This is a genomic window from Caloranaerobacter longqiensis, from assembly GCF_050286925.1.
Lineage (GTDB): Bacteria > Bacillota > Clostridia > Tissierellales > Thermohalobacteraceae > Caloranaerobacter.
Genome location: NZ_JBFWFX010000009.1, coordinates 1 through 57671, shown reverse-complemented (window position 1 = coordinate 57671; position 57671 = coordinate 1). Strand labels below are relative to the sequence as shown.

The 57671-nt window shown below is 29.6% G+C and carries 52 protein-coding genes (1 of these 52 running past the window's edge); 44 read left to right on the top strand and 8 right to left on the bottom strand.

Translation table 11 applies throughout. The features are described from left to right. The 4 genes from ftsX to AB4Y15_RS08920 all read left to right on the top strand — a co-directional run. On the top strand, positions 1 to 7 hold the 3' portion of the coding sequence (gene ftsX, locus AB4Y15_RS08935) for a permease-like cell division protein FtsX (RefSeq protein WP_427339850.1). It extends 890 nt beyond the left edge of the window; 7 of the gene's 897 nt are visible here — the last part of the coding sequence; its start codon lies beyond the left edge, outside the window; the stop codon is at positions 5 to 7. A gap of 17 nt (positions 8 to 24) precedes the next feature. After that, entirely contained in the window at positions 25 to 1149 is a 1125-nt protein-coding gene (locus AB4Y15_RS08930; RefSeq protein ID WP_427339849.1) for a murein hydrolase activator EnvC family protein, read from the top strand. A 115-nt stretch (positions 1150 to 1264) separates the two neighbouring features. Next, entirely contained in the window at positions 1265 to 2491 is a 1227-nt protein-coding gene (locus AB4Y15_RS08925) for a S41 family peptidase (protein WP_427339848.1), read from the top strand. A gap of 69 nt (positions 2492 to 2560) precedes the next feature. Next, positions 2561 to 3793 carry a PDZ domain-containing protein gene (locus AB4Y15_RS08920; RefSeq protein ID WP_427339846.1) on the top strand — a complete coding sequence of 411 codons (1233 nt, stop codon included), beginning with the start codon at positions 2561 to 2563 and terminating at the stop codon, positions 3791 to 3793. 28 nt (positions 3794 to 3821) lie between these two features. Here AB4Y15_RS08920 and AB4Y15_RS08915 read toward each other — a convergent pair whose 3' ends face one another. Continuing rightward, entirely contained in the window at positions 3822 to 5384 is a 1563-nt protein-coding gene (locus AB4Y15_RS08915; RefSeq protein ID WP_427339845.1) for a hypothetical protein, read from the bottom strand. 396 nt (positions 5385 to 5780) lie between these two features. On the opposite strand from AB4Y15_RS08915, the gene uvrB reads away from it, so the two are divergent. The 18 genes from uvrB (at position 5781) to AB4Y15_RS08825 (ending at position 22391) form a co-directional block, all read left to right on the top strand. Then, the gene (gene uvrB, locus AB4Y15_RS08910) at positions 5781 to 7760 is read left to right on the top strand and encodes an excinuclease ABC subunit UvrB (protein WP_427339844.1); all 1980 of its coding nucleotides are present in this window, start codon (positions 5781 to 5783) and stop codon (positions 7758 to 7760) included. Positions 7761 to 7769: 9 nt separating this feature from the next. Beyond that, positions 7770 to 10595 carry an excinuclease ABC subunit UvrA gene (gene uvrA, locus AB4Y15_RS08905; RefSeq protein WP_427339843.1) on the top strand — a complete coding sequence of 942 codons (2826 nt, stop codon included), beginning with the start codon at positions 7770 to 7772 and terminating at the stop codon, positions 10593 to 10595. A gap of 11 nt (positions 10596 to 10606) precedes the next feature. After that, positions 10607 to 12472, top strand: a complete 1866-nt coding sequence (locus AB4Y15_RS08900) for a YgiQ family radical SAM protein (RefSeq protein ID WP_427339842.1) — start codon at positions 10607 to 10609, stop codon at positions 12470 to 12472. Between the two features lie 338 nt (positions 12473 to 12810). Further along, positions 12811 to 13356: a copper amine oxidase N-terminal domain-containing protein gene (locus AB4Y15_RS08895; protein WP_427339841.1), complete on the top strand. Its 546-nt coding sequence runs from the start codon at positions 12811 to 12813 to the stop codon at positions 13354 to 13356. 275 nt (positions 13357 to 13631) lie between these two features. After that, positions 13632 to 13808, top strand: coding sequence for a hypothetical protein (locus AB4Y15_RS08890; RefSeq protein ID WP_427339840.1), 177 nt, complete (start codon positions 13632 to 13634; stop codon positions 13806 to 13808). Between the two features lie 148 nt (positions 13809 to 13956). After that, on the top strand, positions 13957 to 14409 hold the full coding sequence (locus tag AB4Y15_RS08885; protein WP_427339903.1) for a sugar phosphate isomerase/epimerase family protein: 453 nt from the start codon (positions 13957 to 13959) through the stop codon (positions 14407 to 14409). Between the two features lie 33 nt (positions 14410 to 14442). Continuing rightward, the gene (locus AB4Y15_RS08880) at positions 14443 to 15105 is read left to right on the top strand and encodes a hypothetical protein (RefSeq protein ID WP_427339839.1); all 663 of its coding nucleotides are present in this window, start codon (positions 14443 to 14445) and stop codon (positions 15103 to 15105) included. 230 nt (positions 15106 to 15335) lie between these two features. Continuing rightward, on the top strand, positions 15336 to 16250 hold the full coding sequence (locus tag AB4Y15_RS08875; RefSeq protein ID WP_427339902.1) for a Cof-type HAD-IIB family hydrolase: 915 nt from the start codon (positions 15336 to 15338) through the stop codon (positions 16248 to 16250). A 184-nt stretch (positions 16251 to 16434) separates the two neighbouring features. Then, complete coding sequence (locus tag AB4Y15_RS08870; RefSeq protein WP_427339838.1) at positions 16435 to 16932, top strand: hypothetical protein; 498 nt, start codon at positions 16435 to 16437, stop codon at positions 16930 to 16932. A gap of 152 nt (positions 16933 to 17084) precedes the next feature. Then, on the top strand, positions 17085 to 17591 hold the full coding sequence (locus AB4Y15_RS08865; RefSeq protein ID WP_427339837.1) for a hypothetical protein: 507 nt from the start codon (positions 17085 to 17087) through the stop codon (positions 17589 to 17591). A gap of 24 nt (positions 17592 to 17615) precedes the next feature. Next, positions 17616 to 18389 (top strand): TolB family protein, encoded by a 774-nt coding sequence (locus AB4Y15_RS08860; protein ID WP_427339836.1) that lies wholly within the window; start codon positions 17616 to 17618, stop codon positions 18387 to 18389. A gap of 23 nt (positions 18390 to 18412) precedes the next feature. Next, on the top strand, positions 18413 to 19159 hold the full coding sequence (locus AB4Y15_RS08855; RefSeq protein ID WP_427339834.1) for a hypothetical protein: 747 nt from the start codon (positions 18413 to 18415) through the stop codon (positions 19157 to 19159). A gap of 10 nt (positions 19160 to 19169) precedes the next feature. Continuing rightward, positions 19170 to 19565 carry a hypothetical protein gene (locus AB4Y15_RS08850; RefSeq protein ID WP_427339833.1) on the top strand — a complete coding sequence of 132 codons (396 nt, stop codon included), beginning with the start codon at positions 19170 to 19172 and terminating at the stop codon, positions 19563 to 19565. Positions 19566 to 19622: 57 nt separating this feature from the next. Beyond that, positions 19623 to 20291 carry a LiaF transmembrane domain-containing protein gene (locus tag AB4Y15_RS08845; RefSeq protein ID WP_427339832.1) on the top strand — a complete coding sequence of 223 codons (669 nt, stop codon included), beginning with the start codon at positions 19623 to 19625 and terminating at the stop codon, positions 20289 to 20291. 21 nt (positions 20292 to 20312) lie between these two features. Further along, positions 20313 to 20846 carry a GNAT family N-acetyltransferase gene (locus tag AB4Y15_RS08840; protein WP_427339831.1) on the top strand — a complete coding sequence of 178 codons (534 nt, stop codon included), beginning with the start codon at positions 20313 to 20315 and terminating at the stop codon, positions 20844 to 20846. Between the two features lie 40 nt (positions 20847 to 20886). Next, complete coding sequence (locus AB4Y15_RS08835) at positions 20887 to 21222, top strand: hypothetical protein (protein WP_427339830.1); 336 nt, start codon at positions 20887 to 20889, stop codon at positions 21220 to 21222. Between the two features lie 136 nt (positions 21223 to 21358). Next, the gene (locus AB4Y15_RS08830; protein WP_427339829.1) at positions 21359 to 21880 is read left to right on the top strand and encodes a GNAT family N-acetyltransferase; all 522 of its coding nucleotides are present in this window, start codon (positions 21359 to 21361) and stop codon (positions 21878 to 21880) included. Positions 21881 to 21950: 70 nt separating this feature from the next. After that, the gene (locus tag AB4Y15_RS08825) at positions 21951 to 22391 is read left to right on the top strand and encodes an NUDIX hydrolase (RefSeq protein WP_427339827.1); all 441 of its coding nucleotides are present in this window, start codon (positions 21951 to 21953) and stop codon (positions 22389 to 22391) included. 32 nt (positions 22392 to 22423) lie between these two features. Here AB4Y15_RS08825 and AB4Y15_RS08820 read toward each other — a convergent pair whose 3' ends face one another. Beyond that, a complete protein-coding gene (locus AB4Y15_RS08820; protein WP_427339825.1) occupies positions 22424 to 23113 on the bottom strand; it encodes a hypothetical protein in 690 nt (229 codons plus the stop codon). 169 nt (positions 23114 to 23282) lie between these two features. Here AB4Y15_RS08820 and uvrC point away from each other — a divergent pair, with 169 nt between their 5' ends. From uvrC to AB4Y15_RS08770, 10 genes are all read left to right on the top strand, one after another. Next, positions 23283 to 25148: an excinuclease ABC subunit UvrC gene (gene uvrC / locus AB4Y15_RS08815; protein WP_427339824.1), complete on the top strand. Its 1866-nt coding sequence runs from the start codon at positions 23283 to 23285 to the stop codon at positions 25146 to 25148. A gap of 181 nt (positions 25149 to 25329) precedes the next feature. Further along, on the top strand, positions 25330 to 25521 hold the full coding sequence (locus AB4Y15_RS08810; RefSeq protein ID WP_427339822.1) for a PspC domain-containing protein: 192 nt from the start codon (positions 25330 to 25332) through the stop codon (positions 25519 to 25521). Between the two features lie 75 nt (positions 25522 to 25596). After that, the gene (hprK, locus tag AB4Y15_RS08805; protein ID WP_427339821.1) at positions 25597 to 26523 is read left to right on the top strand and encodes an HPr(Ser) kinase/phosphatase; all 927 of its coding nucleotides are present in this window, start codon (positions 25597 to 25599) and stop codon (positions 26521 to 26523) included. 45 nt (positions 26524 to 26568) lie between these two features. Next, on the top strand, positions 26569 to 27318 hold the full coding sequence (locus AB4Y15_RS08800; RefSeq protein WP_427339820.1) for a phosphatase: 750 nt from the start codon (positions 26569 to 26571) through the stop codon (positions 27316 to 27318). A 13-nt stretch (positions 27319 to 27331) separates the two neighbouring features. Next, the gene (locus AB4Y15_RS08795) at positions 27332 to 28282 is read left to right on the top strand and encodes an ROK family protein (RefSeq protein WP_427339819.1); all 951 of its coding nucleotides are present in this window, start codon (positions 27332 to 27334) and stop codon (positions 28280 to 28282) included. 98 nt (positions 28283 to 28380) lie between these two features. Beyond that, positions 28381 to 29721, top strand: a complete 1341-nt coding sequence (locus AB4Y15_RS08790; protein ID WP_427339818.1) for an ABC transporter substrate-binding protein — start codon at positions 28381 to 28383, stop codon at positions 29719 to 29721. A gap of 207 nt (positions 29722 to 29928) precedes the next feature. Continuing rightward, positions 29929 to 30843, top strand: a complete 915-nt coding sequence (murB, locus tag AB4Y15_RS08785; RefSeq protein WP_427339816.1) for a UDP-N-acetylmuramate dehydrogenase — start codon at positions 29929 to 29931, stop codon at positions 30841 to 30843. 12 nt (positions 30844 to 30855) lie between these two features. Continuing rightward, positions 30856 to 31602: a PHP domain-containing protein gene (locus tag AB4Y15_RS08780; protein ID WP_427339815.1), complete on the top strand. Its 747-nt coding sequence runs from the start codon at positions 30856 to 30858 to the stop codon at positions 31600 to 31602. A gap of 4 nt (positions 31603 to 31606) precedes the next feature. Continuing rightward, the gene (gene rapZ / locus AB4Y15_RS08775) at positions 31607 to 32458 is read left to right on the top strand and encodes an RNase adapter RapZ (protein ID WP_427339813.1); all 852 of its coding nucleotides are present in this window, start codon (positions 31607 to 31609) and stop codon (positions 32456 to 32458) included. Between the two features lie 17 nt (positions 32459 to 32475). Beyond that, entirely contained in the window at positions 32476 to 33780 is a 1305-nt protein-coding gene (locus tag AB4Y15_RS08770) for a gluconeogenesis factor YvcK family protein (RefSeq protein WP_427339811.1), read from the top strand. Positions 33781 to 33887: 107 nt separating this feature from the next. Here the strand turns inward: AB4Y15_RS08770 and AB4Y15_RS08765 are convergent, their stop codons facing one another. Continuing rightward, complete coding sequence (locus AB4Y15_RS08765) at positions 33888 to 34505, bottom strand: hypothetical protein (RefSeq protein WP_427339809.1); 618 nt, start codon at positions 34503 to 34505, stop codon at positions 33888 to 33890. A 412-nt stretch (positions 34506 to 34917) separates the two neighbouring features. Here AB4Y15_RS08765 and AB4Y15_RS08760 point away from each other — a divergent pair, with 412 nt between their 5' ends. Beyond that, positions 34918 to 36297: a tryptophanase gene (locus tag AB4Y15_RS08760; RefSeq protein WP_427339807.1), complete on the top strand. Its 1380-nt coding sequence runs from the start codon at positions 34918 to 34920 to the stop codon at positions 36295 to 36297. A gap of 190 nt (positions 36298 to 36487) precedes the next feature. Here AB4Y15_RS08760 and AB4Y15_RS08755 read toward each other — a convergent pair whose 3' ends face one another. Genes AB4Y15_RS08755 through AB4Y15_RS08745 form a run of 3 tightly spaced genes read right to left on the bottom strand, consistent with a single transcriptional unit; the run spans position 36488 to position 38734 of the window. After that, entirely contained in the window at positions 36488 to 37213 is a 726-nt protein-coding gene (locus tag AB4Y15_RS08755; RefSeq protein WP_427339805.1) for an amino acid ABC transporter ATP-binding protein, read from the bottom strand. Continuing rightward, positions 37197 to 37856, bottom strand: a complete 660-nt coding sequence (locus tag AB4Y15_RS08750) for an amino acid ABC transporter permease (RefSeq protein WP_427339803.1) — start codon at positions 37854 to 37856, stop codon at positions 37197 to 37199. Before AB4Y15_RS08750 ends, AB4Y15_RS08755 begins: the two co-directional genes overlap by 17 nt. Before the next feature lie 29 nt (positions 37857 to 37885). After that, positions 37886 to 38734 (bottom strand): transporter substrate-binding domain-containing protein, encoded by an 849-nt coding sequence (locus tag AB4Y15_RS08745; protein ID WP_427339801.1) that lies wholly within the window; start codon positions 38732 to 38734, stop codon positions 37886 to 37888. A gap of 642 nt (positions 38735 to 39376) precedes the next feature. Here AB4Y15_RS08745 and AB4Y15_RS08740 point away from each other — a divergent pair. The 11 genes from AB4Y15_RS08740 to pyk all read left to right on the top strand — a co-directional run bounded on the left by AB4Y15_RS08740 (position 39377) and on the right by pyk (position 56013). After that, a complete protein-coding gene (locus tag AB4Y15_RS08740; protein WP_427339799.1) occupies positions 39377 to 42805 on the top strand; it encodes a pyruvate carboxylase in 3429 nt (1142 codons plus the stop codon). 112 nt (positions 42806 to 42917) lie between these two features. Beyond that, positions 42918 to 43622, top strand: a complete 705-nt coding sequence (gene cuyB, locus AB4Y15_RS08735; protein ID WP_427339797.1) for a cysteate racemase — start codon at positions 42918 to 42920, stop codon at positions 43620 to 43622. A gap of 6 nt (positions 43623 to 43628) precedes the next feature. Continuing rightward, positions 43629 to 44678 (top strand): DmpA family aminopeptidase, encoded by a 1050-nt coding sequence (locus AB4Y15_RS08730; RefSeq protein ID WP_427339795.1) that lies wholly within the window; start codon positions 43629 to 43631, stop codon positions 44676 to 44678. A gap of 449 nt (positions 44679 to 45127) precedes the next feature. Next, entirely contained in the window at positions 45128 to 45532 is a 405-nt protein-coding gene (locus AB4Y15_RS08725) for an NUDIX hydrolase (RefSeq protein WP_427339793.1), read from the top strand. A gap of 30 nt (positions 45533 to 45562) precedes the next feature. Next, positions 45563 to 46555 carry a DNA-binding protein WhiA gene (gene whiA / locus AB4Y15_RS08720; RefSeq protein WP_427339791.1) on the top strand — a complete coding sequence of 331 codons (993 nt, stop codon included), beginning with the start codon at positions 45563 to 45565 and terminating at the stop codon, positions 46553 to 46555. Beyond that, positions 46524 to 46790 (top strand): HPr family phosphocarrier protein, encoded by a 267-nt coding sequence (locus tag AB4Y15_RS08715; RefSeq protein WP_427339789.1) that lies wholly within the window; start codon positions 46524 to 46526, stop codon positions 46788 to 46790. The genes whiA and AB4Y15_RS08715 overlap by 32 nt, the downstream gene beginning before the upstream one ends. 229 nt (positions 46791 to 47019) lie before the next feature. Next, positions 47020 to 48078 (top strand): HD-GYP domain-containing protein, encoded by a 1059-nt coding sequence (locus tag AB4Y15_RS08710; protein ID WP_427339787.1) that lies wholly within the window; start codon positions 47020 to 47022, stop codon positions 48076 to 48078. A gap of 84 nt (positions 48079 to 48162) precedes the next feature. After that, on the top strand, positions 48163 to 49461 hold the full coding sequence (locus AB4Y15_RS08705) for a DRTGG domain-containing protein (RefSeq protein ID WP_427339785.1): 1299 nt from the start codon (positions 48163 to 48165) through the stop codon (positions 49459 to 49461). A 39-nt stretch (positions 49462 to 49500) separates the two neighbouring features. Next, a complete protein-coding gene (locus AB4Y15_RS08700; RefSeq protein WP_427339784.1) occupies positions 49501 to 52986 on the top strand; it encodes a DNA polymerase III subunit alpha in 3486 nt (1161 codons plus the stop codon). Positions 52987 to 53277: 291 nt separating this feature from the next. Continuing rightward, a complete protein-coding gene (gene pfkA / locus AB4Y15_RS08695; protein ID WP_427339782.1) occupies positions 53278 to 54237 on the top strand; it encodes a 6-phosphofructokinase in 960 nt (319 codons plus the stop codon). A gap of 18 nt (positions 54238 to 54255) precedes the next feature. After that, positions 54256 to 56013, top strand: coding sequence for a pyruvate kinase (gene pyk, locus AB4Y15_RS08690; RefSeq protein ID WP_427339780.1), 1758 nt, complete (start codon positions 54256 to 54258; stop codon positions 56011 to 56013). 235 nt (positions 56014 to 56248) lie between these two features. On the opposite strand, the gene AB4Y15_RS08685 is transcribed toward pyk, so the two are convergent. After that, positions 56249 to 56653, bottom strand: coding sequence for a hypothetical protein (locus AB4Y15_RS08685; protein WP_427339779.1), 405 nt, complete (start codon positions 56651 to 56653; stop codon positions 56249 to 56251). Positions 56654 to 56841: 188 nt separating this feature from the next. Next, positions 56842 to 57042: an amidase domain-containing protein gene (locus tag AB4Y15_RS08680; protein WP_427339777.1), complete on the bottom strand. Its 201-nt coding sequence runs from the start codon at positions 57040 to 57042 to the stop codon at positions 56842 to 56844. Positions 57043 to 57671: the final 629 nt, after the last annotated feature.

The window sequence follows — 57671 nt, the reverse complement described above, 5'->3', positions numbered from 1 at the left end:
TGTGTAAAAAGGGGGGACAGGCTATTGGATTGTAGGAGAAAGATATCATTTCTGTTGATCATTATATTGCTGATAAATGTATCTTTTGTTTATGGATCTAGCGAAGATAAGAAGAAATTACAAGAGGTTAATAAAGGGTTAGAGAAAATAAGAGAAGAATTGAAACAAAATAAAGATGAATATAATAGAGTATCAAGAGAAATAAAGAAGTTAGATGAGCAGATTGATAAGGCTGATAGAGAGCTGCAAGAAGTAGAAAATCAATTAAAAGAACTTAATGCCAATATTGAGGTTACGAAGAATGAGCTTTTGCAGGCTGAAAATAATATTAAGGCTAAAAATGATATTTTAAACTCGAGATTAAGAGTTATATACAAAAATGGAACTATTGGATATTTAGAAGTACTTTTAGAGTCTAAGAATATAAGTGATTTTTTTTCAAGATTAGATATGGTAAAGAGGATAATAGCTCATGATGTAAATATGCTTAAGTATATGAAGGAGCAGAGAGAGATTATTTCAACTAAAAAGAAAACTTTAGAAAATCAGTTAAACATGGTAGAGAACATAAAGAGGAAAATGGAAGACAAAAAAAGTAAGCTGTTAGTTGCTACTAGAGCAAAAGAAAGTATGATGAAGGAATTAAAGAAAAATATTAATGAACTTGAAAAACAAGAAGACGAATTGATTAAGCTATCAAAGAAATTAGAAGAGAAAATAAGGAGAGAACAGATAGCTGCTAAATACGCTGGAGGTAAGATGCTATGGCCAGCACCGGGTTATTACAGAATAACTTCTTACTTTGGTTATAGAATACATCCTATTCTTAAGAAGAAAAAGCTTCATACAGGTATAGATATAGCAGTTCCTCTAGGTGGTAAAATAGTAGCAGCTAATAAAGGTGTCGTTCAGTATGCTGGATGGCTTGGAGGATATGGTAAGGTAGTTTGGATAGATCATGGTGGAGGGATTTCAACATTATATGCACATAACTCTCGTTTATTAGTAAAGAAAGGGCAAAAAGTTGAAAAAGGACAAGTTATATCTAAAGCAGGAAGTACAGGGTATTCAACTGGTCCACATTTGCACTTTGAAGTAAGAAGAGATGGTAAAGTTGTGGATCCATTACCATGGGTAAAAGGTAAATAAGCAAGTGGATACGCTTGCTTATTTAACTTTTTGAAAAAAACTGGCTATGGTGGTATAATGTTTACATATGTTTAATAAAATAAAATACTAGAATATTTTACGAGGTGAAATATTGATGATAACAAGAAGAAAGGCATTGTATGGAGCTATTATAATTATTATACTTTCAAGTTTACTTACTTTTACTATTAGTAATATGATTCAGATTACAATAAAGGATAAAGTTGTAATTACAAAAGACTATTATGAAGATTTGGTAGCAACTTATGAGAAATATAGTAAAGTTATGGCACTAGAGAATTTTATTAAGAAAAATTATTTGAAAGATGTAGACGAAGAGGATTTATTAGAGGGACAGTTAAAAGGTATGTTTGAGGCTTTAGGAGATCCTTATTCGGTATATATGACTAAAGAAGAGTTCGCTGATTTTATGGAACATACAAAAGGAACTTACCAAGGGATTGGCGTAATAGTAACTCCTGGAGAGGACAATTTAATTACTGTAGTATCACCTATAGAAGATACTCCTGGAGAGAGAGCGGGAATAAAAACAGGAGATAAGATAATTAAAGTAAATGGAAAAGAATTTACTGCTGATAAGATGGATGATGCTGTTAAATTGATGAAGGGAAAACCGGGTACTAGTGTAAATATTACTATTCTTAGAACAGATAAAGATGGAAATAATAAATTTATTGATCTAAATATAGTTAGGGAAGAGATAAGATTAAAAACTGTAAAATCAAAAATGTTGGAAAATAAAATTGGTTATATTAGGATAGTGTCTTTTGATGAATTGACTTATGAAGATTTCAAAAAACATCTAAATAACCTTAAAAATAAAGGGATGAAAGGATTAATTATAGATTTGAGAAATAACCCAGGTGGATTATTAAGTGAATGTGCGCAGATAGCAGATGAGCTTATGGGAAAAGGAGTTATTGTTTATACAGAAACGAAAAATAAAGAAAGAGAGTATTTAAAATCTGATTCTAAGAAATTAGGTTTACCTTTAGTGCTACTTGTAAATGGTGGTAGTGCAAGTGCTTCAGAGATACTAGCAGGTGCTATAAAAGATACTAAAACGGGGATTTTAGTAGGTACTAAGACATTTGGTAAAGGAATAGTTCAAAGAATAAAGCCGTTAAGTGATGGTTCTGGGTTTAAGTTAACAGTTTCAGAGTATTTTACACCTAATGGTACTAATATTCACGGTATAGGGATAACTCCTGATGTAATTGTTGAGCTTCCTGAAGATGTTCAGAGGATAGGAGTAGATAATATTAAAGAAGATATACAGCTTAAAAAAGCTATAGAAATAATTAAGTCAAAAATAAAATAATAGCCATTAGTTATTCTAATGGTTATTATTTGTATATGGGAATAGATATTTGATATTGGAGTGTTCTTTATGATAAAAATATTAGAGATATTATACCTATTAGTTTTAACGCTATTACAAGTGTTTTTAAATCCAGTATATTGGGGGATAATAATTTTATTATATTTCCAATATAAAAAGATTGGTAAAATGGAAAAAAAGATATTGGGTATAAACAAAAAATCAAATCTTATGAGAATTTTTTCATCTATGGTAAATGGTACTTTAGGAGGTATTTTGGGAAGTTTAATCATTATTTTATTAGGAGTTACAATACAAGCTAACGATTTTAAATACATATTTTTGTTAGCAGTTGTTTTGATGTTAATCCATCCTCGATTTATTTGTTTTTCATATGCAGGAGGTATTATATCTTTATCATATTTAATATTTGGTTATCCAAAAGTGAATGTATCAAGTATAATGGCCATTGTTGGTATTTTACATTTAATAGAAAGTTTTTTGATTTTAGTAGATGGTGATTCGACAAAAATACCAATATATATTGAGAGAGACCAAAAAATAGTAGGCGGATTCAATATGATGAGATTTTGGCCTATTCCTTTTATAGTATTATTGACAGTTGGAGGAACGATTAGTAGTGATGGTGTAAATATGCCTAATTGGTGGCCATTATTTAGGCCTGAGAATATATTATTTAATACAGATAATATAACATATGTAATGATGGGAGTTATTGCAGCTTTGGGATATGGTGATATGGCTGTCAGCGACTATCCTGAAAATAAAGTGAAGGAATCTGCTAGAAACTTGTCTATATATAGTATTTTATTAATAATATTATCTGTTATATCAACTTATGTCTATGCATTTAAATATATAGCTGCATTATTTGGGCCTTTAGCACATGAAGGGTTAATACAGCTAGGTAGGGCTAAGGAAAAGAGGGGAAAACCTAAATTTGAATGTCCAGAATTTGGAGTAAAAATTTTAGATGTAATGCCAAATGAAATTGCAGAAAAGATTGGATTAAAGTCAGGAGATATAATAATTTCTGTTAATGGCAATCCTGTGAATAGTAAAGATGAAATTCAGTATGTTTTATTGAGCTATCCAGCATACATATGGATTGAATATATAGATAGAAATGGGGAATATCATACTAAAGAGTATATGGATTATAATTACGGCGTAAGAAAACTGGGAATTTTGACAATCCCGAGATATTCGACTTATTCATTTGTAGTAAAAGAAATAGAAAGTCCACTTATGAAATTAAGGAAAAAATTCATAGACAAATAATAGGAGCAGATGTTCTGCTCCTTAAATTTTATTTATTTTGCAAATTTATAGCATATATTCTATTATTTATTCCATTGTGAAAAGAAGGATCGACATCAATAAAAATTTGTTTAACGTTACCATTATAGAAAGTATTTTTTGATATAGAATCAGATATTTTTTCATAGCTTTTATCATTTATATTATACTTATATAAGCTAAATTCTGAATCAATTATTTTTCTTACGAGTAATATTGTTTGATTTTTGTCTATAATAGAATATTTTTCAACATCAAAATCATTCAAACTATCTATATTTCCATTAACTAAATCTAATACATTTAGAATATTTTTACCGTATTTTTCATCATATTTCAGAAATGCTATATGTTGTTTGTCTATAAATTTTATTGAAAAACCTTCAGCAACTTTTTTAAATTCATCTTTTGTTTTTAAATATATATTAAAATTTTTTGTACTATCATTAAATTCAGTAAAAATCAAATTATTATTATAGATATCAAACCCGTTAATTTTTTTATCTAATTCCACAATTTTATTTGTTTTATTATTTTCAACATTGTACGAATATACTGATGAACTGTTCTTATCGGTACAAGAAAAGTAAAGTTTATTATCTTTCCAGATTATATTATCTATGTTTAAGAAGTCAGTATTTTGTATTTTTTGAACGATATTATTTTTTAAATTTATTAATATCAATTCTGAAAAATTTCCTGTATCTTCAATGACAGCTATATAATCGGAATTACTGTTTATTTTAACTGTCTTTATAATATTATGAGTAGAGTATATCTTACTAGATGTATTTGTTTTTAATTCATATGCATTCAAAGACTGATAAGGTTCATCATTATTTTCATTAGTACTATATTCACTATAAATTAGCAATTTGTTTGATAAATCCAATATTTTTCCTTCTCCACAGTATTTTGAAATTATTTTTTTTTCTAAATGGGTAATTTTACCTGTGTCGGAGTCTACTTTAACTGTTAAATCAGTTAAAAGATTATTAGAAAGCGTTCTGTCAAAGACATTGTTAAGGTGTATTTTCCAAACTAATTTATTATTTTCTTTTACCAAAAATATTTTTGGTGCAGAACTTGGTGTTATTTTAAGTTCTGCATAAATTTTGCTTAATATTTCATTTTCATTAAAAGTTAGATTAATAGGTTTGTAATTTGTGCCAATAATTTTAAAAGATTTATTATTTAATTCGCTGACGTCCATATTATCAAACCTAATAATTAATTGAGGAACTACAATATCGTTATTTTCAGTAGATAATATCCGAGTTGTATAAATTATTATTTCATTGTTAAATAGCGTTATTTTATCAATAATAACATCAGCACATTCAACGACTCCTAAATTTACTAATATTTTAGGAGAATTATCAGAATTTAATATTTCTACTTGAGGTAGAATAGTTTGGAAACCTTTTGTAAGAGAAGATTTTTCTACTGTAAAATCTATCGTTCTTTCTATAGCTATATTAGCTTCTTTTTTGTTATTAATCTCTATTTTGGTTTTATAGCTACACCCGCTTAGGGTAATACAGGCAAATAGAATTAAAAATGCTTTTTTCATAATACAACCCCCCAATCTCACTTTATATTATTCGACAAATACGAAATAAGCCCTTCCTATTTTTAAAATTAGATTTTATAAATTAGAATAACCTAAGAATATAAGTTTCTTAAGTTTTAAATAGGAGAATTAAGGGAAATGGAATTTAAAGATGATATAACTAGAATTTGAATTTTGACTTTAGTTTTAAAATATTGTATAATATTACCAGTCAAGTATAATTGAAAAGGATACAAGGGGACGGTTTTAGTGTATCCAAAAGGAAACAGAAGAACCCGTCCCCTTGTATCTATTTTTGCAAAAATAATATCTATTGACTTGAAAAATATAAAAATATATAATTAAAGCGAACAAGCGTTCTTGAAATTTAGGATATTATTTAATAGAGGTGAAATAATGGGGCGATTTAAGATTAAATCTGAATTTAAACCAACGGGAGATCAGCCCAAGGCAATAGAGGCCTTGGTAGATGGGATAAATAACAAATTAAAACATCAAACATTATTAGGAGTAACTGGTTCGGGTAAGACTTTTACAATGGCTAACATAATTGAAAGAGTGCAAAAACCAACTTTAGTAATTGCTCACAATAAAACACTTGCAGCTCAATTAGCCAGCGAATTTAGAGAATTTTTTCCAGAAAATGCGGTAGAATATTTTGTTAGTTATTATGATTATTACCAGCCAGAAGCCTATGTTCCCCAGACCGATACGTATATAGAAAAAGATGCTTCTATAAATGATGAAATAGATAAATTAAGGCACTCAGCAACAGCTGCATTATTTGAGAGAAGAGATGTAATAATTGTTGCAAGTGTATCGTGTATTTATGGATTAGGAGATCCAATTGACTATGAAAATCTAGTTTTATCGGTTAGACCTGGGATGATTAAGGATAGGGATGAAGTTATAAGAAAATTAGTAGATATCCAGTATGAGAGAAATGATATTAACTTTGTAAGAGGTACATTTAGAGTAAGAGGCGATATCGTTGAAGTTTTTCCGGCGTCTTCAAATGAAAATGCAGTTAGAATAGAGTTTTTTGGAGATGAAATTGATAGAATAGTAGAAGTAAATGCACTTACAGGAGAAATAATAGGTATAAGAAATCATGTTTCCATATTCCCTGCATCTCACTATGCAACATCAAGGGAAAAAATAGAAAGGGCTATTAAGAGTATTGAAGAGGAACTCAAAGAAAGGTTAAATGAGTTTAAAGCACAAGGCAAACTTTTAGAAGCTCAAAGGCTTCAGCAGAGAACGATGTATGATATTGAAATGCTTAGAGAAATGGGATACTGTCAGGGAATAGAGAACTATTCAAGGCATATTAGTGGAAGACCACCGGGTAGTAAACCATATACGCTTATTGACTATTTCCCAGATGATTTTCTAATGATAATAGATGAATCGCATGTTACAATACCTCAGATAAGAGCAATGTATGCTGGGGATAGGTCTAGAAAAAAAGCGTTAATAGAGCATGGGTTTAGATTGCCTTCTGCTTATGATAACAGACCATTGAAGTTTGAAGAATTTGAAGAACTTATTAATCAGGTAATATATGTAAGTGCAACACCTGGCCCTTATGAATTAGAGCATTCACAGAAAATCGTTGAGCAAATTATACGTCCTACAGGTTTACTTGATCCAGAAGTTGAAGTAAGACCTACAGATGGGCAGATTGATGATTTAGTTAAGGAAATAAACTTAAGGATTGAAAAAGACCAGAGAGTTTTAATAACTACTTTAACAAAGAAAATGGCTGAAGACTTGACGCAGTATCTAAAAGAAATAGGCATTAAGGTTACTTATCTACATTCGGATATAGATACAATTGAAAGAATGGAAATAATAAGAGATTTAAGACTTGGTAAATTTGATGTTTTAGTTGGTATAAATTTATTGAGGGAAGGTTTAGATTTACCAGAAGTATCCTTAGTAGTAATTTTAGATGCTGATAAAGAAGGGTTTTTAAGGTCAGAGACATCTATGATTCAAACAATAGGTAGAGCAGCAAGAAATGCAGAAGGAAAAGTTATAATGTATGCTGATACTATTACTAAATCTATGAAAAGAGCTATAGATGAGACAAATAGAAGAAGGTTTATACAAATGGAGTATAATAAAAAACATGGTATAACACCACAAACTATAAGAAAAGGTATAAGAGATATCATAGAAGCGACAAAAGTTGCTGAGGATAAGGATAAATACGGTTTTGACAATGATAAGAAAATGAGTGATAGTGAAATAATTGAATTGATAAAGAAACTTGAAACAGAGATGATGAAGGCTGCTGAAGAATTGCAGTTTGAAAGAGCAGCTGAGCTTAGAGATAAAATTAAGGAATTAAAAGAAAAGCTTAACAGATGAGGTGAAGATATGTCAAAGGACAAAATAATTATAAAGGGAGCTAGAGAGCATAATTTAAAGAATATAGATTTAGAAATACCTAGAAATAAATTTGTAGTTTTCACAGGATTAAGTGGTTCTGGGAAATCTTCATTAGCATTTGATACTATTTATGCAGAAGGGCAAAGACGATACGTTGAGAGTTTATCGGCTTATGCAAGACAGTTTTTAGGGCAAATGGAGAAACCAGATGTAGACTATATAGAAGGACTTTCACCTGCAATTTCTATTGACCAAAAAACTACTAACAAAAATCCTAGGTCAACAGTAGGAACTGTTACTGAAATATATGACTATCTACGCTTATTATTTGCTAGAATAGGAATTCCTCATTGCCCTAAATGTGGTAAAGTCATAACATCTCAAACAATAGATCAAATGGTCGACCAGATTTTAGATTTAGAAAATGGTACTAAAATTCAAGTTTTAGCTCCTGTTATACGTGGGAGAAAAGGTGAGCATCAAAAGGTTTTTGAAAATATCAGAAAAGAAGGATTTGTTAGAGTAAGAGTAGATGGTGAAATAAGGGATATAAATGAAGATATAAAACTTGATAAGAACAAAAAACATACAATTGAAGTAGTTGTTGATAGGATAAAGATTAAAGATGATATTCAAAATAGATTAGCTGATTCTTTAGAAACTGCATTAAAATTAAGTGAAGGTATAGTTATTATAGATGTTGTTAATGAAAGAGAGATGCTGTTTAGTCAAAAATTTGCATGTGTAGATTGCGGAATAGGTATAGAAGAATTATCACCTAGAATGTTTTCTTTTAACAGTCCCTATGGTATGTGTCCATATTGTAATGGATTGGGTAGTTATAAGAAAGTTGATCCTGAACTTGTAATTCCTAATCCTAATTTGTCCATTAATCAAGGAGCAATAGCTCCTTTTAACAGCACTTCAGAGGACACTTATTATTACAAGATATTTAAGGCTATAGCCGAATATAATGGATTTGATTTGGATACACCAATTAAGGATGCACCGAAAAAGTTTATAAAAGAGCTATTATATGGAACTGGTAATAGAAGTATTACTTTTAAATATGAGAGTAGATTTGGAGGGATAAGGACTTATAAAGCTCCGTTTGAGGGTATTATTAACAATCTTGAACGAAGATATAAAGAAACTGTTTCAGATTATATGAGAGAGAAAATTGAAAGCTATATGAGTGTAAATCCTTGTCCTCACTGTAATGGTACTAGGCTAAGACCAGAGAGTTTAGCAGTAACTGTTGGAGGATTAAATATAGCAGAAGTTACTGAATTATCTGTTAGACAAGCATTAGAGTTTTTTGATAAACTAGAGCTTGATGAAAGGCAAAAATATATAGCAAATCAGATTTTAAAGGAAATCAAAGAAAGATTGAAGTTTTTAGTAGACGTAGGATTAGACTATTTAACTCTTTCTAGAAGTGCTGGAACTCTATCGGGAGGAGAATCTCAGAGAATAAGACTTGCAACACAGATAGGTTCTAGCTTGGTTGGAGTTCTATATGTACTTGATGAACCGAGTATAGGACTTCATCAAAGAGATAATGACAGACTAATTAAAACGCTTAAGAATTTGACTAATTTGGGGAATACTTTAATAGTAGTTGAACATGATGAAGATACGATATATAGTGCAGATTATATTGTAGATATTGGACCAGGTGCTGGAGTTCATGGTGGTGAAGTCGTTGCTCAAGGGACTGTTGAGGATATTAAAAAATGTGAAAAATCAATAACTGGTCAGTACTTGAGTGGTAAAAAGAAAATAGAAGTACCTAAGACCAGAAGAAAGCCAAATGGTAAATGGATAGAAGTTATTGGAGCTAAAGAGCATAATTTGAAAAATATAGATGTTAAAATTCCTTTAGGTGTGTTTGTATGTGTTACGGGGGTATCGGGTTCTGGTAAGAGTACTTTAGTAAACGAAATATTATATAAAAGACTTTCTCAGCAACTGCACAGAGGTAAACAAAAGGCAGGAAAACATGATGAAATAAGAGGGATAGAGCATATAGACAAAGTTATTAATATAGATCAGTCTCCTATTGGAAGAACACCAAGGTCAAATCCAGCGACATATACTGGTGTATTTGATTTTATAAGAGACGTATTTGCTATGACTCCTGAAGCTAAAATGAGAGGTTATAAAAAAGGCAGATTTAGCTTTAATGTTAAGGGTGGAAGATGTGAGGCTTGTAAAGGTGATGGAATAATAAAGATAGAGATGCATTTTCTGCCTGATGTATATGTTCCATGTGAAGTATGTAAAGGTAAAAGGTATAATAGAGAAACTCTTGAAGTTAAATATAAAGGCAAGACGATATCTGATGTATTAGAAATGACAGTTGAAGAAGCATTAGAGTTTTTTGATAATATACCAAGGATAAAGAATAAATTAAAAACTATGTACGATGTTGGACTAGGATATATAAAATTAGGTCAGCCTTCGACTCAATTATCAGGAGGGGAAGCGCAAAGAATCAAACTGGCAACAGAATTAAGTAAAAGAAGCACAGGAAAGACATTATATATTTTAGATGAGCCAACTACTGGACTTCATATAGCTGATATACACAAATTAATAAATGTATTAAACAAGTTAGTTGATACAGGAAATACAGTATTAGTAATTGAACATAATTTAGATGTTATAAAAACTGCTGATTATATAATAGATTTAGGACCAGAAGGTGGAGATAAGGGTGGAACTATAGTAGCTCAAGGAACACCTGAGGAGATTTGCAAAGTAAAAGAGTCTTATACAGGGAAGTTTCTGAAAAAAATACTTGAAAGATAAGGAATGGTATTATGAAAGAGTTTTTACCTATTACGAAAGAGGATATGAAAAAAAGAGGTTGGAATGAACTTGATTTTATATTAATTACAGGAGATGCATATGTAGACCATTCTTCATTTGGAAGTGCAATAATTGGTAGATTGTTAGAAAGATATGGTTATAAGGTTGGAATTATAGCTCAGCCCTCTTGGAAGAGTATTGATGACTTTAAGAAACTTGGGAAGCCTAGACTTGCATTTTTAATAACGAGTGGAAATATAGATTCAATGGTGAATCACTATACAGTAGCAAAAAAGAGAAGGAAAAAAGATGTATATTCTCCAGGTGGTAAAATAGGATTAAGGCCCGATAGAGCTACAATAGTATATGCCAACAAAGCTAGAGAGGCATATAAAGATGTACCTATAATACTTGGAGGTATTGAGGCTAGTCTTAGACGATTAGCCCACTATGATTATTGGTCTGATAAGGTTAGACGTTCAATTTTATTAGATGCAAAAGCAGATTTATTAGTCTATGGAATGGGAGAAAGGCAGATTATTGAAATAGCAGAGGCATTAGATAGTGGTATTTCTATTAATGAAATAACTTATGTCAGAGGAACTGTTTACAAGACGAATGATTTAAGCAGACCATATAAACCTATTATTCTGCCTTCATTTGAAGAAATAACTAAGAATAAATTAAAATTTGCAGAGAGTTTTAAAATACAATATCAAAATATGGATTATATAAATGGTAGAACATTAGTCGAACCTTATGGAAATATTTATATAGTACAAAATCCACCTGCAAAGCCATTAGATCAACTTGAATTAGATGATATTTATGATTTACCTTATACCAGAACGTATCACCCTGTTTACGAAAAATATGGTGGTGTTCCTGCAATTGAAGAGATTAAGTTTAGTTTGACTAGTAGCAGAGGATGCTTTGGAAACTGCAATTTCTGTGCACTTGCATTTCATCAAGGAAGAGTAGTTCAAGCTAGAAGTCATGAGTCAATAGTTAAAGAAGCAGAAAGATTTGTAAAAGAACCTGATTTTAAAGGATATATACATGATGTAGGAGGGCCAACAGCTAATTTTAGACATAGAGCTTGTGAAAAACAAATAAAACATGGAGTATGTAAAAATAAAGAGTGTTTGTTCCCTACACCATGTAAAAATCTATATATTGACCATAGAGATTATCTGGAACTGTTAAGAAAGTTAAGGAAAATAAAAGGTGTTAAGAAAGTTTTTATAAGGTCAGGGATAAGGTATGATTATTTAATTTACGACAGAGATTTAGAATTTTTCCATGAACTCTGTAAATTTCATATAAGTGGACAGTTAAGAGTTGCACCTGAACATATATCATCACATGTACTATTTATGATGGGCAAGCCTGATAAAAAAGTTTATTTTAAATTTGTTGATACTTTCAATAAAATAAATAAAAAGATTGGGAAAGAACAATTTATAGTACCTTATTTTATGTCTAGTCATCCCGGTTCAACATTGAAAGATGCAGTCGAATTAGCAGAATATCTAAACACTTTGGGATATATGCCAGAGCAGGTACAAGATTTTTACCCGACTCCAGGGACTCTGTCTACTTGTATGTACTATACAGGAATTGATCCAAGAACTATGAAAAAAGTGTATGTTGCTAAATCTCCACATGAAAAAGCTATGCAGAGGGCTTTGATGCAATTTAAGAAACCAGAAAATTACGATTTAGTCTATGAAGCACTTAAAATGACTAATAGATTAGATTTAGTGGGATATTCAAAAAAATGCTTGATTAAACCCAGAGGAAAAGACACATTGAAAAATAGTAAATATAAAAATAAGAAACAAAACAATAAAACTAGGAAGAAAAGAAAAAGATGATAAAATTGTATACAAAATAAAATACTAATAAAATACTAATGAAAATAACGCTCATGCGAAAGAATTTAGAAAAAACTAAAGGTTCAAATTTTTAGAAAATCCTAACGCACCTAATCAAGACGTCCTGTTTTGTAGGATGCTGGTTTGACATCCTGTCAAACCTACGGATTTTCTTCAAAATTTTCACCTAGTTTTTTTACTAAATTCTTTCAAGCATTCGCTTTCATTTTCATGTATTTTTTTAAAGATTAACTTTGTCAACAAGCTAAAGGATAATTATGTATAGTAAGAGGTATAAGTGGAAATAATCCCTGAAAACGGGTTATGGAGGTATTGAAATGAAATTGAGTAGGGGATTTATTTTCACTTTTATTTTTATATTTTTATTTTCAGTAACAGTTTTGGCTGATAGTGTTTATAAAAATATTAAAGTATACTTTGATAATATAAGCATTAATGTAGATGGGAGTAAAATTGAAACTGATACAGAACCTTTTATTTATAATGATAGAGTTTATGTTCCAATACGGTTTGTAGTTGAAAAATTAGATAAAGAAGTAAAATGGGATAATGAAACAAAAACTGTTTTGATAAAAAGCTATAAAGACTTTCCAGAGTGCAATTATTTAGAAGGAGAAAAGTTTATCTATGGATTAATAACTTCGATTGATTATGAAAATAAGCGAATGGTAATTGAACAGCATTTTGATGATAATAGCGTAGAAGTAACACCTTTATTAGAACTTGATAAAAATGCAGTTATTATTCTAAAGAGAAATGATAAGAAAATGAATATTGAATTCAATGATTTGGTTATTGGTGATGATGTAGGTTTAGTAATTAATAAATATGGAAAGATTAGGGGAATTATTATTAGTATTTAAAAATACTGATGCTAAAATGCCGAGGTTTATCCTCGGTATTTTGTATGCAAAAAATTAATTTATTGCAAAAAGTAGTTAATTATAAAGGAAATTATTATTAGATAGAGAAAGTATAAGATGTAATAACATATAATTAAATTTTTGGTTAAATAAAAAATAATATCTTATCTATATTCATTACAGAAATTAGATTTAAAATTATTTGTAGTTTAATAAGATTTTTAGATATAGAAGATTAGATTATGAAATATACAATGCTTGAATGAGGTGTAAAAATGAATAAAATTAGGATTTTAACAATGATAACTGATGTTAACCAATTTGAGCCTTATGTTTTCCAGCAGAATGATATTGGTATTGAAATTCAAACATTTCCTCAGCATATACTAGATGATGGATATGAAGATTTAATTAGTAAGTTCCAAAATAAATTAAAAAATATAAAGGGTTAGTTTCATTACACGGTTCTGCATTTGATTTAAATCCAAGAAGTACAGATAAAAAAGTAATTGAAGTAACAAGATATAGGTATCTTCAATCTATAGAAATTGCAAAAAAGTTAGGGGCTTCGTATGTAGTATTCCATAGTCAAATGAATTCATTGCTAAAAGTACCAAGAATAAAGCAAATGAACTTAATAATCAAATAAAATTTTGGCAAGATTTATTAGAGGAGTTACATGACATTAATATGACTATACTGCTTGAAAATGAGTATGACGATAATTATAAAGACTTATTATATTTAATTGAAAATATTAATTCAGAACAAGTTAAGGTTTGTTTAGATATTGGACATGCATTGGCATATTCAAAACTAACTTTGAAAGAATGGATTATGGGATTAAAATCTCATATTGAATATATTCATTTGCATTGGAATAATAGGCAAAATGATTCTCATAGTATTCCTTCATATGAAGAATTAGGTTTGTTAAGTGAAATATTAATAGAAAATAATATAACTCCTATTATTACATTAGAGTATAGAGTAGACGATATAGTTAAAGAAGTTAACAGAGTAAGAAAAGCATTTGATAAAACTATTGTATAATCTTAATATTATGTTATTATGGAGGTTTTTAATGTGAAAAATAAAGAAGAAAAATCATTAGAAAAATATTATTTTGAGCAAAATTATAAATTAAATAGGTGGAATAAAATATTAATTATAGCATTAATAATATTAATTGTAATTAATGTTTATTTAGTTTTTGGGGTTGTTAATAGAAACAGAGTGATAGATAATTATTTTCAGAGTGTTATTTTTTTATCGAAAAAATATATAGCTGATGCATATAGTAATATGCAAATAGTAGAGCAGACAGATAATATTGATACAAAAATAAGATTTTTAATTAAAACTGAAGAAGATTTGGATGTAGTTAAATCTTGTATAGGATTGTATTCTATATATCATAATTTTAAATCAATAAACGATTGTCATTATACTGGAAATGGATATGCGGACGATTTTTTTGAGGCATATATGCATGTCGTAATGGAATGGGCTATAGCATTTCAACAAAATGATAAGGAGAATATACCGAGTGAAAAAGAAATTAGAGACTATATTAGTGATTTAAGAGCTTTAATTAATGAGTTTTCTGTTTATGAAAATGCAATCAGTAAAAGTATAATACCTATTAAAGATTTAAATCATGAGCAGCTAAATAATTTATTTATTAAGTTAGCACAAAAAACAAAGACTGAGAAGGTTAAAAATGAATTAGAATTATTATTAGATTAAGTATATATAGATTAAAGTTATAAAGAACAAAATCTTTGATTTAAATTTGTATAAGGTAGGTTTTGTCTATATCCATAAGGAAATTATATTTAAAATTATCCACAAATCAATGCAGTTTATAACGACTCTGGCATGTAAACATGCCAGACAAAGTTTCAATAAAATCGACATTAAATTTTTAAAATATAAGATTTTATTATAATTTCCTAAATAGGGGGATGAATTTGACTATGTATAAACTATTGGCATTAGATATGGATGGAACTTTGTTAAACAAAGAACACAAGATATCAAGAGAAAATTTTGAAGCAATACAAGAGGCTTTACATATGGGTGTTAAGGTTGTATTAGCATCTGGACGTATATTTGGTGGAATGCTTCCTTATTTAGAACAATTAAATATAATAGATGATAATAATTACTCAGTATCATGTGCTGGAGGCTTGGTATCAAATAATACTATGACCAAAATCATCCAGAGTAATGGGTTAAGTATTAATGATTTGAAATATATTTATGATCTAACTAAAAAGTTAGACTTGAGTTTATATATATACACAAGAGATAGTATTTTATCTTTTCAAGATGATATTTTTAGTAAATTTGATTCTATAGCTAATAATGTAGCTTTGAAAATAGTGGATATTGACTCATTAAGCGATGATATAGAGATATATAAAATGACAATTATAAACGACAGTATTGATATTATAATAAACGTAAAGGAATCTTTGGAAAAATTATTTACAAAAGATATTATACAAAGCAAGTATTGCAAAAAAACTAAAAGATTAGAATGTGATGTTTTAGATAAGATTTTAGTAGAAATTTCAGATAAGTATACAGTAGTAAAGCCATTACAATTTGCTTTAGAAGTTATTAATAAAAACTGTAATAAGTGGACAGGGATAAAAAAGATAGCGGAAGAATTAGGAATACAAAATGAGGAAATAATTTGTATAGGGGATTCAGAGAATGATGAACATATGATTAGAAATGCAGGATTAGGAGTAGCAATGGGGAATGGTTTTTCTAAAATAAAAGAGATTGCTGATTATGTAACATATACAAATGACCAGCATGGAGTGGCACATGTTATAAACAAATTTATTTTAGGAAAAGAGATTGCCTATGCCGAGGATTAACCTCGGTATTTTTTATGCGAAAAATAATTTATACAAAAATAGATAGATGTGGAGGATATTGCTATTGAATGTAGAAATATAGTAAACTATATTAATTATTTTGATTTTAGATGTTTTTATGAAAAATAAAATAAGAGGTTGGTATTTTATTTGAGCTAGCAAAACACTAATTGGAGATATAAAAATGAGAGAAGTTATATTTATGATTTTTATTGTTATATTATATTTAATATTGAGTTATTTACTAGGGTTAAGTACGGCAATGCTTATATTATCAGCAGTTCTATTTATCATGGCGGTTTTATTTTCTTATAATGAACAATATTATAATAAATATATCATGTTTACAACTCCTAAACGCAGTAAAATTACGAATGAAAAAGATGAAGTATTCAAGGAAAAAGATAGAAAAGCTAATATAGTAAGTTTTTATATTCTATCGATTTTGCTGTTCGTAAATGGGATAATTAGAGTAAATGATAAATCATCTAGATCATTATTGACAACAAAAGACTTTATAATTATTGCCGGAATAGCACTCAGTATTGGAATTGTAATTTATTTTGTTGATAATTATTTTTTGAAAAAAAGCAGAGAACATGAGGAATATATGATTAAGTCTGTTATATTAGGGCTACTTATAGTAGTAATATTGTTTATTACTATGACGCTTTTTCTATAATATTATTAATATCAGCAAATGTTTTAAATGGAAAACAAGTAGGAAAAGTATTAAAAATTTTGCTAGTAAAAATTGAAGATACTACTTATAACTTTAGAATTAGTAAAAATAATCAGAACTATCAGGAAATTTAAATAGATATGGGGGTGAATTTGATTAAAAAGAAGAAATATTTAGTTGTTTTAATTGCTTTTACATTTTTAATTATTTTTTATAAAAATCCAATGAAAGTAGATAAAACTTATCAAGGATGTATTTATATTCAAGATAAAGATGATGAAGGAGAAGTTATTAATGTAAGATTGAAAGGGAAATTAACTAGAAATATATTAACACCAAATGTCTTTGAAGGTGTTTTAATGATTAATAATAAACAATTAAGTGTTCATTCTTTAAAGGCTGGAAATTTAAGAGTAGCTTTAGAAATGAAATTTAAAATGAATTATTATACATTAATATCCAGAGATGAATATGGAAATACAGTATTATGGGTAGATGTTTCTAAAGATTTTGATTTAATTTCTGGTAGTGGAGATTTTCACAAGATAGAAGATAGGTTTAGTAAGGAGTTACATTATAGTTTTGAAGCACCTGCTTTAAATAGAAAAGAAGCAGTAGAAGTAAGTAAAAAAATAAAAAGGTACATAAATAAAAGTTGACGGTTAATAAGGGGGGCTATTGGTTTGAAAGATTTTTGTAAGCTCCATAAAAAGTTATACAGATTAATATGTGTTTTGATATTAGTATTTCTTTTTATGGCAGGATGTGCTAAAGAAAACCAAGTAATAAATAAAAAAAATGAACCAAATGAGCAAGATACATCTATTGCCATAAAGAATAATACGAAAGATGAAATATTAGAAGTATTAAATAGTACTAGAGAAAATATAGAGGCTAAACTTAAAGAGCGAGAGGATGTATATGCAGTCACTTGGTCTTATGACGGCCAACAAGTTGCTTTCGTTCGAGGAGATACTGAAGGTTGGTATGGACAGATGTATATTTGGACAGTTGGTAAGAAAAAACCTGTAAGCATAGGAGAAGAGGAAGATAGGATTTGTGAATTCATATGGTCACCAAATAGCAAGTATGTTTTTGTAGATACGGGTACTTCTTGTGAACGATGGGGATTTATTGTTTCGACAGATAATTTTAAAATAATTGATGGGATTACATATACGGGAGTGCCACTATGGTCTTATGATTCTAAGTGGATAGCTTTAGGAACTATAAGTGATATACAGCCGCCTGCTGCTTTAACTGAATTGTCAGGTACTGTTGATTTAACTATATATAATGTTGAAACCCGAGAGAAAAGGATAATTGCAAAAGGGACAAGTGATTTTAAGTATACACCAAGACAATGGAATAAAGATGGCATTTTGACATATGAAAAAATATATTTTAATGACCCAGAAAAAAGCGAACAATTAACTTATCATTACAAATCTAAATAATAGACTGAAATTGGAGGGATTTGATGAATACTGAAGCATATAAAATAAGGTCAGAAATTAATAGATTAAAAGCGAGATTGAAAGAGATAGATGAAGAACTAATGTCAGAAGAAGAAAAAGCTATGATGTGTTCAAGTAATGTTTGTGGACAAGATATAGTTTTAGATACGTTACAGATTTTATGCAAAGAAAGAGGCTTAAAAAATATTGCAATAATGGCATGCTGGCAAAAAGAAACAGAAAAGAGTTCAAGATGGTATTCTACGACTGTAACTCCATCGTTTTTGCCGTATTTAATAAGAAATGTAGATACATTAATAAAATATCTAAAACCTTTAATGAATTATAATGCATTAAAAATTTTGGAGTATATTAGTATTAAGTCAGAAAGTGTTGGAGCTTTGGAATTGGCAGAAAAATTACATATTCCAATTGATGATATTGAAAAAGAGTTAACTAATCTTTCAAAAAATAATTTTATTGAACAAGAAAATAATAAATGGAAATCAACATTGAAAGGCTGGCAGACTTATATTGTATTGTCTCATTTAGCGTATAATCATGAGTGGAAATTAGAAACCGAAAAAGCCCTTAAAATTGCTGAAGCTTTTAAGAATGTATTGAATAAAGAATGGGGTGAACCTTTAAATATGACATATGATGAAGTAATGAAAAAATTGTCAATGAGTAAGTGGTTAGAGAAATTATATGAACAAGGGATAAAAGATAGTGATATTGAAAAGGCAGTATATGAAAATAACTATTTGTAAGGGGTATAGAATGTTAAAAAAAATATTTAATTCAAGGACGTTCAATTTTGTTTTTATATTTGCATATGTTTTTATAATGTTAATTTGGTTTATGACATATATTTTTATAGGTGAAGATGTAGAACTTAATACTATGCGTACATATTTTATATTTAATGGTTTTAGTATTGCATTTTGTTTTATTATATTTTTATTTTTAAAATTTAGTCATGGTAATATATCAAAGTTATTAGTCGTTTTATTCGAAGTGACTTTGATACTATTATTAATTGCTGGTTTTTTAGGGGCAAAAGGTGTTATTGTACCAGATAGAAACTTAGTATATACAAGGGGAATTGTTTTGATATTGCATTTATTTATAGTTGGTTATGGTATTTGGAAGGTGATTAAGTTTACAAAAGTTTAATTGAAAGGTTTTACTTTAAACTTTTAATGCTATGGAATTATAAAAGGGGGAATGGTTATGAACGGAAAGAAAATATTTGGTATTTTGTTAGTTTTTGTTGGTGTTTTTTTGTTACTAGGTGAAACTGGGATGATTGATATAACTATTGGAGAATTTATTTCAAAGTATTGGCCGTTAATATTAATTGTAATTGGTATATATAAATTATTAACAGACTCTATTTCAAAAACAGCAGGGATTATATTGATAATTATAGGTGGAATATTCCAATTAAGAAATTTTCAATATTTTAATATATTTGAATATAACCTGTTTTGGCCTATAGTTATTATTTTAATAGGTATCTGGATTTTATTATCTCCAAAGAGAGATAATTGGAAAGTGAGTTCTAAAGATACTTTAAATACATTTGCTTTATTTTCTGGTTTTAATATTAAAAATTCCTCTCAAAATTTTAAAGGTGGGAATATTACAGTGGTATTTGGTGGAGCTGATGTTGATTTAAGAGACGCGAATATACTTAAAGAACAAGAAGCAAGAATTGATATTTTAATAGCTTTTGGAGGAGCAGAAATCTTTGTACCTCAAGGATGGAATGTAATCATAAAAGGAGTTCCTATTTTTGGTGGTTGGGAAAATGAAACAGTAAACAATAACAAAGAAGATAGTCCTACCCTTATAATAAATAGTTTTGTAATGTTCGGAGGTTTTGAGGTTAAAAATTAATAGGAAATTAGGAGTGATATCATGAAGGAATACATACTGTCTAATGGTAAGAAAGTGGTTATAAGAAAAGCAGAGAAAAAAGATGCTGAAGAGTTGATAAAGTTTATTAATGTTATTTCATATGAATCAGATTTCCTTACTTTCGAACCAGGTGAATTAAAATTAACGAAAGAACTAGAGGAGTCAATAATTGAGGAATATTATAATTCTGATAATAAATTATTTTTAGTCGCTGAAATAGAAGGTGAAATAATAGGAAATTTAAGTTTCAAAGGTGGTAGTAGACAGAGGTTAAAACATACTGGTGAATTTGGTATAAGTGTAAAAAAAGAATATTGGAATATGGGAATAGCGTCACAGTTAATTAAAGAGTTAATTGAATGGGCAAAAGCAAATAAAATTATTAAAAAAATAAATTTAAAAGTAAGGGAAGATAATGAGCGTGCAATAAATTTATATAGAAAATTTGGATTTATAGAAGAAGGAAAAATATCAAAAGAGTTTTATGTAAATGGAAAGTACTACAGTACAATCTTAATGGGGTTAGAAATTTGATAGTAGAATTCGACATATAAATTGACTAGGGGGGATAGATTTGAGGAAGAAATATATAGGTATATTTATACTAATTGCTTTAGAATTGATTACTTTTTTCTGGAATGGTGGAGTGAAAGATTTAGAATCATTTTTTATGATATGGTTATTTATTTCGGGGGCATTTCTTGGTTATATTTTCTTGGGAAGACCTAATACTGATGTGTCTAATGGTGCATTAATGGGTAATTTTATAGAAAAAATGGGACAATCAACGGGGAGTGTATCTGGAAATGTAAAGAGGAAGTTATATGATAATACTTTATATATGGTTTTCGGATTATTCTTTTTATTAAATTTAGCAGGGCTTATAATTATAACTTTGATAAAATTATAACAAAACCTTCGATTTAAATAAACTGAGGAAGATTTTGTTGAAATCCATTATTTTAAAGTTATAGAGTTTAATTTGTCTATGGAACAGGTAAAGTTTTATTAAATTAGATTTGAATATTTAAAGTTAAGGAGGCTTTATGGATAAAAACGGAAACTTTTTTAAAAAAGAAGGTAGATTGATTTATATAAAACAACCTGAATTTGATGAACTAGATTATGTAAGTGAATTATGGTCTGATGAAAATACAATGAAAGATGTTGGTGGGGTAGTATCATTTCCAAAAGAAAGGAGAAAAGATTGGTATAAAAAAATGGTAAAACCGACAGATGGGAAGAATTTCTACTGTCTAATATATAACTTTGAAAACCAGCCAGTTGGTGAAGTGAGCTTTCATAGATATGATGATGATAGTAAAACTGCAGAATTTAATATTAAAATTCAAAGTAAATTTCGAGGTAGAGGATATGCGAAAGAAGCTATGAAACTTATGCTTGAATATTATTTTTATGAATTTAATGGACAAGTTATGCTTGATAATGTGACAAGTATTAGTGGACAACAAGCTTTGAATAATTTTGGATTTGAAACAGTATTAAAAACAGATAATAGTATTCTTTTTAAAATGACAAAGGAAAGATTTAAAAATATTTATGGTTAAAAAATAGTGTCAAAGATATAGAGGAAAATAGATTAAGGTAAAAGATTATAGTGTATAATTACTTGAAAGGATGAGAGTAGTGCTTGAAGTGAAGTTCTATGATTGCGATAAATTCGAAGAAAATAAGCTTATTTTTGTAGTTATAATGGCTAAGTTTAATGACAAATGGATTGTAGTAAGACATAAAGAAAGAAATACTTGGGAAATACCTGCTGGACATATTGAGCCTTCAGAAAGCGTACAAGCTGCAGCATCAAGAGAGCTTTTTGAAGAAACAGGAGCAATAGATTTTACAATTTATCCAGTCAATGTATATTCGGTAAACAATGGAGAGCAAGAGACGTATGGACAACTATTTTATGCAGAAGTCAGGGAACTTGGAGAATTACCGCAAACAGAAATAGCAGAGATAAAATTAGTAGATGTATTGCCAGAGAATTTAACATATCCATTGATACAACCAATTTTAGCAAAAAGAGTACAGGAATATGTAGAAAAAAATAATATTTAAAAGCAAAATGCTGAGGGATAGCCTCAGCATTTTTAAGTAAATTTTTTCATTTCTATTTTATTCTGTTTTAAAATACCAGAGACTTGTCTTGCAAGTTCACTATTAGATTTAAAAGTTAATTTACCTTGTTTAAGTATTAAATAAAGGTCTATATAATCTGGGAAGATAAAATAATTTTCTATGTCATTATAGCTATAATATCCAGAATCATTGTGTATTTGAGTTCCGTAAACAATTGGTAAACCTATTCTTATATCAAACCCTGTTATTAAAATTCCATTTTTAAGGAAATAAATTTTAATTGTTTTATTAGATAGTCTTAATAAGACTTCTATAAGCGCTAAAGTTATTATAAATAAAACGACTCTTATTATAATCATTTTACTGGATATTGGATTTCTGAATATTGGTACAAAGTATATTAATGCTACCAAGAGATAATACCAAAGTCTTTCATTTAAATTAAAATTGTCTATATTAACAGATAAAAGGACTGCATTGTTTTTTAATATTCTTTTATTATATGAATATCTTAGTAAACCTTGGAATGAACCGAAAAATAGCAACGCTATTGTAAGCAAAATCGGGAATACTACATTATTTACCATGTTTTCACTTAAATTAGAGATATATGGCATAACTATTCTGGAAACGATTGATATAAACATTATAGTCGAAAAGAAAGCCATTATAAAGTTTGCAGTTTTTTTTGCATTTGACATAAAATTTTCCTCCTTTGTGTATTTTTAGATGTAGCTGTAAATTCTACTGTATTAATTATATATAAATTTCAAAATAACCGCAATTGTGGTATATTATGATTGGGATATAATATGGACATGAGATTATAAAATGTTGGTAGTTGTAAGTCGTTTGAAAGGAGATTTAATTATGTTTAATATAGATGAAGAATTAAAAAAACTTCCAGATAAACCAGGTGTATATCTAATGAAAGATGAAAATGGACAGATTATATATGTTGGAAAGGCTGTTAATCTTAAAAAGAGAGTTAGACAGTATTTTCAGGCTTCAAGTTCTAAGACAGCAAAAGTTAAAGCAATGGTAAGTAATATTGCTGAATTTGAATATATAATAACTGATAATGAATTAGAGGCTCTTATTTTAGAATGTAATCTCATAAAAAAACATAAACCCAAATATAATATACTTTTAAGGGATGATAAACAATATCCGTATATAAAGGTCACAACTAATGAGAAATATCCTAGAGTTATTAAGGTTAGAAAAATAGAAAAAGATAAGGCTAAGTATTTCGGACCATATACTAGCACATCTGCTGTAAATGATACGCTTGAAATTATTAGGAATATATATCCTTTAAGAAATTGTAGAAAGAATTTAGATAATATCAAAAAGAAAGAGCGACCTTGTCTAAATTATTTTATAGGTAAGTGTTTAGGCCCTTGTCAAGGTAATGTAAATGAAGAGGAATATATGGAAATGATACATGAAGTTTTATTATTTCTTGGAGGCAAAGAAGATAAGTTAATACATTTGATAGAAGAAAAAATGAAAAATGCAGCTAAACAGCTAGATTTTGAAAATGCAGCAAAATATAGAGATCAATTGAATTCGATAAAACATATATTAGAGAAACAGAAGATAGTTTCTTCTACTTTAATTGACCAAGATATTATAGGAATGGCTAGAGGAATAGAAGATGTATGCATACAAGTATTTTTTGTGCGTGGAGGGAAATTAGTAGGTAGAGAGCACTTTATTTTAACAGATACATCTGGAATAACGCGAAGTGAAATATTGAGTTCGTTTGTAAAACAGTTTTATATGAATTCATCTTTTATTCCTAAAGAGATTTTGATAGAAGTTAAGATACAAGATGAAGAGTTGATAAGTAGATGGTTAAGTCAAAAAAGAGGTTCTAAAGTTCAAATAAAGGTACCAGTTAGAGGAGAAAAAAATTTACTAATGGAAATGGTAAGAAAAAATGCTATGGAAACATTAGAAAACCAAAGTGAAAAAATCAAAAGAAAAATTCAGCTTGGTAGAGCTGCTCTTGATGAATTGGCTAATTTATTAGGGCTAGATAAAATACCAGAAAGAATTGAAGCTTTTGATATTTCTAATATTCAAGGAGTAGAATCTGTAGGTTCAATGGTAGTTTTTCAAGAAGGTCAGCCTAGAAAAAGTGATTACAGAAGATTTAAAATAAAGTCAGTATCAGGGCCTAATGATTATGGAAGCATGGAAGAGATAATTTATAGAAGATTTGAAAGAGGAATAAATGAAAGAGAATTTATAAAAGATAATAAAGTGGATCTAGGGAATTTTTCCATATTTCCTGATTTAATAATGGTTGATGGAGGAAAAGGTCAGGTTAATGCAGCAAAAAAAGTTATTAAGCAATTTAATTTAAATATTCCAGTATGTGGTTTGGTTAAAGATGATTTTCATAGAACTAGGGGAATAATATATGAAAATAAAGAGATAGACATACCAAAAGATTCTAATTGTTTTAAGCTTATTACAAGAATACAAGATGAAGCTCATAGATTTGCAATTAGTTATCACAGAAGCTTAAGAAATAAAAAACTTTTCAAATCTCAGTTAGATTCTATAAAGGGTATAGGTGAAAAAAGAAAAAAAGCTTTACTTAAGTCGTTCGGTTCAATAGAAAAAATTAAAAATGCTTCTATAGAAGAGTTAAAATCGGTAGAAGGAATGAATAAAAAGGTAGCCGAAGCAGTATATAATTATTTTAGAAAGGCTAAAGATTAATACTTCTTTCAATCATTCGCTTTTATTTTCTTATTTTCATAGTTTTTAAAAAAATTAAATTTGCCTATAGTATGTAACAGCTGTAAGTTGTTGGCTGTTAGTTTGTTTTTAAATAATCAGTATTATTATTTACTTAGCTGTTGTAAAAGTATATAATATGTACTAAAAAGGGGGTTTTTTGGTGAAAAAATTATTTCTGTCTTCAACCGACAAAAAGTTAGCAGGAGTTTGTGGCGGAATAGCAGAGTATTTTGAAATAGATTCAACAATAGTTAGATTAGCATGGGTTTTGCTGACTATATTTAGCAGGGGAATTGGTGGAGTGATAGCCTATATCATAGCTGCATTGATTATGCCATCAAAAGATTTTTAGTTATATTTTTAAGTCGAATGGGATAATATTTGCCCCATATGGTCAAAATTAATTCATATTTAATAGGAGGTTAGTATGAAGTCTATACCTATAGATAATTTAATAAAAGATATGAATCTAGAAGTAATTTATAAACCTGAAAATCCAGATATAGAAATTACTAAAAGCGACTTAAATAGACCAGGACTTCAACTTACAGGCTTTTATAATCACTTTGCATATGAGAGAATTCAGTTAATTGGAAATGTTGAATGGAGTTACTTAACTTCATTAGATGAGAAAACGAGAGATGAAAGACTTAAAAGATTATTAGAATATCCAATACCAGCTATAATAATTACTAGAAACTTAGAAGTTTTTCCTGAAATGATAAAATGGGCGAAGGAGTTTGGGAGAACTGTTTTAAGAACAAAACTGACAACTACGAAGTTTACAAGTAGACTTGTAAATTATTTGGATGATATGTTAGCACCTCAAATAACTATGCATGGTGTATTAGTAGAAGTATATGGTATAGGTATATTAATTACAGGGAAAAGTGGTGTTGGTAAGAGTGAAACAGCATTAGAGCTTATTAAGAGAGGACATAGGCTTGTTGCTGATGATGCTGTTGAAATAAGAAAAGTAGAAGAAAATATTTTAAGAGGTAAGGCGCCTGAATTAATTAAACATTTTCTAGAAATAAGAGGTATTGGAATATTAGACATTAAGAGGTTATATGGTGTAGGTGCTATAAGAAATTCCAAAGTTATTGATTTGGTAGTTGAACTGGAATACTGGGACGACAAAAAGGAATATGACAGAATAGGATTAGATGAAGAATATACAGTTATATTAGATACAAAGGTACCTAAAATAACTATTCCAGTTAGACCAGGTAGAAATTTAGCCATGATTGTTGAAGTGGCAGCTAGAAACCATAGACAGAAAAGTATGGGTTATAACGCAGCTGAAGAATTAGATAAGAGGATTTTATCTCTTCATGAACATGATAAAAATTAATTACTAAAATATATTATAAGCAAGTGAAGAGAGGATGTGATAAAGATGAAGTATCTTATAGATACTCATTGTCATACTGTTGCAAGTGGTCATGCATATAGCACAGTTATGGAAATAGCTAGAGAAGCTAATAATAAAGGTTTAAGATTAGTAGGAATAACTGACCATGGTCCTAGTATGCCTGGAGGACCTCATTTATTTCATATTGGTAATCAAAGAGTTATACCTGAAAAAATTTATGGTGTAGAAATTCTTAAAGGTGTTGAGGCAAATATTATAGATTTTGATGGAAATCTTGATGTTCCTGAAGAGTATTTAAGTAAATTAGATTTGGTTTTAGCTGGGCTACATGAACCGTGTATCGAACCTGGTAATGTTGAGCAAAATACAAATGCAATAATAAAAGCTATGGAAAATAAATATGTAGATATAATTGTTCATCCAGGTAATCCAGTTTTCCCACTTGATTATGAAAAAATGGTTTTAAAAGCAAGAGAAACTGGAAAACTTATAGAAATAAATAACAGTTCATTTAGTCAAAGCAGAAAGGGAAGTAGAGATAACTGTATTAAAATAGCAAAGTTGTGTAAGGAGTATGGTGTAAAAGTTGTAATTGGTAGCGATTCGCATATTGCTTTTGATGTAGGAAGATTTGAAAAAGTAATTGAAATATTTGAAATGATTGATATGCCTGAAGAGCTTATTATAAATGTTTCTGTAGAAAAGTTTAAAAACTTTCTTAAAGCAAGAGGCAAGAAAAGATTTATGGAAAGCTATATCAAACCAGAAATGTAGAGGGGGAGATAAAATGTACATAGGAGTAGATATTGGCGGAACTGCAATAAAGATAGGTTTAGTAGATGATGAAGGGAATATTGTATACAAAAAGCAGATTGATACTAAAGCACAAAGAGGATATTCAGAAATAGAAAAGGATATTATTGACTTAATAAAAAGTTTGATAAATATCGCAGAGGATAAGGGTAATAGAGTAAAATCTATAGGAATAGGCATACCAGGGGTAGCAGATCCAGAAGGCAACAAAGTCATATATTGTACAAATTTAGGATGGACAAATGTACCTCTTGGCGAAAATTTAAAGAAAGAATTCGAGCTTCCAATTTATATAGAAAATGATGCAACTGTAGCAGGTATAGCAGAAAGTATCAAGGGTGTTACTAAAGGATACAAAAACTCTATTTTCATAACACTAGGAACAGGTGTTGGTGGTGGAATAATATTAGATGGCAAAGTATATAGTGGAGTACATGGAATTGGGTCAGAAATAGGTCATATGATTGTAGGAGAAAATTTTTACGACTGTAATTGTGGAAATAATGGTTGTCTTGAAACTTTTTCTTCAGCTACTGCTATAATAAAATATGCTAAGAAATTAATAGAAGAAGGGCAATATGAAACAACTTTATTGAAAAAAGTTAATAATGATTTGATGAAGTTAAACAGCAAAATAATATTTGATAGTGCTAAAGAAGGAGACCTATTGGCTAATAAGGTAGTTGATAGAATGGTTAGATATTTAGGAATAGGTATATCTAATTTAATAAATATTTTAGACCCTGATGTGATAGCAATAGGTGGAGGAGTTTCAAAAGCAGGAGATTTTCTATTAGAGAGAGTAAAAAGAGAGGTTTCTAAATATATTTTATATAAGGAAGTAAAACACGCAGAAATATTTTTAGCTGAATTAGGTAATGATGCAGGCATTATTGGTGCAGCATTATTAAGTGAATATAAATAAAATATAAGTTTAGCGGCCTTTGGCCGCATATTTTGTATTTGAAGTTAAAACATATTAAGCACTCCCTAAGAATATTTATAGTTAGGGGGTGCAATAGTATGAAAAAGAAGCTTATACAAGCGTTTCTGCAAATCATAGTAGTTTTATTGATATTGTCCAGCCCTTTACTAATTGCTAATTATAGAAAACAAATAAATGAAAAAAGAATAGAAAAAGATGAGACATGGAGGGGAGTAATAACTCTTTGGGATTTTCCAAGATTAAATGTTAAAACTGGTAGTAGATATGGTTGGATACTAGATAAAATTAAAAAGTTCGAAAGAGAAAACCCTGGTGTTTATATAGAACTTAAACCTATTGATTGGAAAAAAGGACCTATTGAATTAGAGGAAGCTATAAAAACAGGCAGGTATCCAGATATTGCTCCAATAGCAACTGATTTTAATTATATGAGAGAAGATATATTAGAGCCTTTGGATAGTTATTTTACTAAAGAAGAAAAAAACAAATTCAAATATCAAGCTTTGAGAGCTGTTACCTATAACGGTAAAATGTGGGGAGTACCTTTTATGATGACGACTTATGTTATGTATCTAAATTTAGACCTTTTCATGGAGCGAGGAGTCGAACCACCGATTGATGGCAATTGGACATATGAGGAATTTGTTGAAAAAATGAAGATGCTAACATGGGATTCAGATAATGATGGCAAGATAGACCATTACGGATTTACTTCTTTTATTAAGCCAAATTATTATAATGTATGGGGGATTATACTAAGTGATGGTGCTGATATAATTGATGAAAATAGTGGTGAGTATGTTTTTTATGGAGATAAGGCACTTAAAGGTTTAAACAAATTGGTTGATTTAAAATATAAATATAAAGTGACTCCTGAAAATTTTGGAATATTGAATGAAAATGAAGCATGGGAAATGTTTTACAAAAAGAAAAACGTAGCGGTATATCCAACTGGTACTTGGGCTTTAAAGGTTCTAGAAAATCTTAGGAATAAAGGAGAAGGTTTTGAATTTACTGTAGCAAATTATCCTATAGGAGATATGAAATTGCCTGTATCACTTAACAACAGCATAAGTGCATATGGTATATTTAAACAGGAAAATGAAGCGAAACTTAAGATGTGTGTAAAGTTCTTAAAATATATTACTCAAGAGAAATATCAAAAAGAGTTAGAGGACTTAGGAGTATTTCCTGTAAAATCAGGGATAAAAAATTTATATATGTACGATAGTAAAATTAGGAGAATAGAAAATTCATTGTCGTATACTAAAATAATTCCTCGACATGAAAAATGGAAAGAAATTGATAAAATTCTTCAAAGTCAAATTAGATTGGTGTTAATTGGTGAAAAAAGTAGTAAAGAAGCACTAAATGATGCAAAAGAGCAAATACAGAAATTGTATATGAATGAGAATTAATATATTTTTTAGATCTACAATAGTTGTTTATTAAAGATAAAAAGGATATACTTTAGTATATATGAGCTTGTTGACAAAGCGAATATCGAACGACGAATAGCCTGTTTTTAGTAAGTAGAACTTAATTGTCGGTAATTTGGATATAATTTTAGTATATAGTGTATAAACTTAAAAAAATATAGAATTTTATATGTAGGAGTGGTTTTTTTGAATAAAAAAAAGATTGTAGAGATTTTTAAAGAAAGATTTTCAGAAGATGAATTTTTAATAGATGAACCCATGAAAAATCATATTTCATTTAAGATAGGAGGCCCTGCAGATATTTTGTTTATACCTAAAGAGGTTGAGCAAATTTCTCAAGCTGTAGCTTTATGCAAAGAATTAGATGTAGACTACTTTATAATGGGTAACGGTTCAAATCTACTTGTAAGTGATAAAGGTATAAGAGGAGTAGTAATTAAAATTTCAGAAAATCTAAGTGATGTTAGAGTTGAAGGTAATAAGATTATAGCACAATCAGGTATTTTACTATCTAAATTATCTAAGATTGCATTAAAACATTCTTTGACTGGATTGGAGTTTGCAAGTGGTATACCTGGTTCATTAGGTGGCGCTATAACTATGAATGCAGGAGCTTATGGTGGAGAAATGAAAGATGTTGTAACTTTAGTAAGATGTATTGATGAAAAGGGTGAAATTATAGAGTTTACAAATGAACAGATGAAGTTTGGCTATAGAAGTAGTATTATAGATGAAAGAGGATTAATAGTTATAGAAGTTGAAATGGAACTTAAGAAGGGTAATTATGAAGATATAAAGAACTATATGGATGAACTTACACAAAAAAGGACATCTAAACAACCTTTAAATCTTCCAAGTGCTGGAAGTACATTTAAAAGACCAGAAGGATATTATGCTGGGAAATTAATAGAAGATGCTGGTCTAAGAGGTTTGAGATTCGGAGATGCACAAGTTTCTGAAAAACATTGTGGTTTTGTTGTGAATTTAGGCAATGCTACTTGTAATGATGTTCTAAATCTGATTAAAGTTATTCAGAAAACAGTTAGAGATAAATTTGGCGTTGAACTTAAAACAGAGGTTAAGATAATTGGAGAAGAATAATGGAGGGAACTTATGAAGATTTTTGCTGATTATCATACACATACTAAGTATAGTCATGGAAAGGGTACTATTAGAGAAAATGTAGAGATTGCTAGAAAAAAAGGACTTAGGGAGATAGCTATATGCGATCATGGTCCTAATCATATGGGATTTGGTGTTAAAAGAGAAAATTTAAAAAAAATGAGAGAAGAAATAGATAAGTTAAACGAAGAATATAAAGATATAAAAATTCTTTTAGGTGTTGAAGCAAATATAATAAGCTATAACGGAGAAATTGATGTAGATGATAAAATAATAGACATGTTGGATATATTGCTAGTTGGTTTCCATTTTGGAGCAAGACCTAAGACTATAAAAGATGCATACAATTTTTATATTATAAATTATACAGGCAAATTTATTTCATCTGTAGCTGAAAAAGCTAGATATATGAATACAATGGCTGTTATAAAAGCTATTAATAACTATAATATTGATATAATAACTCATCCAGGAGCAAAGGTTAGTATAGATACTAGAGAACTTGCTAAAGCAGCAGCAAAGAGAGGTACAGCATTAGAAATAAATGCTAGTCATGGTTATCTTAATTTAGAATACATAAAAATTGCTATGAAAGAAAATGTAAAGTTTGCAATTAATAGTGATGCTCATACTCCAGATGATGTTGGAAATGTAAAAAGTGGAATAGAAAGAGCTATAAAAGCTGGTTTGAAAGCTGACCAGATAATAAACGTTTTGGATGAAGAAGAAAGGGGATAGAACTATGGAATTTGTTATAGTTACTGGTTTATCAGGAGCAGGAAAGAGTCAAGCTATAAAGATAATGGAGGATATTGGTTTTTATTGCATGGACAACCTTCCACCAGTATTATTACCAAAATTTGCAGATTTATGTTTTCAATCCAAAAGAACTATTGATAAAGTAGCAGTAGTAGTTGATATCAGAGGTGGTAAGTTTTTCAACGATTTATTCCATAGTTTAGAATTACTTGAGAAACAGGGTTTTAAATATAGGATTATATTTTTAGATGCATCTGATGAGGTTTTAATTAAGAGATTTAAAGAAACAAGAAGACAGCATCCTTTAAGCAGAGATGGAAGAATTATAGATGGTATTAAAGAAGAAAGAAAGGTTCTTAAAGAGGTAAAAGAAAAATCAAATCATATAATTGATACTTCAAAGCTTACTATAGGAATGTTAAAAGAAGAGATTAGGAAAATTTTTTTAGAAGGAAAAGAAGCACAAAATCTAACAATATCGATACTTTCTTTTGGATTTAAACATGGACTTCCTTTGGATGCAGATTTAGTTTTTGACGTGAGATTTTTACCTAATCCATATTATATAGAAGAACTCAAAGAATATACTGGTAACGATAAAAATGTAAGAGATTATGTAATGAGTTGGGAGCAAACTAAGATTTTTGTTGATAAGCTCATTGATTTAATAGATTTCTTAATACCATATTATATAAAAGAGGGTAAAACACAACTTGTTATTGCGATAGGTTGTACTGGCGGTAGACATAGGTCTGTTACTATTGCAAATGTATTATATGAAACACTTAAGGATAAAGAGCATAGAGTAGTAATATCTCATAGAGATTGCAAATAATATAAGAGGTGTTTAGTATGAAATTGAATAAGCGAGTAAAATCAAGTTTTGGTATTAAGAGATGGATTTTATTAGGAATATTAGGATTAGTTATGTTTTCATACGGTATTTCACCGATATATGTAGAGATAAATTTGTTTTATAATCATATATTTAAATATTTATTTTTTTTTATATCAGGGATATTGCTATTATATATCTCAATTAAAAAGAGTTTTAAGTCTTTTATGCAGTATTATGACATTGAGGATATTGATGATGTTTCTATTAATGATAGATATAAAAGTTTAATGGCTAAGATTGAAGATAAGAATATAAAATTTTTTAGTAAGAGAAAAGCACTTAATAAAGGGCCTAAGATAGTAGTTATAGGTGGTGGCACAGGTCTTTCGGTACTTTTGAGAGGATTAAAAAAATATACTACGAATATAACAGCTATTGTTACTGTTGCAGATGATGGTGGAGGCTCTGGGGTTTTAAGAGAAGATTTAGGAATGCTGCCACCAGGAGATATAAGAAACTGTATATTAGCTTTAGCCGATACAGAACCTATAATGGAAAAATTACTGCAGTATAGATTTGAAGATGGTAAGCTTAAGGGACAGAGTTTTGGCAATTTGTTTATTGCTGCTATGAATGGTATTTGTGGTAATTTTGAAATTGCAATAAAGGAAATGAGTAATGTATTAGCTGTAACAGGGAAAGTATTACCTATGACTTTAGAAGATGTAAAATTGTATGCAAAATTAAAAAATGGTAAAATTATCGAAGGAGAGTCGAATATTCCAATTGAAAATAGAAAAATTGGCAGTGAAATAGATTATGTCTATATAGAGCCTAAAGAAAGCTATCCACTTAAGGAAGCTATTGAAGCTATTGAAGATGCAGATTGTATTGTTTTAGGTCCTGGAAGTCTTTATACTAGTGTTATTCCTAATTTATTAGTAAATGGTTTAAGTGATGCAATATATAAATCAGCTGCAATAAAAGTATATGTAGCAAATGTGATGACACAACCGGGAGAAACTGATGGATATGATGTTTTAGACCATGTAAATGCCATATTAAAGCATAGTAAAGATGGGTTGATAGATTATGTTATAGCAAACCAAGAAGAAATACCAGACGAAACTTTATTAAAGTATTATAAAGATGGAGCAAAACCTGTTATTATAGATGAACAACAAGAGCAGAAATTAAAAGCAAAGGGCATAAGTGTAATAAAGGATAATCTAGTAGATATAAAGAAAGATTATATTAGACATGACGCATTGAGAGTTAGTGAGATATTGATTAACTTGATATTAGAAAAAAATATTTAGCGGCCATTGGCCGCATTATTTGTTTGTATGTTAAGTATGCTTGTTAGGCCAGGGGGAAAATAAAATAACACCATTAAAATTCTTTAAAAATCAAAACTCTTTTCAAATTACTCCGTAACATCGGATTCATAAACTATGTTACCTCTATGGTCGATTGCTCTTATATATTTAATAGGAATTTTTTCGTCATCATTTCTATATATTAAAAAATAATCCTTATTAATTGTATTTTGATTAAGAATTTTACCATCTCTATATGAAACAATTATATTAGATACATTTGAATCTATGATTATACCTGCTACTCTGTATTTATTAGCTATATAAAGAATTGGAGTATTTGACATATTTCCAACACTCGTTTCCAAGCCACTTCCACCTGTAAGCTTGTAACCAAGATTAGAATTATTTTTTTCTATTACTCTTAATTGTAATACAATGCGTTTCTTTTCTGCTCCACCCACAGGATAATTGTATGAATATAAAACCTGGATATAATCTTGAATTTTAGCAATTTCATGTATTTTTAACGTATTTCTGATTACGGCTTGATTAGGTATCTTTTTATTAATAATATCGTCTATTATTATATCTTTTATAACTTTTTCTATTTGAGGTAATTCTTTTGAAAGATTAATATTATTGGTATTACTTTCTATATAGACATTAAATATAAAAATAAATAATATAATTAAAAAAATAGATAAAAGTATTTTTTTATTCATATGATTACTTCCTTTCTGCAATTTGTAGTGCCGAGAGTTTAAGATTGATAGGATACATAATAAAAATGTTTTATTTTTTTATCTATTTTAGTTTTTCATAAAACTTTTATAATAATTGTAATATATTTAAAATCAGCTTGTTTATCCATATAATACATTTATATATATTTTTTGTCAATAATTTTGCCGAATTTATGATTATTTTATTAAATATTTATAATTTATCATATAATTATGAATATCGTAAGAATATATAATAAACCAATAAGATTTGTAGAGATAAACTGTTTTTTTGAATTGACAGGAGTTTGATTAAATTTACTTAAATTTTAAAGGATTATTATATTTTTTTATAGAATATATTAAGATGTTGTTAACGTATTATTAAAATAATATCAAGGAGGGTAAAGTTATGTATGATAAAATGGCGGAACCATATAAAATAAAAATGGTTGAAAGAATAAGACTAATTCCTAGAGAAGAAAGAGAAAGAAAAATTAAGGAAGTAGGGTATAATGTTTTTGGTTTAAGAGGAGAAGATATTTTTATCGATTTACTTACAGACAGTGGTACAGGAGCTATGAGTGATAATCAGTGGGCTGGGATTATGCTTGGCGACGAATCTTATGCAGGTAGTAGAAACTTTTATAATTTAGAAAATAGTGTTAGAGATATAATTGGCTATAATTATGTAGTTCCTACGCATCAAGGTAGAGGCGCGGAAAACGTTTTATTCCCAATTCTTATAAAAAAAGGGCAGTATGTTTTAGGGAATATGCATTTTGATACTACTAAGGCTCATATTGAGTTGAAGGGTGGAAGAGCAGTTAACTTAATAATTGAAGATGCTTTTGACACACAAAAAGAACATCCTTTTAAAGGGAACTTTGATATTGAAAAATTAGAAAGATTTATCGAAGAAAAGGGAGTAGAAAATTGCGCTTTTATTTTAATAACTGTTACATGTAATAGTGCTGGAGGACAGCCTGTTTCAATGCAAAATATCAAAGAAGTGAGAAAAGTAGCTGACAAATATGGATTGAGAGTATTTTTTGATGCTGCAAGATTTGCTGAAAATGCTTACTTCATAAAACAAAGAGAAGAAGGATATAAAGATAAGAGCATACCGGAGATTATTAAAGAAATGTTTTCTTACGGTGATGGCTTAACAATGAGTGCTAAAAAAGATGGTATAGTAAATATTGGTGGTATGATAGCAATTAAAGAAGATGAAGAATTATATAACTTAGTTAGACAGATGTTAGTACCAATTGAAGGTTTTCCTACTTATGGTGGATTAGCTGGTAGAGATATGGAAGCTCTGGCTAGAGGATTAAGAGAAGTAGTGGATGAAGCTTATTTAAGTGCAAGGATTGGTCAGGTAGAATATCTAGGAAGAAGATTAGAAGAAGCAGGAATTCCTATACAAAAGCCTGTAGGTGGGCATGCAGTATTTGTTGATGCTAAGAAATTACTACCACATATCCCATATTATCAATTCCCTGCTCAAGCACTATGTGTGGAATTATATAAAGAGGCGGGAGTAAGAGCAGTAGAAATAGGTTCATTCTTGCTAGGTAGAGACCCTGACACAGGAGAACAAATAGAATCTCCACTAGAGTTATTAAGACTTACTATACCTAGAAGAGTATATACAAACAATCATATGGATGTTGTTGCAGAAGCACTTATTAATATAGCTAAGAGAAAAGACCAAATAAGAGGATATGAATTCGAGTATGAGCCTAAAATTTTAAGACACTTTACGGCTAGATTAAAGCCTGTAGAATAATGGGTGAGAGGTTTCTCTCTCCGTTATTCTACAGGCTTATCTGTTTCTTTTACTAAATTCTTTAAAGTTATTTGCTTTTATTTTCATAGATATTTAAAAAAATAAGTTTGTCAACAGTTTTAGGAGAATGAATGTTTCATTCTCCTAAAACTATGCATTTCTCTTTAAGTAATTTATTCTACAACCAACTTTATAATAAAACCTTTCTTAAAAAGTCTTTTGTTCTTGGATGTTGAGGATTATTAAATATTTCTTTAGGATGTCCTTCTTCAATAATCTTTCCTTCGTTCATAAAAACAACTCTATTTGCTACTTCTTTTGCAAAACCCATTTCATGGGTAACAATTACCATTGTCATACCTTCAGATGCTAATTCTTTCATAACATCCAAAACTTCTCCTACCATTTCCGGATCAAGGGCTGAAGTTGGTTCATCAAAAAGCATTACATCAGGGGACATAGCTAATGCTCTAGCAATAGCTATTCTCTGTTTTTGTCCTCCTGAAAGCTGATTAGGGTAACTATATGCCTTTTCTTCCAAACCAATTCTACGTAATAAATTAAATGCAACTTTTTCCGCTTCTTCTTTATTGATTTTTTTAACCTTTCTTGGTGCTAATGTAATATTGTCTAGAACAGTCATATGAGGAAAAAGGTTGAATTGCTGAAAAACCATACCCATTTTCTGTCTTTGTTTATTAATATCATTATTTTTATCTGTTATAGAAATTCCTTCAAAAATTATTTCACCTTTTGAGGGCTGTTCAAGGAGATTAAGACATCTTAAAAAAGTACTCTTTCCAGATCCACTTGGGCCTATAATAACAACTATCTCACCTTTTTTTATATGCATATCTATTCCTTTAAGAACATATAGATTTCCAAACTTTTTGTGCAAATTAGATACTTTGATCACCTACTCGCATCCTCCTTTCAGCAAGCCCTAACAATTTGGAAAGAGTAAATGTAATTATAAAATAAATTAATGCTACTACAATTAAGGGTTCGAATGGCTGAAAAGTATTGCCTCTTACTGTGTCTGCATTATACATAAGTTCATGTATGCCTATTATGGAGACAATTGAAGATTCCTTTATAACAACTATAAATTCATTACCTAGCGCAGGTAAAATATTTTTAAACGCCTGTGGGATTATTATATATTTCATTGCCATATTATGGGTCATTCCCAGAGATCTTGCTGCTTCCATCTGTCCTTTATCCACAGCTTGTATTCCTGCACGGATGATTTCAGCTACATAGGCAGCGCTGTTTATAGATAGAGCTATAATGCCTGCCAAAAAATCTGGTAAATTTATTCCTATATTAGGAAGCCCATAATAAATAATATACAATTGTACTAATAATGGTGTTCCTCTTATAAATTCTATATAAGATGTGGATATTATATTGAAAATGCGATTTTTAGATATTTTCATTAACGCTAGAAAAACACCAAATACAACACCAAGACATACTGAAAAAATAGCCAGTAAAACTGTATTTTTAACTCCATCAATAAAAAACATATAATATTTAGCTAAAAATGAAAAATCCAATATGCCCTACCTCCTAGTGTTCAGCAAAATTAGTTGTTTTCAGTCAATTCAGTTGCTTCTATAACAAATTTTTCTATACTCTTATCATTTATCAATCTATCAAGAGTTTTATTTATTGCTTCTAAAAGGTCAGTATTTCCTTTTTTTACAGCCACAGCAAAACCATCATCTTCAGCTTTAATTTTTATATCTAATAATTCTAAATCCTTATTTTTACTTACATAGGCTTTTCCAACTGATTCCTCTACAATCAATGCATCAATTTTATTATTTTTTAGTTGTAGTATAAGATCAGATACTTTACCAAGAGCTTTAATTTTTGAACCAGTAATCTGTTTTTTAGCTATTTCTTCTTGAATTGAGCCTTTTTGGACACCTACTATTTTATCATTTAAATCTTCCAATGATTTAATTTTGTCTTTGTCTTCAGCCCTAACTACAATGCCTTGAACGGTTGTATAGTAAACCTTTGAAAAGTCAACTTTCTTTTTTCTTTCTTCTGTTGGAGTCATACCAGCTATAACGAAATCGATTTTTCCAGCTTGTAAAGCTGCTAACAATCCATCAAAATTCATATCTTTAATTTCTAGTTCTACTCCAATGTCTTTTGCAATTTCTTTTGCTATGGAGATATCAAAACCTACAATTTCATCTTTGTTGTTTATTTCTTTGTGAAATTCATATGGTGGAAAGTCGGCACTTGTTCCAATTATTACTTTACCGGCTTTTTTAATTGCAGCAAGTTTTGACTCTTTTTTTTCTGACTCAATTTTTGATGAATTAGAATTGCTAGCTTTTTGTGAACATCCAGATAATGATAAAATCATAGGTATTATAAGTAAAATTGCTACTAATTTGATTATGTTTTTTTTAAGCATTTGATTATCTCCTCCTTTGCTTTTTATATACATAGCGACATTATACAACGATATGTATATATTTGCAATATTTTTTTTAAATATTAAAAAGAAATTTTTTATAAAACTTGCTAGTTTTGAAAAATCAGAAAATTAGTTCTATTCATACAAGGTTATACACAAGTGAAGATGCTAACATTCAGCTTTATGCTTTGTTCTAGTTCTTTTTTGACAATAAAAAATTTTTTGTGAAATGATATTTATATATGTATAATTATACATTTGCGTTTTTGCAAGATTTTATTCTGTGGTGGGAAATAACAATTTTCCACTTTACAATCGAAGGGTATTTCTATAATAACTTGACACTATCTTAATTAATTATTTATTGACAATTCATAAGTACTATGATATTTTTATCTGAAAGAACCTTTAACTTAGTCCTGTGAGGCTGAGAAGGTAATAAGTACCAATATAAATTTAATTTATACAGGGATATTTATACCTTCTTGCCCATAGGCAGAAGGTTTTTTCTATACCTTTAATTTAGTCCTGTGAGGCTAAATGGAAATTTGATAGGTTTATAATTTTCTATATGTCAAAATAAATATACAGAAGATTGATATATTTGGCAAAATTTTGACAGGAAAGTGGGGGAGTTTAGTGAGAAAATTTAAAAAGATATTGGTCGCTAATAGAGGAGAGATTGCTATAAGAATTTTTAGAGCTTGTCATGAACTGGGGATTAGGACAGTAGCTATTTATTCTAATGAAGATAAGTGCTCTCTTTTCAGGACTAAAGCAGATGAGTCCTATTTAATTGGTAAGAACAAAGGGCCTATAGAAGCATATTTAAGTATTGATGAAATAATAAACCTTGCATTAAAAAAAGGTGTAGATGCAATACATCCTGGATATGGATTTTTATCAGAAAATCCAGAATTTGCAAAGAAATGTGAAGAGGCAGGAATAGAATTTATTGGTCCAACTCATATAATGATGGAACAATTAGGAGATAAGATAAAATCAAAGTTAGTAGCAAAGAGTGTCGGGGTACCTACTATACCTGGAGTTGAAAAACCTATTAGTTCTGAAGAAGAAGCTATAAAATTTGCAAGATACTGTGGCTATCCAATTATCTTGAAGGCTGCTGCTGGTGGCGGTGGAAGAGGTATGAGGATAGTAAGAAATGAAGAAGATTTAATAAAAGAGTTTCATAGTGCAAAAAATGAGGCTAAAAAAGCCTTTGGAATAGATGATATATTTATCGAAAAATACATCGAAAAGCCTAAACATATTGAAGTACAGATTCTAGGGGACAAATATGGAAATATTGTGCATTTATATGAAAGAGATTGCTCTATACAGAGGAGACACCAGAAACTTATTGAATTTACTCCTGCTTTTTCTCTTCCAAAAGAAAAAAGGGAGGCTATCTGTAATGATGCTTTAAAAATAGCTAGAGCAGTGAATTACAGGAGTGCTGGAACAGTAGAATTTCTGGTAGACATGTATGGAAATCATTATTTTATAGAAATGAATCCGAGGATTCAAGTTGAGCATACTGTAACAGAAATGGTTACAGGTATAGATATTGTTCAAAGTCAAATTCTGATAGCTGAAGGATATCCATTGAATTCACCAGAAATAGGTATTTATTCTCAGAGTGATGTAGATATTAGAGGATATTCCATCCAATGCAGGATAACAACTGAAGACCCTTCAAATAACTTTGCTCCAGATACAGGTAGAATTGATGTATATAGAACAGGTTCAGGATTTGGTATAAGACTTGATGGAGGAAATGGCTTTACGGGTTCAATTATAAGTCCTTATTACGATAGTCTTTTAGTGAAAACTACTTCTTGGTCTAGAACTTTTGAGGATGCTGTAAGAAAGGCTATTCGTTCCATAAAAGAACTTAAAATCAGTGGAGTTAAAACTAATGCAGCCTTTTTAATAAATGTATTAAATCATGAGACTTTCTTAAAAGGTGAGTGTGATACTAATTTTGTTGCTGACAATCCGGAATTATTTGATATAGCTCCAAAGGCTGATGAAGAACTCAGAGTTCTTAAGTTTATTGGTGAAAAAGTAGTAAATGAAATTAAAGGAAATAAAAGGGAGTTTGATGTACCGATAGTACCTAAGGTAAAAATACCACCACATTTAAGTGGTACTAAGCAACTATTAGATGAAAAAGGATCTGAAGGAGTTGTAAAATGGATCAAAGAACAGCAAAAACTATTATTAACAGATACTACCATGAGAGATGCTCATCAATCACTAATGGCTACAAGGATGAGAACTAAAGATATGCTCGAAATTGCAAAGGCTACTTCTGTTTTGGCTAAGGATTTATTTTCCCTGGAAATGTGGGGAGGAGCTACTTTTGATGTTGCCTATAGATTTTTAAAGGAATCTCCATGGACTAGATTAGAAGAATTGAGAAAGAGGATACCTAATATTTTATTCCAAATGTTACTAAGGGGGGCTAATGGGGTAGGATATAAAAACTATCCAGATAATGTTATAAGGGAATTTATAAAAGAATCTGCAGCTAGTGGAATAGATGTGTTTAGAATATTTGATTCATTAAACTGGTTAAAGGGAATGGAAATAGCCGTAGATGAAGTGTTAAAGAGTGGAAAGATAGCGGAAGTTTGTATATGTTATACTGGAGACATCCTAGATGATAGCAGGGATAAATATACTTTAGAGTATTATGTGAATATGGCCAAAGAGATTGAAAAGATGGGGGCTCATATACTTGGTATAAAAGACATGTCAGCTTTATTAAAACCTTATGCTGCTTTTAAGCTTATTAAAGCACTAAAAGAGGAAATATCAATACCAATACATCTTCATACCCATGATACTAGCGGAAATGGAGTTGCAACAGTTTTAATGGCAGCAGAAGCTGGAGTGGACATTGTAGACACTGCTTTTAACAGTATGTCAGGATTAACGAGTCAGCCGGCTTTAAATTCTATAGTGGCAGCTTTAGAAAATACTTATAGAGACACGGGAATAAATCTCGATGATATTCAGAAAATCTCTGATTATTGGAGTGCAGTAAGGCCTGTTTATAGTCAATTTGAATCAGACTTAAAATCAGGTACAACAGAAATTTATAAGTATGAAATACCTGGAGGTCAGTATTCAAATTTAAAACCTCAAGTAGAAAGTTTTGGATTAGGCCATAGGTTTAGCGAAGTTAAGGAAATGTATAAAAAAGTAAATGAAATGTTAGGAGATATTATAAAGGTTACTCCATCTTCTAAAGTGGTAGGAGATATGGCAATATTTATGGTAAAAAATGACCTAACTCCTGAAAATATATATGAAAAAGCTAAAGATATGGCGTTCCCTGATTCAGTAGTAGCTTATTTTAAGGGAATGATGGGGCAACCAATGGGTGGTTTTCCTAAAAAACTTCAACAATTGGTTTTAAAAGGCGAAGAGCCTATTACTTGTAGGCCTGGTGAATTATTAGAGCCTGAGGATTTTGATAAAATAGAGAAATATTTAAAAGAAAAATTTAATATAGAACCTACTAAAAAAGATTTATTAAGCTATGCACTGTATCCTAAGGTATTTGAAGATTATCTAAAATATATTGATGAATTTGGGGACTTAAGCCGAATGGGAAGTGATGTATTTTTCCATGGATTATATGAGGGTGAAACCTGTGAAATAGAGATTGCTGAAGGTAAAGTTTTAGTTATAAAGCTTTTGGAGATAGGTAGACTGGATAATGAAGGAAATAGAACTGTTGTATTTGAGGTAAATGGTAACAGGAGAGAAATAAAGATACATGATAAGGCTAGCAATGTTAGAAGCCAAACTAATTTTACTAAAATGGCAGATCCTTCAAATAAACTAGAGGTAGGAGCTAGCATTCCGGGAACGGTAGTAGAGGTGCTTGTAAATGAGGGAGATGAAGTTAAAGAAAATCAAACTTTGGTAGTAATAGAGGCTATGAAGATGGAAACAAATATTAAATCTCCTGCATCTGGGATAGTAGAATTAGTAACTGTAAAAAAAGGACAGCAGGTCAAATCCGGGGAGCTATTGATTAAGTTGAAATAGAATTAAGAGAAGAACATTAAAAAGCAATAATATTCAAAAGGATTTTCTAGGTAATATATAGAATGTAGATGAAATATAATTGTTAAAAATTGTATGCAAGGGGGAGAAAATTTTGGGGAAGACATTAGGAATTATAGGTGGAATGGGGCCATTAGCTACAGTAAATCTATTTAAGAAAATTGTTTTACTTACTGATGCTAGATGTGATCAGGACCATTTAAATATATTAATTTATAATAATACATCTATACCTGATAGAACTGATTATCTTATAGGCTCTGGTGAAGATCCTACTGATTATCTGATAGAGTCAGCTCGAAAACTCGAATCAATGGGAGCAGATTATTTAATTATGCCTTGCAATACTGCCCATTACTTTTATGATAAGATAGTTGAACATATTAGCATACCTTTTCTTAATATGATAGAAGAGACGGCAAAATATATTACTAAGGAATATCCTCTTGAAAGGAAAGTAGGGCTTTTAGCGACAGAAGGAACCTGTAAAACTGGTGTGTATAACAATGTTCTAAATAAGTATGGGATAGATGTAATAAAACCAACCAAAGATAAACAGAAACATGTAACTGATTTGATTTATGATATAAAGAAGGGTAAGGCCAATATCAGTTTAGAAGGATATTATAATGTTATAGATGAATTAAAGGAAAAGGGGGTTAATATTTTTATATTAGGTTGTACAGAACTTTCTGTTGCATATGAAATGTTTAATATGGAAGGAAATTTTGTTGATCCAGTAGAAATACTTGCTAAAAAGGCTATAGGTTTTGCAGGTAAAAAAGTAAAAGGGGAGTGAGGGTATGTGAAAGGACAGAAGAGAATAAGGGACTATGGGATTATTATAGGAGAATTAAATCCGGGGGAAAAAAATGCTATAACAGATGTGAAAGGTGTAAAAGTAGGACATGTTACTTTAGATAATGGTTCTGTAAAAACTGGTGTTACGGCAATTTTGCCACATGAGGGGAATATATTTAAAGATAAAGTGATTGCAGCAAGTCATGTAATAAACGGATTTGGCAAAACTACAGGTACTATTCAGATTGAAGAGCTTGGAACTATTGAAACTCCTATAATTTTAACAAATACTCTTAGTGTTGGTTTGGCAAGTGATGCTTTAATTGAATATATGCTAAAAGAAAATGAAGATATAGGGGTTACAACAGGAACAGTAAATCCTGTAGTTTGTGAGTGTAATGATGGATATCTCAATGATATTAGAGGAAGACACGTAAAGAAAGAACATGTATTTGAAGCTATACAGAATGCAGATGTTGAGTTTGAAGAAGGTGCTGTAGGAGCTGGAACTGGGATGTCATGTTATGGGTTAAAAGGAGGAATAGGTTCAGCTTCTAGGCAAATTGAATTGAATAGTGAAATATATACAGTTGGGATACTTGTTTTATCTAACTTTGGCAAAAAAGAAAATTTAATTGTAAATGGTGTTAGAGTTGGTAAGATGATTAGTGAAAGAGATAAAGTTAAACATAATGAAAGTGATAAAGGTTCTATAATAATTATATTAGCGACAGATATACCGATGACTTCGAGACAGCTTAAAAGGATTTCAAGAAGAGCAGTTATAGGTCTTAGCAGAACCGGGTCATATATGGGGAATGGAAGTGGAGAGATAGTAATTGGCTTTACTACATCGAATAGAGTTAATCATTATGAAAAAGAGACTATGATTAATATAAAAATGTTTAATGAAAATAAAATAGATGTAGTGTTTAGAGCTGTAGCAGAAGCTACTGAAGAAGCTATTTTAAATTCTCTAATTTGTGCTGATACTACTAAAGGAAGAGATGGTCATATAAGATATTCATTAAAAGAATATATTGATTTAATATAGAAATTTCTGAATAAGAATATAGTAGCTAGCATATTGCTAGGACAATATTAAAAAATCATGAACTAAAGCGTTACTTTGTTTATCATGTAACTACTGAGGAAGTGGATTTTAATTTTTTCAAAAAATGGCTCTTTATCCTATTTAAATAGGATAAAGAGCCTAAAAATTTTCTTAGGACTGATAGAATTTCTATAAACTAATAACTTCATATTCTTGTTTTAAAGTATTTATAAACAATATCTTCTTTCTGAGAAGTTCTCCTCTTCCAATAAGTAGCTTTAGTATTTCACTTGTCATATTTATTTCATTTTAAAATATACGAATAACGAAAGACGAAAGGCTAATAACTAGGATACTTTATTAAAAGTATAATTGAAAGGATTATATTATGTGTTATAATAATATTAAATATTATTTTATCTTCTGTTTTTGCTAGGAGAGTGGCATAGATGAGAGAAGAGATTAGTGCAGGCGGGGTAGTTTATTTTGGTAATGCTATCCTGTTGCTTCGAAAATATAATGGCGATTGGGTATTACCTAAAGGGAAAGTAGAAGATAATGAAAAACTTAAAGAAGCAGCGGCTAGAGAAGTGTTTGAAGAAGGTGGTGTTAAAGCAGAAATAATAAAGTACTTAGGTAAAATAAATTATACATTTAGGCATATAGGCGAAAAAGAAGAAATAGTCAATAAAACTGTGCATTGGTTTTTGATGGCCGCAAAAAATATGGAGTGTATACCTTTAAAAAAAGAAGGATTCATAGATGCAAGATTTGTTCATATAAATAGAGCTACAGAACTTGCTAAGTATGATGATGAGAGGAAGATTATTGTTAAAGCGATAAAGGAAATGTAATATTGATTAATTTATAGGAGTAGATGTAAAATGTCATTCTCGTCTAAAACTAAAAATGAATTATCCAGATTAGAAATAGATAATGAGTGCTGTCTTATATCAGAGCTGGCAGCTTTAATACGTATGAGTGGTTCTATACAAATAATAGGTTTGGGAAAGGTAAATATTAAATTTTCAACAGAGAACGCAGCTATAGCTAGAAGAATCTTTACTTTATTAAAAAAATTGTATAATGTTCAATGTGAGGTTATGGTTAGGAAAAATAGGCAGTTAAAGAAAAATAATAGTTATTTGATGATTGTAAATAATGTAGATGAAGCAAAGCGAATATTGGAGGATACAGGTATTTTTACAAGGGATAGTAATAATCACTTTGAAATAAATTATGGTATACCAGATAAACTAGTAAAAAACAGATGTTGCAAAAGAGCATACATCCGAGGTGCTTTTTTAGGAGGAGGTTCTTTAAGCGACCCTGAAAAAACATATCATCTAGAATTTGTTACTAACAGTATTAAACATAGTGAAGATTTATGTAAATTAATAAATTCTTTTGGTTTAAATTCAAAAATTGTAATTAGAAAAGATAATTTTGTGGTATATATAAAAGAGGGAGAGCAAATAGTTGATTTGCTTAACATAATAGGTGCTCATACTGCGTTATTAAAGTTAGAGAATATTAGAATACTTAAAGACGTTAGGAATAATATAAATAGAATAGTAAATTGTGAAACTGCCAATTTAAGCAAGACCATTAATGCAGCATTGAGGCAGATAAAAAATATAGAATACATAGATAGAACTATTGGCATTGATAAATTGCCAGAAAACTTGGTAGATATTGCAAGATTAAGACTGATTAACAGAGAAGCAAGCCTTAAAGAACTAGGACAAATGTTAGATCCTCCTATAGGTAAATCTGGTGTAAACCATAGACTAAGAAAAATAGAACAAATAGCAGAAGAATTAAAAAAAGAGAGGGGGGAATTAGATGGAAAAGAGGACAATTACAGTAAAAAATAAAGCAGGATTACATGCTAGACCAGCAGCACTATTCGTACAAACAGCTGGGAAATTTTTAAGTGAAATTACTGTAAAAAAAGATGACAAAGAAGTTAATGCAAAGAGTATAATGGGAATCATGGCTTTGGGAGTATCCCAAGGTAATGAGATTACTATAATAGCTAGAGGTGAAGATGAAAAAGAAGCTGTGGAGGCTTTAGTAGACTTATTAGAAAATAAGTTAGATGAAGAGTAGGTTGTACCTACTCTTTTTTTATTACTTATCATATGTTTAATTTGAGCTATTGGATAGCAATTATCATTTTTAAGCTATAATTAAAACTTAATTACTATATGAATTTATTTAGTGATAATATAGTACTATTTTTATGTATAAATTAAATGTTTTTTTGATACAATTTGGACAATTAAGAAAATTTAGTTTATAATATTATTAACGATTATTATGAAAAGGTTGGGTAAATATGAAATTAATAGCAATTGAGGATTTGACACAAGGGATGAAAGTAGCAAAGCCTGTCTATAAATCGAATGGCAGCGTTTTGCTGAGTGAAGGAATAGTACTTAAAGATTCGTATATACAAAAGCTAAAGGAACTAGACATAAAACGAATATACGTCTATGATGATGAATATACTCAGGATATAATAAAAAAAGATACTAGAGATAAAGCAAAAAAGCTAATAAAGAACGTAATGAATGAATTGAACGTTTCAAGTGAAGTACATATCGATGAGATTCTTATTATAGTGAACCAGATTATAGAAGAAATACTTTCTAAAGATGAACTTCTTATAAGGTTAGAAGAAATTAGAACAGTAGATGAATATACTTTTGGACATTCTATTAATGTATCTGTTTTGTCAATTATTACTGGTGCATGTTTAGGGTATACAAAAGAAAAGCTAAAAGAATTAGGCGTTGGTGCAATGCTTCATGACATAGGAAAAGTTAGAGTGCCTGATAGCATATTAAATAAGCCAGGCAAACTTACAAAACAGGAGTTTCTTGAAATTAAAAAACATACAATCTATGGTTATGACATACTTAAAACTATAAAAGACATAAGTGAAACGAGTAGACTTATAGCTTTATATCATCATGAAAGAATTGACGGACATGGATATCCTCTAAGTATAAAAGGAGATGAGATACACGAATTTGCAAAAATTGTATCGATAGCAGATGTATATGATGCTTTAACTTCTGATAGAGTTTATAAAAAGAGGATAAAAAATTATCAGGCTGTTGAGTATTTGTTAACGATGAGAGGGCATCAGTTTGATTATGACATTACAAAAATATTTGTTAACAATATAGCTTTATATTCCATTGGAGAAGGAGTACTTTTAAATACTGGTGAGAAAGGAGTTGTAATAAAAGTTAATAAAGATTTTCCAACAAGACCTGTTATAAAAATTTTATATGACAGTAAAGGAGATAGATTAATCAAGCCAGTAGATGTTGACTTGATGCTTGAAAATTCAAAAGTAATAATAGATACTGTTGATGATATAAAGTAATAGTTTTTTGGTATAATTAAGATAGTGATTTATCACTATCTTTTTTTCTATTTAATTTCTGCCCCTTTAAGGAGTGTTGATTAAATGACTAAACATGAAAAAATAATTAAATATATAGAGGAATTAGAAGTTGGTTCAAAAATTTCTGTAAGAAGTATTGCACAGCAATTAGATGTTAGTGAGGGGACAGCTTATAGAGCTATAAAAGAGGCAGAGAGTAGAGAAATTGTTAAAACGATGCCGAGAGTAGGAACTGTCAGAATAAAAAAAGTTGAAAAAGGTAATATTGAGAAATTGTCATTTGCCGAAGTCGTTAATATAGTAGAAGGTTCTATACTTGGCGGGCATGAAGGAATTCATAAAATGTTGAATAAATTTATAATAGGAGCTATGACTATAAAGGAAATGGAAAAATATTTACAGCCTGGTAGTTTAGTTATAGTTGGAGATAGAGAAGAAGTTTATGAGAAAGCACTAGATAAAGGTTGTGCGATATTGATAACTGGTGGTTTTGGATGTAGCGAACGTATAAAAGAAAAAGCGAATATAAAAAAACTTCCTATAATTACAACAGCTTATGATACCTTTACAATAGCTACTATAATAAATAAGGCTATATATGAAAGAAAAATAAAGAAAGATATCTTATTAGTTGAAAATATAATGGACAAGAATCCTCCATATATGTTTGAATATCAAAATATTGGCGAATGGAAACAAAATGTAATCACACGTAAATTAAGCAGTTTTACAATTGTTGATAAAGATATGAACGTAGTTGGAATAGTAACTCCTAAAGATGTTACTGGTATCGAAGATAAAGTACTTTTAAAAGAAGTAATGACCAAAGAACCGATTACTTTGCCGAGAACAACTTCTGTTGCTTATGTTTCTCATATAATGACTTGGGAAAATATAGAGATAATTCCAATAGTAAATGGTAAAAAATTAATAGGAGTTGTAAATAGACAAGATGTAATTAGAGCTTTAAGATACATGAAAAGCCAGCCACATATAGGTGAAACTGTAGAAGATATGATTATTGATAATTTTAATTTAGAGATAATGAGCAATGGATTAAGATTTAAAGGTGAAGTTATACCACTAATGCTAAATCAGTTAGGGGCTGCAAGTTGTGGTACAATGGCTATGATTATGGCAGCGGCAGGTTCTATTACCATTAAAGAGAAGAAACATTATGATGTATTTACTGATAGTTTTATGGTATACTTTATAAAACCTTTACAAGTTGACAATAAAATTGAAATAGTTACAGATATAATAGATATGGGGAGAAACTTCTGTAAGGTTGATATAGAAATATTACACAACAAGGATGTAGTAGCTAAAGCAATGATGTCAGCAAAAATTTTGAAAAAGTAAGTTTAAAGTTTAATATTTCACATATGGGGATGTGTTAATATGGAAAACATAAAAAAATTTGTGCATTTGCATGTCCATACTGAATATAGCTTATTAGATGGAGCTGCTAGGATCAGTAAGCTTATAGATAGGGTTAAGGAGTTAGGAATGGATAGCATAGCTATTACTGATCACGGCTCCATGTTTGGTGTTGTAGAGTTTTATAGAACTGCATTAAAAAAAGGAATAAAGCCAATTATTGGTTGTGAGGTATATATCTCAAGAGGTAAATATACAGAAAAGGACCCTAATAGAGATAAGTTTCAATACCATTTAGTTTTACTTGCTGAAAATAATGAGGGATATTCTAATTTAATTAAGATAGTTTCAGAAGGTTATGTAAATGGATACTATTATAAGCCTAGAGTAGACTCAACTGTATTGAGTAGATATAGTAAAGGCATAATAGCTTTAAGTGCTTGTCTTGGTGGGGAAGTTCAGTATCATATACTTAACAATAATTACAAAAAGGCTAAAGAAGTAGCACTTAAATATAGAGAAATATTTGGTAAAGATAATTTTTATTTAGAACTTCAAGACCACGGAATGAAAGATCAGAAATATGTAAATAATGAGCTAATCAGATTGAGTAGAGAAACTAATATACCACTTGTTGCTACTAATGACGTTCATTATATTAATCAAAATGATGCTAAAGTGCATGATATTCTTTTGTGTATCCAAACGGGCAAGACAATTAACGATAAGGATAGAATGAGATTTCCAACTTCTGAATTTTACTTAAAATCACCTGAAGAGATGTGTAGTCTATTTCCAAACATACCTGAAGCAATTGAAAACACAGTAAAAATAGCTCAGAGATGTAATGTAGAGTTTGATTTTAATACTTTACATTTACCTAAATATGATGTACCTGAAGGATATACCAATTCACAATACTTGAGAAAACTATGTTACGAAGGACTTAAGAAGAGATATAAGGTAATTACAGATGAGATAAAAGAAAGGCTTGATTATGAAATTAATATTATAGAAAGTATGGGTTATGTTGACTATTTCTTGATAGTGTGGGACTTTATTAAGTTTGCAAAGGATAATGGAATAATGGTAGGCCCTGGAAGAGGCTCGGCAGCAGGAAGCTTGGTTTCTTACACTTTAGGAATTATTGACATAGATCCTCTTAAATATGGTTTAATTTTTGAGAGATTTTTAAATCCTGAAAGGGTTACTATGCCCGATATAGATATAGATTTCTGCTATGAGAGAAGAGAAGAAGTTATCAATTATGTTATAAATAAATATGGAAAAGATAGAGTAGCACAAATAGTAACTTTTGGTACTATGGCAGCAAGAGGTGCTATCAGGGATGTTGGTAGAGCTTTAGATATGCCATATGGAGATGTGGATTATATAGCAAAACAAATACCTATGGAATTAGGAATAACTATAGATAAGGCATTAGAGACTAATAATAAGCTATTTAAATTATATCAAGAAGATGAAAAAGTAAGAGAGTTAATCGATTTGGCAAGAGCTGTTGAAGGAATGCCAAGACATACTTCAATACATGCTGCAGGGGTAGTTATTTCAAAAGAACCTATAACAGAATATGTTCCTTTATCAAGGAATAATGATTCAATAACTACTCAATTCACTATGACTGAGCTTGAAGAACTAGGATTATTAAAAATGGATTTCTTAGGGCTTAGAACGCTTACGGTAATTAGAAATGCTATTGAGTTAATTAAGCAAAACTATGGGATTGAAGTAGATTTTTCTAATTCTAATTATGATGATAAAAAAGTATATGAAATGTTTAGTAAAGGTGAAACTCTAGGAGTATTCCAATTTGAAAGTTCTGGAATGAGACAATTTCTTAAAGAATTAAAGCCTACATCATTTGAAAATATAATAGCGGCAAATTCACTATTTAGACCAGGACCAATGAAGCAGATACCAAAATATATCGAAAATAAGAATAATCCTAGTAAGATAAAATATGCTCATCCAAAACTTGAGCCAATACTAGGAGTAACTTATGGCTGTATGGTTTACCAAGAGCAAGTAATGCAGATAGTTAGAGATATTGGTGGCTTTAGCATGGGGCGTTCAGACTTAGTTAGAAGAGCTATGGGTAAAAAGAAAATGGACGTAATGGAAAGAGAAAGAAAACATTTTATATATGGTAAGTTAAATGAAAATGGAGAGGTTGAGATTCCTGGTGCAATAAGAAACGGTGTAGACGAAGAAACAGCGAATAAGATATATGATGAAATGATAGACTTTGCAAAATATGCATTTAATAAATCGCATTCTGCTGCCTATGCTGTCTTAGCATATCAAACGGCATGGCTTAAATGTTATTATCCAGTTGAGTTTATGGCTGCATTGATATCGAGTGTTATGGGAAATACAAATTCAGTTTCATTGTATATACAAGAATGTAAAAGGCTTGGTATTGAAATTTTACCACCAGATGTAAACGAAAGTTATAGTAATTTTACGGTCAATGAAGGGAAAATAAGATTTGGATTAGCAGCTGTAAAAAATGTAGGAATACCTGCTATTGAAGCTATTATTAAAGCGAGAGAAACAGGTGGAAAATTTAAAAGTTTTACAGATTTTTGTAAGAGAGTAGACTTAAATTCTGTAAATAAAAGGGCAGTAGAGAGTCTGATAAAATGTGGAGCATTCGATTCGTTAGGAGTAAAGAGAGCACAGCTTTTAGCAGTATATGAGAGAGTTATGGAAAGCATACATCAAGATAAAAAAAGAAATATAGAAGGACAATTTTCATTGTTTGAATCTATTTCTGATTCTAATAAAGAGGTTTATACAGATGATTTACCAGATATAGAAGAATTTCCTGATAAAATTCTTTTATCTATGGAAAAAGAGATGCTGGGTATATATTTAAGTGGGCATCCATTAGCGTCTTACGAAAAAGAATTAAAAAGGATTTCAAATATAACTACAAGTGAAATATATGAGTCATTAGAGGAAACTGAAAACGAAAATGAGAATCTTGAATTCTTGGATGGTAAGGAAGTTGTCATTGGAGGAGTTATTACGAGTAAGAAAAATAAAATTACTAAAAACAACAACATTATGGCTTTTGCAACTCTTGAGGATTTATATGGTTCTATAGAATTAATAATCTTTCCTGCTACGTATGAGAGATATTCAAATTATATAAATGAGGATAGTTTAGTAATAGTAAAAGGTAGATTAAGCATACATGAAGAAGAAGAGCCTAAAATTATTTGTGATAGTTTTAGCCCTCTCACTAAAACGAATAGAGAGAAACTATATTTAAAGATACCTAAGAATAAATCATTGAGTGTGCTAAATGAGATTAAAAGCATACTTTCAAACTATACAGGTAATGTCCCTGTATATGTATATTTAGAGAATAAGAATAGAACAATAATGGCAGAGAGGGATTATTGGGTAGATGCAACAAATGATAAATTAATAAATAATTTGAAAAAACTATTAGGACAGGATTGTGTTAAAGTTTGCTAGAGTAGATGCTATTGCACATATTATTTAATCAGAGAAGTGTTTATGATATTTTTAGATGAAGTATCTTTAAGTAGATTATTATTTGTCAATTTGTTTTTAGTGTAAAACTGTATTTTATATGTTATAATATGTGTATTAGTTCTATTTAGCGCATTAATTTTTAGAAAACATATTGAAATATATAATTAGTTAGGGTAGAATAGAAAATTGTAATATTATACAAAAAATATTTTTTATGATATATGGGACATTTTATGACCATGATGGTAGAAAAGTGAGGAGGTAATAGAAATGAAAACTATAGGAGTTTTGACAAGCGGTGGAGACGCTCCTGGTATGAATGCTGCGGTTAGAGCAGTTGTAAGAACAGCAATATATAATGGACTTAAGGTAATGGGAGTAAAACAAGGATATAATGGGCTTATTAATGGTAATATTGAGGAGATGAATTTATCATCTGTAGCAGACATTATACATAGAGGTGGAACTATATTAAGAACAGCAAGATGTGAAGAATTTAAAACTGAAGAAGGTAGAAAGAAAGCTCTTACAGTTTTAAAAGTTTTCGGAATTGAAGGTTTAGTAGTTATAGGTGGGGACGGTTCGTTCCAGGGAGCAAAAAAATTAAGTGAGTTAGGTATTCCTACAATTGGTATTCCAGGTACTATAGATAATGATTTAGGTTATACTGACTATACAATAGGTTTCGATACAGCTGTTAATACAGTTTTAGATGCGATTAGTAAAATAAGAGATACATCAACTTCTCATGGTAGAGCAGTAATAGTAGAGGTTATGGGTAGACATTGTGGAGACATAGCTTTATATGCAGGTCTTGCTGGAGGAGCAGAAAGTGTTATTGTTCCAGAAGAAGGATTCGATATAGATGATGTATGTAAAAGATTAATTCAGGGAAGAAATAGAGGTAAATTACACAGTATAATTTTATTAGCAGAAGGTGTAGGTAGAGCTTATGAATTAGGTCAAGAAATTCAGGAAAAAACAGGTATAGAGACTAGAGTTACTGTATTAGGCCATATTCAAAGAGGAGGAAGTCCAACAGCTTTCGATAGGATTTTAGCAAGTAAAATGGGAGCTAAAGCTGTAGAATTATTATTAGAAGGTAAATCGGGTAGAGTAATAGGTGTTAAAGGAAATGAGTTATTTGATATGGATATTGATGAAGCACTTTCATTAGAGAAAAACTTTGATAAAGGTATGTATAATTTGACTAAGATACTTTCAATATAATAACAGGAGGTTATGCAAATGAAACGCACAAAAATAGTTTGTACAATAGGGCCTTCATCAGAGAATGAAGAGGTTTTAAGACAGCTTATTCTAAATGGTCTTAATGTTGTTAGATTAAACTTTTCACATGGTGATCATGAAGAGCATAAAAGAAGAATAGATTTAGTTAAAAAATTAAGAGAAGAGTTAGATATGCCTGTAGCTATTATGTTGGATACTAAAGGGCCAGAGATTAGAACAGGTAACTTTGAAAGAGGAGCAGAAGAATTAAAAGAAGGTCAAGAATTTATTCTTACAACAAGAGATGTTTTAGGAAATGATAAGATTTGCAGCATCACTTATAAGGGATTACCTAATGATGTGAAAAAAGGAGATATTATACTTATAGATGATGGACTAATTGGTTTAGAAGTTATAGATATCATAGATGGTACTGATATAAAATGTATTGTAAAAAACGCTGGAACAATTAAGAATAAAAAAGGAGTTAACGTACCAGGAGTAAAAGTAAATCTTCCTGCTATAACTGAAAAAGATAGAGCAGATATAGAGTTTGGTATCAAGAATGGAATTGATTTTATAGCTGCTTCATTTATTAGAAAAGCTGCAGACGTTATAGAGATAAGAAAGATTTTAGAAGAGAATAATGCAGAACATATACAAATTATTTCAAAAATAGAGAACCAAGAAGGTGTGGACAATATAGATGAAATACTAGAGGTATCTGATGGTATAATGGTAGCAAGAGGAGACCTTGGAGTTGAAATACCAACAGAAGAAGTGCCATTAGTACAAAAAATGATTATTAGAAAATGTAATGAAGCAGGTAAACCTGTAATTACAGCAACTCAAATGCTAGATTCAATGATAAGAAACCCAAGACCAACAAGAGCAGAGACTACTGACGTAGCAAATGCTATTATGGATGGAACTGATGCAATAATGCTATCAGGTGAAACTGCAGCAGGTAAATATCCTGTAGAAGCAGTTAAAACAATGGCTAATATAGCAAAGAGAACAGAGGCATCACTTGATTACAAAGCGATTTTAAGATCAAAAACAGTAGGTAAAGATATTACAATTACAAATGCAATAAGTCATGCGACTTGTGCAACAGCTGAAGATTTAGGAGCTACAGCAATTATAACAGCAACTTCATCAGGATATACAGCAAAAGCTGTATCAAAATTCAGACCAAGTGCTCCGATTATTGCAGCTACACCAAATAAGCAGGTTATGAGAAGATTAGCTATAGTTTGGGGAGTATATCCAATATATGCAGAGCATTCAGGTTCAACTGATGAAGTAATAGAAGTATCTGTAAAAAAAGCACTTGAAAAAGGATTAATAAATAGTGGTGATTTAGTAGTTATTACAGCTGGAGTTCCTGTAGGAGTAGCTGGTAGTACAAACTTAATAAAAGTACACATAGTAGGAGATGTAGTATTAAAGGGTACTGGTATAGGTAATAAGACAGCAATTGGTAAAGTATGTATAGCACAAAATGCAGAAGAAGCTGAAAAGAAATTTAATGATGGAGATATATTAGTTACAGTGAATACTGATAAAGAAATGGTTAAATATATGGAAAGAGCAGCTGCCGTTATAACAGAAAAAGGTGGGTTAACTTCACATGCTGCTATTGTTGGTATTAATATAGGAAAACCTGTAATAGTAGGAGCAGAAAATGCAACTAAAGAACTAAAAGACGGAGAAACTGTAACAGTAGATTGTATAAGAGGTTTAGTGTATAAAGGAAAGACACAGGTATTATAAAAAAGTCTTCTATTAAAATATTTTTAAGGTAGACTTTTTTGAAACACATTACAAAAATTATATTTTATAAAATTAGAAATATAATTTTCTATGTGTTATAAAAAGTAGTGGTTTTATTCCACTACTTTTTGTTTTTAACTGCATTTGAAATTTATTTTTTAAGTAAAAAACACTTCATATATTCCCATATGAAGCGTTTTTTTAATATTATGAAAATTTGTGAAATCTGACTCCTTTATTCCCGTAACTCTTTTATAGCTCCTAAACAACTTTTTATATAAGAAACTGTATATGTTACAAACGCTAAAATATAAATACCAAAAAATACTCTTAATATAAAATTTTCTATAGGTATAAATTGCATCGTTATAAAAGCTTCATAATACAACGGTAAAGATAACAAATACATGTTTTCTAAAAGAAATGGCATCCAAGACATATTCAATACTAATAGTACACTCCAAACACTTAATGTAAGTATTGATACTTTTTTATTTTTATACACTAAATCAATAATACATAAAGCTGTTGCAATTAGAGTGATAAATCTATAGATGCTATACGGTATTTCCATTATGGGTTGATACCATACTGTTGAATCACCCGTATATTTTATAGGACCACCATTTACAAAATCCATATTATCAAAGCTATTATAACCATCATAGTTTATATATTCGTAAATCATAAATGATGTTTATATTAAAAATACACAAATTATTAGAAATGGTATAATATACTTAATAAACCAAGTAATTACCATTCTATTTTTCATCTGCTTTATCTCCTAACTCTTTTATAAGTATATGTTTTATCTTCTAAAGTTTCCTATCCATTAGTTTCATCAGGGGAATAATCCTCCTGACTAATTCCACCTGCTTCTAATATTTGAGAAGCAAAGTTTGTACAATCACTAATAAACTTATCATATTTAGGTGTATTATATGATGTTGCATAAATGGCTTTATTTACAGTCTTGTTTATAGTAATTATTATACTCTCTAATTCCAATTTTGTAAACATTTTCATTGTAAATATTTTTCGGCATAATTCGTATTTTCTTATCCACGATATTTTTTATTCTTTTTTTCAAAAAGAAGAGGTGGATTAAAAATGTTTCTATTTTCCAATTACTGCCCCAAAGCTATATACCTACGGTGTAGATAATCCAATAGTAGCTATAGAGAACTTTACAGCAATTACTTTAAGAAATGTTATAGGGGAACTAGAACTTGATGAAATATTAACATTAAGGACAAAGATGAGAAGCATATTAGATGATAGGATATAAGAGTAGGCTTGTAAGGCCTACTCTCTATAATTTACAAGGGGTTATATCAAAAGTGTTTTATAATTTTTTCATATACATCATTCGGAACTTTATAATATCTATTTACCATTTTATCATATTAATATATCATATTTATAATATTTTTTTGTTTCTGATCAGCAATAGGTAATAAATATAATAAGCTTAGTTTTTGTCTAATTACTGACATAAATCCAATTAGCACTAGACACCAAAATGAATCATATATTTATTCTCTTGTTTTGCTTTTCTGATTAGTTTCAACAACTCCATAAGGCTATAATCTTGTTTAATTCTAGGATCATTAGAAACTATAGTTTCAAATATTGATAATGATTCGGGTGGTATT

What these genes read in the sequence shown, in the direction of transcription:
- AB4Y15_RS08925 (WP_427339848.1), top strand. Translation starts at nt 1,265, where the DNA reads ATGATAACAAGAAGAAAGGCATTGTATGGAGCTATTATAATTATTATA.
- AB4Y15_RS08920 (WP_427339846.1), top strand. Translation starts at nt 2,561, where the DNA reads ATGATAAAAATATTAGAGATATTATACCTATTAGTTTTAACGCTATTA.
- AB4Y15_RS08915 (WP_427339845.1), bottom strand. Translation starts at nt 5,384, where the DNA reads ATGAAAAAAGCATTTTTAATTCTATTTGCCTGTATTACCCTAAGCGGG.
- uvrB (WP_427339844.1), top strand. Translation starts at nt 5,781, where the DNA reads ATGGGGCGATTTAAGATTAAATCTGAATTTAAACCAACGGGAGATCAG.
- uvrA (WP_427339843.1), top strand. Translation starts at nt 7,770, where the DNA reads ATGTCAAAGGACAAAATAATTATAAAGGGAGCTAGAGAGCATAATTTA.
- AB4Y15_RS08900 (WP_427339842.1), top strand. Translation starts at nt 10,607, where the DNA reads ATGAAAGAGTTTTTACCTATTACGAAAGAGGATATGAAAAAAAGAGGT.
- AB4Y15_RS08895 (WP_427339841.1), top strand. Translation starts at nt 12,811, where the DNA reads ATGAAATTGAGTAGGGGATTTATTTTCACTTTTATTTTTATATTTTTA.
- AB4Y15_RS08890 (WP_427339840.1), top strand. Translation starts at nt 13,632, where the DNA reads ATGAATAAAATTAGGATTTTAACAATGATAACTGATGTTAACCAATTT.
- AB4Y15_RS08875 (WP_427339902.1), top strand. Translation starts at nt 15,336, where the DNA reads ATGTATAAACTATTGGCATTAGATATGGATGGAACTTTGTTAAACAAA.
- AB4Y15_RS08870 (WP_427339838.1), top strand. Translation starts at nt 16,435, where the DNA reads ATGAGAGAAGTTATATTTATGATTTTTATTGTTATATTATATTTAATA.
- AB4Y15_RS08855 (WP_427339834.1), top strand. Translation starts at nt 18,413, where the DNA reads ATGAATACTGAAGCATATAAAATAAGGTCAGAAATTAATAGATTAAAA.
- AB4Y15_RS08850 (WP_427339833.1), top strand. Translation starts at nt 19,170, where the DNA reads ATGTTAAAAAAAATATTTAATTCAAGGACGTTCAATTTTGTTTTTATA.
- AB4Y15_RS08845 (WP_427339832.1), top strand. Translation starts at nt 19,623, where the DNA reads ATGAACGGAAAGAAAATATTTGGTATTTTGTTAGTTTTTGTTGGTGTT.
- AB4Y15_RS08840 (WP_427339831.1), top strand. Translation starts at nt 20,313, where the DNA reads ATGAAGGAATACATACTGTCTAATGGTAAGAAAGTGGTTATAAGAAAA.
- AB4Y15_RS08830 (WP_427339829.1), top strand. Translation starts at nt 21,359, where the DNA reads ATGGATAAAAACGGAAACTTTTTTAAAAAAGAAGGTAGATTGATTTAT.
- AB4Y15_RS08825 (WP_427339827.1), top strand. Translation starts at nt 21,951, where the DNA reads ATGAGAGTAGTGCTTGAAGTGAAGTTCTATGATTGCGATAAATTCGAA.
- AB4Y15_RS08820 (WP_427339825.1), bottom strand. Translation starts at nt 23,113, where the DNA reads ATGTCAAATGCAAAAAAAACTGCAAACTTTATAATGGCTTTCTTTTCG.
- uvrC (WP_427339824.1), top strand. Translation starts at nt 23,283, where the DNA reads ATGTTTAATATAGATGAAGAATTAAAAAAACTTCCAGATAAACCAGGT.
- hprK (WP_427339821.1), top strand. Translation starts at nt 25,597, where the DNA reads ATGAAGTCTATACCTATAGATAATTTAATAAAAGATATGAATCTAGAA.
- AB4Y15_RS08800 (WP_427339820.1), top strand. Translation starts at nt 26,569, where the DNA reads ATGAAGTATCTTATAGATACTCATTGTCATACTGTTGCAAGTGGTCAT.
- AB4Y15_RS08795 (WP_427339819.1), top strand. Translation starts at nt 27,332, where the DNA reads ATGTACATAGGAGTAGATATTGGCGGAACTGCAATAAAGATAGGTTTA.
- AB4Y15_RS08790 (WP_427339818.1), top strand. Translation starts at nt 28,381, where the DNA reads ATGAAAAAGAAGCTTATACAAGCGTTTCTGCAAATCATAGTAGTTTTA.
- AB4Y15_RS08780 (WP_427339815.1), top strand. Translation starts at nt 30,856, where the DNA reads ATGAAGATTTTTGCTGATTATCATACACATACTAAGTATAGTCATGGA.
- rapZ (WP_427339813.1), top strand. Translation starts at nt 31,607, where the DNA reads ATGGAATTTGTTATAGTTACTGGTTTATCAGGAGCAGGAAAGAGTCAA.
- AB4Y15_RS08770 (WP_427339811.1), top strand. Translation starts at nt 32,476, where the DNA reads ATGAAATTGAATAAGCGAGTAAAATCAAGTTTTGGTATTAAGAGATGG.
- AB4Y15_RS08765 (WP_427339809.1), bottom strand. Translation starts at nt 34,505, where the DNA reads ATGAATAAAAAAATACTTTTATCTATTTTTTTAATTATATTATTTATT.
- AB4Y15_RS08760 (WP_427339807.1), top strand. Translation starts at nt 34,918, where the DNA reads ATGTATGATAAAATGGCGGAACCATATAAAATAAAAATGGTTGAAAGA.
- AB4Y15_RS08745 (WP_427339801.1), bottom strand. Translation starts at nt 38,734, where the DNA reads ATGCTTAAAAAAAACATAATCAAATTAGTAGCAATTTTACTTATAATA.
- AB4Y15_RS08725 (WP_427339793.1), top strand. Translation starts at nt 45,128, where the DNA reads ATGAGAGAAGAGATTAGTGCAGGCGGGGTAGTTTATTTTGGTAATGCT.
- whiA (WP_427339791.1), top strand. Translation starts at nt 45,563, where the DNA reads ATGTCATTCTCGTCTAAAACTAAAAATGAATTATCCAGATTAGAAATA.
- AB4Y15_RS08715 (WP_427339789.1), top strand. Translation starts at nt 46,524, where the DNA reads ATGGAAAAGAGGACAATTACAGTAAAAAATAAAGCAGGATTACATGCT.
- AB4Y15_RS08710 (WP_427339787.1), top strand. Translation starts at nt 47,020, where the DNA reads ATGAAATTAATAGCAATTGAGGATTTGACACAAGGGATGAAAGTAGCA.
- AB4Y15_RS08705 (WP_427339785.1), top strand. Translation starts at nt 48,163, where the DNA reads ATGACTAAACATGAAAAAATAATTAAATATATAGAGGAATTAGAAGTT.
- AB4Y15_RS08700 (WP_427339784.1), top strand. Translation starts at nt 49,501, where the DNA reads ATGGAAAACATAAAAAAATTTGTGCATTTGCATGTCCATACTGAATAT.
- pfkA (WP_427339782.1), top strand. Translation starts at nt 53,278, where the DNA reads ATGAAAACTATAGGAGTTTTGACAAGCGGTGGAGACGCTCCTGGTATG.
- pyk (WP_427339780.1), top strand. Translation starts at nt 54,256, where the DNA reads ATGAAACGCACAAAAATAGTTTGTACAATAGGGCCTTCATCAGAGAAT.
- AB4Y15_RS08685 (WP_427339779.1), bottom strand. Translation starts at nt 56,653, where the DNA reads ATGGATTTTGTAAATGGTGGTCCTATAAAATATACGGGTGATTCAACA.
- AB4Y15_RS08680 (WP_427339777.1), bottom strand. Translation starts at nt 57,042, where the DNA reads ATGAAAATGTTTACAAAATTGGAATTAGAGAGTATAATAATTACTATA.